The sequence below is a fragment of the Cohnella thermotolerans DSM 17683 genome (genome assembly GCF_000429825.1).
Lineage (GTDB): Bacteria > Bacillota > Bacilli > Paenibacillales > Paenibacillaceae > Cohnella > Cohnella thermotolerans.
In genome coordinates, this window is record NZ_AUCP01000045.1 from 1 (window position 1) to 53,721 (window position 53,721).

The following is a 53,721-nucleotide window of genomic DNA, read 5'->3' on the forward strand; positions in this document are numbered from 1 at the left end:
TGGTGCGCTTCGACGCCGGTGCTGATTTACAAAGAGCTGACGCGGGACAAGCCGGTGCTCCCCGTTCCCTGGCGCTTGTGGGGCAGCAGGGCGAAATGGAAAGCTCGGCACTTCAGCGCTTGGGGGGCGTGACTTACAGATTAAAATTTCATCGCATTTTTCCAGATGATTAGATTTTGTGCGTAATCATTAGGTTTCAAAGAGTTCATTTTATGCGGTTGTTCTATGCGTTTTTTGAGGCTCTCTTGCGATTTTCTTTTGAGCTTTTATGGAAATTATATGGAGAACTTTCAGTTCACGATTTGCTATCGTCTTGCCGCCTTTCCTGAGGAAAAGGGATAGTGGGACGATAACGAAAAAGGGAGGCAAGCAAGGGAAGCAAAAAAAGCAAGCAGAGGAGGATGAACCGGCAGCGCCTGAGGCGATGGGATAATGGGATGCATGAAAAAAATGGGAGGGACTAGCGGACTCCGACGAGAATGTGGATATGAAAAGCTGCCGCCACGCAAGCGCGGTGCGGCAGCGTTAGGAGCAAACGCATTAGTTCTCGGCGGGACGACCGCAATCCGGGCAGAAGCGCACTTCCGGCTGCAGAACGGTTCCGCATCCTTCGCAGACGCGCTTTACTTCCACGTCGACGACAACGGATTGGGGCTCCTCTTCCTTCGCCTCATTTTCTTCTTGGGGCAGCACTTCCACCGGCACAGGCACGGGCTCCGGGAATTTGCGTCCGCAGGACGGGCAGAACTTCGTGTCGTACGGAACCGTCTGTCCGCATTCGCACTCTTTCTCATTGCGAAGTTCGCGAATCCGATCTTCCAAGCCGGCAATTTCCTTGCGGATGCCGGCGATCGCTTCGCATTCGGGGATGACCATCCCTTCGGCAAGCGACAAGTCCTTCTTCAAATATGCTTCAAAAACGGCCTCGCCGATCTGCGCGAAGCGTCTCTCGATGTCCTTGCGTTTCCCCGAAATTTGCGTATGGAGCTTCGTGATCTCCACCGTCTGCTGCGCCTTCTCGGTGGCCGTCGAAACTCCCTTGCTTACGGTTTCCGTTAGCTTTTTGAGAAAACTCATCTGAACCGCCTCCCATTCACTTTCAAACGTATTATCCCATACTCTTCGGCATTCGTCACGACTGCCAAGGTCACAATTCAGTGAACGCTATCGTTGCCATACCGGCTCGGCAACCCCTCGCGAGTATGCTCTCCCGGACGAACGAAACGCAAACAGCTCAAAGAGAGATACACGATTAAAATCAACAGACCGAACAACGCCGTAAAGATGGCCCCGTTGTGGCCCAAGCCGGCGCGGACGCCGTCAAGGAGTCGAAAAGGACTGAACAAAGCGTCCCAGCTGTTGAGCCGGATCACCCTTCCGAGGTAGATGCCAAACCCGCCGAGAAACGAGACGACGACGATAAACAGCCATCCGGCGAAAGAGCCCGCATACACCCGAATAAGCGAGTGAAAATGGAACATCGACAGATAGCCGAGCAGCAGCCCGCACCATGAAAACAGGAAAAAGACGACAAGATCGTACCAGACGACCAGAGAATCCAGCGTTTCGTGCCAGCCGTAGGAAGAATCGACGATGAGATGAATCAAATCGGTCGTCAAATAGGGTGCATTCGGATATAACAGCACCCAGGCGATTCCAAGAACGAACAGCCCAACGAACAGGCTTCCTCCCCGAAGCAGCTTCGGCAGCCCGATCGCCGCCATAGAGACGATTAACGGCAGCCAGGCGAGAAACAAGTTCCAAAGCAAAAAGCCGTAACTGACGAAATCGAGCCGGTACGCCCGAACGACCAAAAGCAGCACGCATAAAACGGAAGTGCCGCAAAGCACGTAGAACGCGGGTGCGAATAGCGTAGGCAAAGCCTGCGCCGGTTTTCTCGAACGGTTCATGCATTGCCTCCTTCTTTATGTACAATACGACGAAACGCGGGTCAACGTTGCATTCTAATGTAAATACAGAGCGCGGCAGGAAAAGTTTCGTTGCGATAAGAAAAAGAAGAGGATGAAGACAGGCTCTTCATCCTCGTAATTCCATCGTACGATCAATAGGCTCCGCGAATATGATCGTGCACGCGCTCGGCATAAAAAGCCCGGAGCCGTTCCCGCTCTTCCGGCGAGAAGGAAGGCACGGCTTGCGCGGCCAGATTGTCTTCGACTTGCCGGACGTTCTTGAAGCCCGGGATGACGCACGTCACCTCCGGAAAATCGAGAATCCAGCGAAGCGCGGCCCGCGTCATGCTGCCTCTGCCTTCGGCGATCCAAGCCAGTTCCCGTGAGAGCTTGACCCCCTTCTCGAACGGGAGCCCCGCAAACGTCTCCCCGACGTTGAACTGTTCGCCGTTGCGATTGAAGCTGCGGTGGTCCTCCGGATCAAATGAGGAGTTCTCGGAAAATTTCCCGGTGAGCAAGCCGCTGGCCAGCGGCAAACGCGCCAGCAAGCCGACCTGGCGTTCTTGGGCGCGGGGCAGCAGCTCGTCGATCATTTTCTGACGGAAAATGTTGAAAATGATCTGCAAAGCCTGCACGCCCGGCTGATCGAGGCAAAGCAGCCCTTCCTCCGCCGTCTCGACGCTGACGCCGTAGGCGCGGATTTTACCTTCCTCCTGCAGCCGGTCCAGCACGCCGAAGACGGAACCGTCCCGCAAAATTTCGATCGGCGGGCAATGAATCTGATAGAGGTCGATTCGCTCTCTCTCCAGCCGCTTCAAGCTCGCTTCGCACCATTCCCTGACCTGGCGCTCGGAATAGGTTGCCGGATCGCGGATGTCGCCCGCGCGGCAAAATTTCGTGGCAATATAGATTTGATCTTCCTTGCCCTTGGTCGCCTTCGCCAACAGCCGCTCGCTGCGACCGTCGCCGTAAACGTCCGCCGTATCGAAAAAGTTGACGCCTTCGTCGATCGCCCTGGCGAGCGCGCGCAGCGACTCGGCTTCGTCGGTTTGCCCCCATGCGCCTCCGATCGCCCACGTTCCGAAGCTGATCTCGCTCACTTGCAGTCCCGTACGTCCCAACGTCCGATACTTCATTATCATCCTCGTCCCTTCGACTTAAATGGAAGCGTTGCCCTTCTCCCATTCTAGCAAAGAAACGGTAGCCGACGCCAATCTCTCGCGCTTGCGGACGTACTTGCACACGGTGCTTATGTACGTGGCGTGCGACCAGGTGAGCGGCGCGACGGACAGCGGAGTTCCGTTGAGCGGATGAATTTGCTCCGGCAGGTTCCCTCCCTGAAGCGTATGCCGCGTCACCTTCTCCAAAGTGGCTCGCGGCGCCTCCAAATCCTCCGGCCGCTTCGCCGTCTCGATCTGAAAGTTCGCCACCCAGAGCGTACAAATGATCCACGGATTGCCCGGCACCCGGTCGACCTCGTCGCTTTGCTGAAAATAATAATCGTCCGTGTACCGGGCGATCCCGCCGATTTCCGTTTGCACGCACAAGTCTTGGGCGATCGCGTTCATCGTCCGCGCGACCCGCTCGTCGTCGGCGGGCAGCACGCCGAACTCGAACAGCCCGAACAAACTGCTCTCCAGCGTCATGTCCTTTATCCAGACGCCGTCCCGCTGCACGAGCCCGCGCGCGAACCGCCCCGCCTCTTCGTCCCACAGATGGTTCAGCATCCCCATCTTCATGCGCTCGGCGACGTTGCGGTACCGGTCGCTCCGCTCGTAATCGCCGAACAGATCGGCGAAATACGCCGCCGCCATCAGTCCCCCGTACACCGATGCGGCCGTGTACGTCCAAATGCCGTAGCGCTCCTCCCACAAGTCGTAGCTCGGGAGGGGCAAGCCCAGCGACGGTTCGACAAAGTCGCAGAGGAACGACGCCGCTTTGCGCACAAGCGTCGGGTACAGCGCCTGCGGCAGCTCGATCTCGCCCTGCCGCTCGTAATCTTTCCACAGCGCGAACAAGACGAGCGCCGTCTCGTCCTCCTGGATCGGCAGGCGCGGACTCCCTTGCACGACATAAGGGTGCCAGCTGGAGCCGACGGTGCCGTCCGGGTTGTACTTGTGGTACAAGTATCCTTCGGGCGACAGCGCGCGGTTGCAAAAATCGAAAAACGGCGCGATCGTCCCGTGATAGCCCGCCAGCGACATCGCGTCGGCGATGAGCGCGCCGTCGCGCGGCCACATGTAGCTGTAGTGGTCGCGATTGTACTGCAAAATGTCGGTGTCGTTGGCGGCCAGAATGGCGCCCCGTTCGTCGATCTGCGTGCGCACGATGAGCAGGCTGTGCTTGAACAGCCGGACGACCTCCGGCGGCAAGTCTCCGAAGTCGTCCCCGGCCTTGGCCAGCCAGTTGTTCCAGTAAATGACGATCCGGCTGAGCAGCTTCTCCGGATGGCTCTCCTGGACGTACTGGTCGAGACGCTTCACCTCCTCGAGATCGGAGCCTACCGCCAGCCAATAATAGAACGTGCTCTCGCTGCCCGCCGGCACCTCCGCCCGAAAGCTGATGGCGCTGTCGACGGAGCCTTGCGCGATCGCGTTGCCCATCAGCTCGCCGTCCTCGGCGTCCCGCCACGTCCCTTCCGCCGCATGGAACCGCTTGATGCCGGTCGAAAATTGGAAGATGCCCCCGCCCTGCGAGCGGCCGTTGAACATGAAGTAGGACGACCGCTTGTAATGGAACACCGTCCGGTTGCCCGGGTAAAAGGCGGCCGTATCCCCCACCTCGTTGCCGTCGATCATCAGGTCCTGGTGGAAAAAAATCCGGACCTCCTTCGCCTCCCCGCTCAAATTGCGAACGACGACGCGCTTGATGTAGATCGTCTCGCGCTGGTGGATGCCGTCGTTCATATAAAGCTCCAGACCGAGCCCTTCGTGGCGGGCCGTCACGTTCGTCACGAGCGAGTTCTCGATGTAGCCGAGCTGGATTTTCCAGCCCGGATCGTCCAACCAGACGAACTTGCCTCCGCACCAGACACCGAACCGGCAAAGCTGGCCCCCGATATGGTTGAGCTGACCGACGTAAGGGAAATACAGATCCCTCAGGAAACAGTTTTTGTCCAGATTAATCAACATTTTCCCGTTACCGATGACCAGATGTCGCGCCATGGCGTCCATTCCCCTTCCTTATGTGGCGAGCTCGCCGTACAACCGTTCGTACTCCTGCGCCGACGCGTCCCAACCGTAATCTTGCTTGGCGCCGTTGTCGACGATTCGCTTCCAGGTCGCCTCGTCCCCGTAAAATGTCAGAGCCCGCCGGACGGTGTACAGCAAATCGTGCGCCGATGGCGGACCGAAGCTGAAGCCGTTGCCTTCTCCCGTAAATTCGTTGTACGCCTCCACCGTGTCGCGCAGACCGCCGGTCTCCCGGACGATCGGCACCGTGCGGTAGCGCAGCGAGATTAATTGGCTGAGCCCGCAAGGCTCGAAGCGCGACGGCATGAGGAACATGTCCGAAGCGGCGTAAATGCGGCGGGCGAGCCCCTCGTTGAAGCCGAACCAGACGAACAGCCGGCCCGCGTACCTCTCGGCCGCTTCCCGCAACCGCCGCTCGAAATACGGATCGCCTGAACCGAGGATGACCATCTGCAGAGGTTCGGCCATCAGCCCGGGCAGCGCCTCGTCCAGCAGATCGATCCCCTTCTGCCCGACGAGCCGCGACACGATGCCGATCATCGGCAAGCTCTCATCGGCCGGGAGGCTGAGCTCCTGCTGCAGCGCCGATTTGTTCCGCCTCTTCTTCGCCAGCGAATGGCGGTAATTGACCGCAAGATGAGGATCGGTCATCGGGTCGTAGCTGTCCAGGTCGATGCCGTTGACGATGCCGGTCAAATCGCCCGCGCGCTGCCGGAGGACGCCGTCCAGCTTTTCCCCGTATTCGTGCGTTTGAATCTCCCTCGCGTAGGTCGGGCTAACCGTCGTCAGCTTGTCCGCGAACCGGAGTCCGGCCTTCATGCAGGACCCGGCCCCGTAAAACTCCATTCCGTCCTCCCCGAACAGCTCGTCGCCGGCGGAGAGCAAATCCTTGAGCAGCTCGCGCGAAAAGACGCCCTGATACTGCAGATTGTGGATCGTAAACACGGTCCGGATGCTTCGCAGGGCGGGGTAAGGCGAATACCGGGTCTTCAGCAGCATCGGAACGAGCCCGGTCTGCCAGTCGTGACAGTGAACGACGTCCGGCAGCTCGTCCTTGTTAAGCCGCTTCAGCGCCTCGACGACGGCGAAACTGAAGAAGGCGAATCGTTCCGCCTCCTCTTCGCCGTAACCGTACAAGTAGCCGCGCTTGAAAAAATATTCGTTGTCGACGAGCAGAAACTTCACCCCGTCTACGGTCGTCTCGAGCAGACCGCAATATTGCCTGCGCCAGCCGAGCGTCACGTCGAAGCTCGTCTTGAAGACGGCGGCGTCCGCGATTCCGCGGGGAATCTCGCCGTATTTGGGCAGCACGACGGTGACCCGGACGCCGAGCTTGGCCAGCGCCCTCGGCAGCGCGCCGACGACGTCCGCGAGTCCTCCCGTCTTGACGAGCGGAACGGCTTCGGAAGCCGCGAACCATACGTTCATCGAATCCCCCCGAATGGAAAATGGCGTCGGTCGCCAAGCTTGTCAAATGACATTCCGCTTGACGGCCAGGTAGGGCACGTCGGCGGTGCCCCGCAGCTGCTGCTGCGGTCGAATCTCCACTTCCTTGTCGAGAATGCAGTTCTCAAGCGCTCCGTTCTCGCCGATCACCCCGTTCTGCATGACGATGCTGCCGCGGACGGCCGCTCCCTTGCGCACCTTGACACCGCGAAATAAAATGCTGCCCTCGACCGTCCCTTCGATCTCGCAGCCGTTCGCCACGAGCGAGTTCACGACGGCGGATCCGCTGCGGTAACGGGTCGGCGGTTCGTCCTTCACTTTCGTATAGATCGGCCCGGGACGGAAAAACAGCTCGTTCCAGACGTCCGGGTCCAGCAGCTCCATGTTGTGCCGGTAGAAAGCCGGAATCGTGTTGACGACGCCGAGGAAGCCGTCGTGCATGCAGGCGCCGACGTTCAGCTCGCCGAGCCGCGACATGATCGCGTCCCGGACGAAATGATCCTTCCCTTGGGCCAGCGTCGTCTCCACCAGGTCGATCAGCAACTCTTTGCGGAGCAAGTACATTTCCATGGAGACGACGTCGCTCGCGAGGCGGCCGAAATGATCCTGCATCTCCACGATTCGCCCGTCCGCATCCGTCTTCACCTTGCGCGCCAGGCCGGTTCGGGCGAGCGGCCAGCTTTTGCAGACGACGGTGACGTCCAGGTTCCGGTCCCGGTGCTCGGCCAGCACGCGGGCGAAATCGAGGTTGCATACCATATGGCTGCGCGCGATGACGACGTATTCCAGCGGGCTGCGGACGAAATAGTCCCGGTGGCGGTAGAACTGGTAAAGATCGCCTTTGCCGAATTCGGTCATGTCCTCCATCGCCGGCGGCAGCACGAACAGGCCGCTCTGCTTCCGGTGCAAGTCCCAGTTGCCGCCCGAGCCGAGGTGGTCCATCAGCGAGCGGAACTTCGTATGCGCGAACACCGCTACCTTCGCGATGCCGGAATTGACCATCGAGGACAGCACGAAATCGATGAGCCGGTACCGGCCGCCGAACGGCACCGTCGCGAGGCAGCGTCCGGCGGTCAGCGTGCCCATCTGTTCGGTCTCGTGAATGAGGTTGATGACGCCCATCATCGGGAGCTTCATATCGGCTTCGCCTCCAATAGCGGTCTTGCGTCCGGCACCGTGTCGCCGCTTCCGACGACGGCGATCTCCTCCGAATCGAAGGCGCCGACCTGACAGCCGTCGCCGACGACGGCGCCTTCCCCGACGATCGCCCGAATGACGCGGGCGTCCTTGCCGACAACGGCGCCTGGCATGAGCACCGAATCCTCGACCAGGCTGCCCTTGCCGACCTTGACGCCGTAGAATAGCACGGACCGGTTCACGTTCCCTTCGACGACGCATCCCTCGTTGATCAGCGAGCTGCGTACGCTCGCGCCGGGAGCCACATATTGCGCGGGCCGGTTCGGGCTGACCGAATAGATGCGCCGCTCCCTGTCGTTCAAGTTCAAGGAGGCTTCATCCTCCAGCAGGTCCATGTTCGCTTCCCAGAGGCTGTCTATCGTGCCGACGTCCTTCCAATAGCCTTCGAAACGGTACGAATACAGCCGGGCTCCTTCGCGCAGCAGCTTCGGAATGACGTTCTTGCCGAAATCGTTGGCGGATTGGCTGTCGGCCTCGTCCTGGATGAGCGCTTCCCGGAGCACCGGCCACGAGAACATGTAAACGCCCATCGAGGCGAGATTGCTGGTCGGCTGCTTCGGCTTCTCCGCGAATTCGACGATGCGCCCTTCCTCGTCCACGCTCATGACGCCAAAGCGGCTCGCCTCCGCCCATGGCACCGGAATGACGGCGATCGTGGCGTCCGCGCGATTCGACTTGTGTGCGGACAGCAGCATGTCGTAATCCATTTTGTAAATATGGTCGCCGGAGATGATGAGCACGTACTCCGGGTCGTATCGCTCGATAAATCCGATATTCTGATAAATGGCGTTCGCCGTGCCTTTGTACCAGACGCCGCCCTTCTGGCGGACGTACGGCGGCAGCACGTGCATGCCCCCCTCCCGGCGGTCGAGGCCCCAAGGGCTGCCGATTCCGAGGTACTGGTTCAGAACGAGCGGCTGGTATTGGGTCAGCACCCCGACCGTCTCGATACCGGAATTGACGCAATTGCTGAGCGTGAAATCGATAATGCGGTACTTGCCTCCGAAATGAACGGCCGGTTTGGCCAAGTCCTTGGTCAGGACGCCGAGCCGGCGCCCTTCCCCTCCCGCCAGCAGCATGGCGATGCATTCGTTGCGGCGCATAGATATCGCTCCTCTCTGTACGATGGTTCCGTGCCTGTCGCGGGAATTACTCAAGCGCCAGCCTCTCGGGTTCAAGCAGCAGGAAGGTCAAGGGAGCAAGCGGAATCTCGATGCTGAAGGGCTTGCCGTGCAGCGGCTTTCGCTCGGCGGGAGCCCACCTGGGCATCCGGCGTCCGCCGCCGCCGTAATCAACCGCGTCGCTGTTCAGAACGACGCGGTGAACGGCGCCGGAAGGAACGCCGATGCGGAAGGCGGGATACGATTGCCTGGAGAAATTGCAGACGGCGACGAGATAGCGTTTCGGATCGCGGGCTTTGCGGACGAACGCGAGCACCGATTGCGCGGCGTTGTCGGCGTCGATCCATTCGAATCCGTCCGCGGCGTGATCCCGCTCCCACAGCGCGGCTTCTTCCCGATAGAGAGCGTACAAATCTTTGGAATAGCGGTGCATGCCGGAATGAAGCGGATATTGCAGCACCGCCCAATCGAGCTCGGCCCCGTCCTTCCATTCGTCGAACTGGCCGAATTCGCCGCCCATGAACAGCAGCTTCTTGCCGGGATGGGCGATCCAGTAACCGTAAAGCAAACGCAGATTCGCGAACTTCTCTTCGTAGGAACCCGGCATCTTGTTCAGAAGCGAACGTTTGCCGTGAACGACTTCGTCGTGGGAGAGCGGGAGCACGTAATTTTCGGAGTAGGCGTACAGCATCGAGAAAGTGACGAGCGAATGCTTCGCGGAACGAGCGGACGGATCGGTCTCCATGTAACGGAGCGTGTCGTTCATCCAGCCCATGTTCCACTTGTAGTTGAAGCCGAGACCGCCGAGGTAGGTCGGTGCGGTGACGCCGGGCCAGGCGGAAGAATCTTCTGCGATCATCAGGGTGTCGGGATCGTAGCGGAAGACGATTTCGTTCAGCTTGCGGAGAAAGTCTAGCGCTTCAAGATGTTCGGCGCCTCCGTGGCGGTTCAAGGTGTGCATCTCGGGAGGCTTGTCGAAGTGGAGGTTGATCATGCTGGCGACGGCGTCGACCCGAAGTCCGTCCATGCGGTAAACGTCAAGCCAGAACAGCGCGTTCGAGATGAGATAGCTCTGTACCTCGGCTTTGCCGAAGTCGAAGGCGAGCGTTCCCCATAACGGCTTCTCCGCGATTCGGGAATCGGCATGCTCATACAGCGGAGTGCCGTCGAAAAGGCGCAAGCCGTGGTCGTCCTTGCAGAAGTGGCCGGGCACCCAATCGAGGATGACGCCGATCCCCCGAAGGTGGCATTGGTCGACGAGCGCTTGAAGCCCTTCCGGCGGGCCGTATCGGCTCGTGGCCGCATAATAGCCGGTCGTCTGGTAGCCCCAGGATTGGTCCAGCGGATGCTCGGTGAGCGGGAGCACTTCGATGTGCGTGTAGCCCATGGACCAGACGTAATCGACCAACTCTCCCGCCAGCTCCTCATAGGTGCGGAACTGCTCGGGCTCTTCGAGACGCCAGCTGCCCAGATGCACCTCGTAAATGAGCATCGGACGATCGTAAGGCGGCCTTCTTCGCTTCAGCTCCGGCCATTCGCGGTCGCACCAGGCGAAGTTGTCGAGCTTCGCGACGATCGAGGCGGTGCCCGGCCTCCGTTCCGAGCGGAACGCGAAGGGGTCGGCCTTGAGGAAGCGGCGGCCGGACGGATCGACGATCTCGTACTTGTAGGCGGCCCCTTCCGCAAGTCCGGGCACGAAGCCGGCCCACACCCCGGTCGAGCCGATGCGCCGCAGCGGATGCTCCTCGCCTCTCCAGCCGTTGAAGTCCCCGGCCACCCGAACCTCGCGGGCGTTCGGCGCCCATACCGCGAATCGCACGCCGGCGGCGCCGCCAACTTCAAACGTATGCGCGCCGAACGTTCGATAGGCATGAAACAGGCATCCGCGGTTGAATAAATACAAATCTTCGGGAGAGAGGAGCGGAGAGACGACCGTCATGCCGGAGGCACCTCCTTGGGAGCGGAAATAGGAGAAGAACGATTTAACAAAGTGTTAACGATTTGTTAATATTCCTTACATTTTATGCGGTTATTACAATCATTATAGAGGAAAAAACGCTTATTTTCATCCGAAATTTCAAAAAATTTTTGGGTATTAAGTCTTCTTTTCATCGAAAAAGAGCCGGTCAGGCATCGATCTGACACGGCTCGACAGTTTTTCTGTTGCGGACTTGCGCTAATGACAGAAGCGTCATTTAAAAAAGGCGACCTGCTCCCGCAGCTCCGCGGACTTCGCCCGGAGCGTCTCCGAGGAGGCGGCGATCTCCTGCATGACGGCGGTCTGTTCCTGCGACGCCGAGCTGATCTCCTGCGCGCCCGAGCGAATCGAATCGGCGACTTGCGCGACCGCGGTCGCCTCCGCCAGCGTCGCTCCGACCTGCTCGGCTTGCTCCGCGATTCGCCCGGCCACCGCCTCCACGATGTCGCCGAGCGCGGCCGCCTCCCGGGCGACGACGGCCAGCGAAGCCGCCGATTCCTCGCCGAGAACCGCCTCCCGCTGCGCCACCGCCGCCTGCCGCTCGATATGCCGGACGACGCTGGCGACTTCCGAACGGATACTCGCGATCAGTTCGCGAATATCCCGGACCGCGCCGCCGCTTTGCACCGCGAGCTTCTTCACGGCTTGGGCGACGACGGCAAAGCCCTTGCCCTCTTCTCCCGCGCGCGCCGCTTCGATCGACGCGTTGAGCGCGAGCAGCTGCGTCTCCTCCGCAAAATCGCCGACGACGTCCGAGATGGAGCCGATCCGCTCCGCGTATTCGTTCAACCGGCGGACGACCGTCAGCGCTTCGCGGTTCAACTCGGCCAGCTGGCGCATGCCTTCGACGACCGTGCGAATGGCCGTCTCGCTCTCCGCGACGGCGGCGTTCATCGCCCGGGCGCGCTCGCGGGCGCCTTCCGCCTGGCCGCTTGCCTCCTCGGCCGCCGCGGAGAGCTGCTCGACCGACAGCCGCATCGCCAGCGCAGACGCCGATTGCCGCTGCGTTCCGCCTTCGATCGCTTCGGCCTGATGCGACATTTGCTCGATCCGGCTCGCCGCCTCGCCGATCGCGTCTTGCAGCTCCGCCGCGTGCTGGTCGGCTTGCCGGGAATTGTCGCGGATGCCGTTAATAATGGCCACGAGCCGCTTCAGCATGTCGTCGAACGCCAGGCTGAGCATCGCGAGCTCGTCGTTCGAACGCCCGACGCGCACTTGCAGGCTGAGATTGCCGTCGGCCGCCTCCCGCGCCGCTCGCGTGAGCTCCACCAGCGGGCGCAGCAGCCACTTCGAGAAGAAGAAGCCGAACAGCCCTGTCCAGAAAACGCCGACGATCAGCGTTAACAGCACGAACAGTCCGTTCGGCAGAAAATCGAACGCCTTCTTCAGCACAAGCAGGAAAAAAGCGCTTGTCCCGTATGTAATCGAAGAGACGAACGTAATGCCGACGACCATTTTTTTGACGATGCCGAATTTGACCTCCATGGGTTCCCCTCCGCCGTTTCGTTCCGTACTCCTATCATATACCTCGAGCGTGTCCGCCAATGTGATCTAAATCACACCTGGTCCGGAAAGGGGCAAGCGTTTACGAAACCGCGCAAAAAAACCTCCCGGCCGCAAATAACCGGAAGGTTGCGATATTGATCCTGCGCCGGGCGCAAGCCGCTCAGCCTTTGACCGAGCCGGCGGCGAGGCCTTCGACGATGCGGTTGCTCAGCACGAAGAACGCGATCAGAATCGGTAAAATGCTGACCATGAGCGTCGCGCCGATGGCGCCCCAGTCGGTCGTGTACTGGCCCACGAAGTTCTGAACGCCGACGGTCAGTGTCTTCAGCTTGTCGGAGTTGATGAACGTGTTGACGAAGATGAACTCGTTCCAGTTGTAGATCATGTTGATGATCGCGGTCGTGGAGATGACGGAAGCGGTCATCGGGAACACGATGCGGAAGAAGATGCGGTGCACGGAGCAGCCGTCGATGACGGCGGCCTCCTCGACCTCTCTCGGCAGCGAGGTGTAGAAGCCCAGCATAATCATGATCGTGATCGGCATGTTGAACGCGACGTATGTGAGAATAAGCGACGGCGGACGGTCGATCAGATGCAGATTTTGAAACACGCTGAACAGCGGAATCAAGGCGGAATGAACCGGGATCATCAGTCCGACCATGAACAGGCCGAGCACCAGCTTGCTTGCCTTCCATTTCATGCGGGTGACCGCGAAGGTGACGAGGCTGGCGATCAGCACCGTGAGCGCCGTGGAGACGACGGTGAGCCAGACGCTGTTGAAGAAGTAAACGCCGATGTTCCCCTGCGTCCATACCTTCTCGTAATTTTCCCAGCGCCAGTGCGTCGGCAGCGACAGCGGCGGGGAGTCGAACACTTCCTGGTTGTTTTTGAGCGAGAAAAAAAGCAGCCATACGAGCGGCAATATTTGCAGCACCGCCACGGCGGCGAGCGCGATGTAGAGAAGGCCGTAGCCGATTTTTCGGCCGGCGCCTTTGCCCGGTTCGGCCGCGGCCGCGCGGGGAGCGGTTTGGGCGACGCTCATTCGAAGCCCTCCTGTCTCAAGAATATTGAATGCTGTCTTTGGAAGCCGTCGCGCGGCGTATGAGCCAGGTTGCGACGAGGCAGACGACAAGCAGGAAGAAGCCGACGGCGCTTCCGTAGCCGAAGTCGAACGACTTGAACGCTTGATGATACATATAGGAAGCGATCACCTCGCTCGAGTTGTTCGGGCCGCCGTCCGTCATGACGTAGATCAGGTCGAAATATTTGAGCGACCCGACGAACGCGAGCACGATCGTCACCTTGATCACTTCCATAATAAGCGGGAGCTTGATCCGAAACGCGATCTGCCAGGCGCTCGCCCCGTCGATCCGCGCCGCTTCCACGAGCGACGACGGAATGTTCTTCAAGGCGGCGTAGTAGATGAGAATATAGAAGCCCGCATATTGCCACAGAATCGGGATGAAGATCGCGTAGAGCACGAGCGACGTATCGGCGAGCCATGCGGGCGGATTGTCGATGCCGAGGGAGACGAGGACGGAGTTCAGCACCCCGTTCGTCGGGTGAAAAATTTTGAGCCAAAGCTGTGCGATCGCGACGGACGACAGCAGCATCGGGATCAGGTAGATTTTGCGGAGCACGTTCGCTCCCTTGATTTGCCCGGACAGAATAAGGGCGACGATCAAATAAAGCAGCAGGCTGACGCAAGAGAAAACGGCGAGCAGCAGCGAATGCAGAGCGCTCTTCCAGAAAATTCCGTCCTGCAGAAGCGTCGAGTAGTTCGCGAAGCCGATCCACTTCTGGGCGCCGATGCCGTTCCATTCGGTCAAGCCGTAATAGCCGGTCATGACGATCGGAATGTAAATCAGCCCCAGAACCAGCAGCAGGGCGGGCAAAACGTATAGCGCGATGGCCCATTTGTTCGACATGACTTTGTCCAATGCGGCCGACCCCTTTCCTCGTATCATGGGAGGCGGACTTGCCCGCGCGAATGGCGGGCAAGTCTCGCCGTCAAGCGTTATAGCCGGTTATTGGCCCGCTTTGATCGCCTTGTCGTGCTCTTCGGCGAATTGCTCCGGCGTAACGGCTTTGCCGAACAGCGCCTGAATTTGATTCAAGTGGATTTCGGCCGCGCTTGCCTTCATTTGAACGTCGGCGAACAGCGTAATGTTCGTCGCTTTGTTCATTTCGTTCAGCAAATCGATGTACAGCTGCGGCAGTTGAACGGAAGCGGTATCGACCTTGGTCGCCGGAATGACGCCCGCGTCGGTCACCGATTGCTCGCCCCAGCGCTTGACGAAATATTCGACGAACGACTTCGCTTCTTCCTTGACGGGAGAGTTCTCCGCGACGAACAGCCCGACGCCCGGGCCGCCGACCCAGCTGTCGATGTTGCCTTTGCCGCCGTCCACCGTCGGGAACTTGAAGAAGCCGACGCTGTCGCGGAAGTCCTGCGGCACATCCTGATTCGTCGTGAAGTTCGGCAGTTCCCACGTGCCCATCATGTACATGGCCGCTTTGCCGTTCATGAACTCGGATTTGCCTTCGTCGTTGGACAGCCCGTTGAAGCCTTTGTTGAACGCGTTCTCGTCGACGAGGGTTTGCACTTCCTTCGCCGCCTGGACGAGTCCGGCGTCCTTGAACGAAGCTTTGCCGTTGATCGCGTCCGAGAGCGTCTGGGAGCCCGCGATGCGGTCGGCCAGATACATGTACCAGAGCGATCCCGTCCAGCGGTCCTTGTTGCCGAGCGCGATCGGGGCGACGCCGTTTTTGGCGAGCGTTTTCACAACGTCTTGGAATTGAGCGTAGGTCGTCGGGACCTGCAGGTTGTATTTTTCGAAAATCTTCTTATTGTAGTAGACCGGCGTAATATTGAACTCCAGCGGAAGCGCATACGTTTTGCCGTCTACGGCGTAAGCTTCCGTCGTGCCGGAGACGAATTTGTCCTTCAATTCCCCTTGCAGAAGGTCGTCGAGCGGGGCGAACAGATTGCCTTCGACGAACGGCTGCAGGTAGCCGGCGGCCCAGGTCATGCCCACGTCCGGCAGCTTGTTCGAGGCCGACAGCACTTTCATTTTGCTCTTGTACTGTTCGTTCTCGAGCACCTCCTGCTTGATCGTGACGTTCGGATGCTCGTTCTGGTACTCTTTAATAATCTGGTTGACAATTTTGTTCTGCTGCGCGGAGCTGCCCTCCGGCCACAGATGCATCATGTTGATCGTCACTTTCTTGTCGGACGGCGCCGCCGATGCCGACGATGACGCGGAAGCCGACGGACTGTCGGCCGGCGAAGACGACGGCGAGGCGTTCCCGTTCGAATTCGAATTGCCGCAGCCTGCCGCAACCAGAGACAAGCCCGTTGCCAGCAAAATCGGCGCAATCGCTTTCTTGTTCACGTTTACATCCCCCTATTTGACGATGTTCGCGGCCCTTTGTAACCGCTGTCATTATTTTAGCACCCGGCCTTAGGTCGCATAAGGAGATAGCCATTGGGAGAAATTCCATTTTTATTGGATCGCTTCGTCCTCGTCGGCGACTTGACGGCGATACTGGCTCGGGCTGATCGATTCGCTGTCCTTGAACACCTTGATGAAATACTTCGCGGTTTGGTAGCCGACCTTCTCGGCGATTTCCCCGATCGGCATCCGCGTCTGCGCCAGCAGCTCCTTCGCCCGCTGCAGCCGGCGGCGGGTCAAGTATTCGCTGAACGTGAAGCCCGTCTGCTCCTTGAAGAGCACGCTGAAGTAGCTGGCGTTCAAATGCAGGTAATCGGCCACCTGCTTCATGCCGATCGCTTCTTGAAGGCGCTCTTCGACGTAAGCGATCGCATCCCGGACAGGCTGTCCGTATTTGGCTTCTTCTCCGGCCTCGAGCAGCTTCGGATCGACCAGCTTCTCCATCCGCTCGATCCGGTGACGCTCTTCCTCGGCTTCCAGCGCCTTCTCAACGGCCCGGATCAGCTTCGTCTTGTCCAGCGGCTTGAGCAAATACTCGACCACGCCGAGCTGGATCGCTTTTTGCGCGTAATCGAATTCGGCGTGCCCGGAAATGACGATGACGACCGGCCTGTGCGGGCGATCTTGCATCGCCTCGAGCATTTGCAGGCCGCCGATCTCCGGCATCCGGACGTCGGTGATGATCAGATGGGCCGGATGGTCCTTCAGCCATTCCAGCGCCTCGACGCCGCTCGCGGCCGTCTCGATGTTGAAGCGCCCGGCCGACCAGGCCTCGAGCGTCTTGCGGATGCCTTGCCTCGTCCGCGGCTCGTCGTCGACAATCAACAATGTTTTCATGAACGATTCCCCTCTTCGTTCGGTATTGCAATCTCGAAGCTGACCGCCGTGCCTTTCCCCGGTTCGCTCTCGATCCGCAAGCCTCCGCCGCCATCCCGCTCGGCCCCGCCTTCCGCTTGCGGGAAGTAAAGCTTCAAGCGGCGCTGCACGTTCGACATCGCCACGCCCGCGCCCCTGGCGGAGGCGGAAGGTCTGCCCTCGGCGCCCCGCAGGAGCGACGCGACCTTCTCCTCGTCCATGCCGGGACCGTCGTCCCTGACGGTGACGACCGCAAAGCCGGGGCGTTCCGAGCGGGCGACTTCGATCGTCACCGTCCCGGGGCCGAGCTTGTTTTCGACGCCGTGCAGGATGGCGTTCTCGACGAGCGGCTGGACGAGAAGCTTCGGAATCGGAACGTCCGCCAGCGCCGGATCGGCGTCGATGCTCCAATTGAGCCGGTCCCCCAGGCGCATCTGCATAATTTGCAAATAGCGCTCGGCATGCTCCAGCTCATCGCGGACGGTCACCCACTCGTCGCCGCTCGCGCCTCCGATCACGTAACGGAACAACCCGGACATGGCGACGACGATGCCCGCCAGCTCCTCCTCGCCTTTGTCCTCCAGGGACCAATAGAACGCTTCCAACGTGTTGAACAGAAAATGGGGGTTGATCTGCGCCTGCAGCGCTTTCAATTCCGTCCGGCTTTGGGTAAGCTCCTTCTCGTACACGACCCGGATAAGCTCGTTCATGTCGGTGACCATCTGATTGTACGTGTTGTTCAGCTCCCGGATCTCCAGGGACGCAATGGCCGGCGCAGGCGACGGATTCGGCTTCAGTCCGCCCAGTCTCGCCCCTCTCATCGTCTTCATCAGCTTCAGAATCGGCCGCGTCATCATTGTGGACAAAAGCAGCGTCAACAGGAGAAATAACACGGCGCCGATGCCGATCGAGACGAAGATGGCGGTGCGCAGGACGGAGATCCCCTCGGTCGTGGCGTGAACGGGAGTAAGCAGCACGAGCGTCCAGCCGGACGTCTCGGAATGCTGCCGGACGGCGATCAACTCTTCACCCCGAAGGAGGACGTCGCGTCCGCTTTGCTCCAGCACCGATCGCGCGTCGTCCGCGCTCAAATCGGACGTAATGGGCTGGCCCCTGCCGTCGGCGAGCAGCATGTACTCGCCGCTTCGCGGCGTTTCCCCCGACAAAGTGCCGTTCATGACGAAGTAGTCGCGGTTCAGGTGAACGGTCAAATATCCGCCCGCGCTATACGACCGGTCGATCAGGCTGATGCGGCGAATCGCCAGCACCGTTCCCGGCTGCCGGGGATCGAGACCGGCCCAGACGAGCCGCCCTTTGGCGGCGTCCGCGGCATCGATCCATTCCCGGTCGACGCGGCTCTCCAGATTGATCTCGTCCAGGGGGAACAAGCGGCGATAATCCTTCGTATAAAGCTCCAGCGACTGGATTCCGGACAAGTAAGCCATATAACTGCTCGCAATTTGAAGCAGCGACTGGCGCTCGTTGAACCCGGAGCGAATGCCGCTCTCTTCCCGGAGCATCAGCTTCTGCACGTAGTCGTTCGTCGCGATCTGGGTCGTCAGCGTATCGACCTGGTCGAGCAGCGCGTCGAGCCTGCCGTTCGCCTGCACAGCCGTCTGCTGGATATGCTTTTCGGCGCTGTTGCGCAGCAAGGCCGAAACTTGTCCGTATATGAAAACGCCTGCAAAAGTCAGCACGACGATCATCGTCAGCGTAAATCCGGCAAAGATCTGGTTCCTCAGCGTATTCATCTCGCGCAGCTTGGCCATCGCTTTCACCCACCGTTCTGTCGAAATGTCGATCCTTGTTTACTTTAGCATAAAAAAGCCGTTCTCGGCATCACCCGCGAGCGGCTCCTCGATCGACCGTCCATACGTCTCAGTGGGGAACGGGCGGGTGGAAGCTTTCGTGCGTCAAGTCCGAATTGACCCCGATCGCGGCTCGGGCTCCATCCGCCGCGGCCACAATGAGCTGGGCCGGCGAGATGACGGCCGCGTCCCCGGCCGCAAACACGCCCTCGACGTTCGTCCGGCGGGCTTCATCCGCCGCAATGCCTCCCGTCTCGTTCATCCGGCAGCCCAGCGACATGGCGAAATCGGCAGCCTGTCGCCATTCGGAGACGACGATGCCGCCGGTCCGCTCCTCCGAAGCGCCGTCCTCGAAACGCACGCGCTCCAATCGGCCGTGCTCTCCCTCTAGCGAACGAATCCCGGTCTCCTTGTACCGGATACCGTGCAGGGCGAGCGCTTCCCGCTGTTCGGCCGTCAAGCGGCTTCCGTTCGTGCAGACGAGCAAATCCCGGCTCCAGTTGGAGAGCACCTGCGCCATATGGGCCGCCTTCGAGGCGTCGTTCGCGATGACGACGAGCGGGCGGTCCCTCATCTCCCAGCCGTCGCAGTACGGACAGCTAAAGAGGCTTGTTCCGTAATACTCGGCGATGCGCCCGATATCCGGCAGCGTCTCCTTCAATCCGGTCGCCAAAATGATCTTGCGCGCTTCGAATGCGCCGCCCGACGCGGTGCGGACGACGAACCGTCCCCGCTCTTTGCCGACGGAAGCGACGGTCTCGCTTCGGAATTCGACGGAATCGTACTTGGCGATGTCCCGGCGGGCCGCCTCACGGAATTCGGCCGGCGTGACGCCGTCCCTCGTCAGAAATCCGTGAGACTGGCGAGTGACGGCGTTCCTCGGCTTGCCGTCGTCGAACAGCACCGTGCTCCTTCTCGCCCTGCCCAGCACGAGCGCCGCGCTCAATCCGGCCGGACCTCCTCCGATAATCGCGCAATCCAGCAGTTTGAAGCCCTCCTTTCCTATGTCTTCAGTATGGTTGCTTAGCGGATCGCGCATTCCCGTCCGATCGCGGCAAGGATGATCCTTTCACCCTCGTATTGGGGGCTTATCCCCGTACCTCAGACAGACCGGATTCGTTTCGAGCTCCTTTTTAGGATCACTTGAAAGTTCTGAGCGCAAGCGTCCGTTCCACCCGGCCAACAGGTTCCTCAACCGACCGATTCCCCGAAAAATCATTCCGCTGAGCTGCGGGGATAAGCCCCCAAAATGCGAAAAAAAAGACATAAGGGGCCGAGGGGTTTCCAAAAAAAGGAATAAAAAACCGCAGCCTGCGCAGCCGCGGTTTTTGCTCTACCCTGTATGCGATGACAACCGGCCTTACCGGTGGGACCAGGCGACTTGGCCGAATCGCAGCTCGTTCTTAAGCTGGCGAATGTTCGTGTCCTTGTCGATGACTATGGCTTCCACGCCGGCAAGCTCGGCGAAATCGAGTACCTGCTCGGTCGTCACGGCCTGCGAGTACACCGTATGGTGCGCGCCGCCCGCCAAAATCCACGCTTCCGCGCCAACGGCCAGCGACGGCTGCGGCTTCCACAGCACGCGCGCGACCGGCAGCTTCGGCATCGCCTTCTCGACCTTGACGCCTTCCACTTCGTTTACGATAAAGCGGAACCGGTTCCCCAGGTCGATGACGGAAATGTTGATCGCCGAACCGGCTTTGCCGTCGAACACGATGCGCGCCGGATCGGCTTTGCCGCCGATGCCGAGCGGATGCACCTCGATGCGCGGCTTCGTCTCGGCCAGCGTCGGGCACACTTCCAGCATGTGCGCGCCCAACACCATTTCGTTGCCCGGTTCGAAGTGGTATGTGTAGTCCTCCATGAACGACGTGTTGACGTTGCCGGCCACGATCTTGAACAGACGCGTCAAAGCCGCCGTCTTCCAGTCGCCTTCGCCCGCGAAGCCGTAGCCTTGCTCCATCAGACGCTGAACGGCGAGACCCGGGAGCTGCTCCAGCCCGTGCAGATCCTCGAACGTCGTCGTGAACGCGGTGAAGCCGCCTTCGTCGAGGAACCGCTTGAGCGCGATCTCGATGCGCGCCTGGTACGCGATCGCATCGCGAACGGGGCCCGCGGTGCGGCCTTCCGGAACAATGTCGTACTTCTCGGCATATTCGCCGAGCAGACGTTCCACTTCGGCGTCGGATACGGCGTTTACGTAAGCGACCAGATCGCCGACGCCGTGCGTGTTGACGGACCAGCCGAACTTGATTTGCGCTTCCACTTTGTCCCCTTCGGTAACGGCAACTTGCCGCATGTTGTCGCCGAAGCGGACGACCTTCAGCGTGCGGCTTTCGTTCCAGGCGACCGCCGTGCGAGTCCAGGAGCCGATGCGGGCGCGAACGGTCTTGTCTTCCCAGTAGCCGACGACGATTTTGCGGGCGATGCCCAGACGCGCCCCGATAAAGCCGTATTCGCGGTCGCCGTGGGCGGCCTGATTCGTGTTCATGAAGTCCATGTCGATCGAATCCCACGGAATATCGCGGTTATATTGCGTGTGCAAATGGAGGAGCGGCTTGCGGAGCTCGGTCAGTCCCGCGATCCACATTTTGGCCGGGGAGAACGTATGCATCCACGTCATAATGCCTGCGCAATGCTCGTCGGCGTTCGCTTCTTTCACCAGCTTCAAAATCTCTTCCGGCGTCGTGACGACCGGCTTGAACACAACCGGAAAAGGAATGGCCGGATCGGCGGACAAACCTTCCGCGATTTCTTTTGAATGCGCATTCACTTCATCGAGCGTTTCCGGACCGTACAGATGCTGGCTTCCCGTAACGAACCAGAACACGTAAGGTTTCAATTGAATCATCGTCGTTCCTCCCGAATTTCGAATGAACTTGTACGTACATAATTACAAACCAATTCTACTCCCCTTATCGCTTCTTTTCAAGACTTTCGCAAGGAAATCAAGCTTTCTTTCGTTATTTTCAACAAACTTGTATAGACAAGATAAAAGACGCCGGTCAAAAGAAACGACCTCGTCCGTATCCGGACGAAGCCGTATGCGCCGATCCCTTCCGCTCAGAAAGTCGGCAAGTTATCCAGATTGTTCTCGGGGCGTCCGTCGGCATCCGAGCGCAGATGCTCGTCTCCGTCGCGTCCGCGAAATACGTTGACGTTTTCGATCTGTCCCTGTTTGGCCATCGCCTGCGCCTGCTTGTAATCGACGACCTGGCCGGACGACAGCTTCAGCTCGACGATATCGCCGTCGCCGTTTTTGCGCACGGCCACCACTTGTTGCGCGTTCGTGTTCTCGTTCATCGAAGTCGCACCTCCTGCACCTTTAGACTCCCCCGAAGAGGAAACATTATGCAGAAGCCGGCCGATTCAATCCGCAATCCCGGTCAGCTTGAAGCCGAATTCGTACGTACGGTTCGCGAAAAGCTTGTATTCCGGGTGCACGGGAGCTCCCCAGCTGTCGTCTCCGCCGACGCCCATCTGTTTGAAATGGACCCGAACGACCGTCTTGTCGGATTCCGGCAGCAGATGATGGTGGTCGTACTGTTCCAGCTCGCTTGGCGTATAAGGGAGCGCGCTCCATTCGACATGCGGCAGGCCGTCGATTCGGAAGCCGCGGCCGGACGCGTCCTTGACGGTTGCGAACCGGACCTCCGTCTTGTTCCCGCTCTCTTGCGGACGAAGGTAAGGAACGACCTGCTCCTTAACCCTTCCCTCGTGCAAGCCCAGCTTCGCCCCGACGCTGCGGTCCCAATAATTTTCGTGAGGACCTTTGCCGTACCAAGCAAGCCGGTCGAAAGACGCATCCATGACGAAAAGGAGACCGATCTCGGGGATTTCCGGCAAGTTCGTTCCGGGAACGAGGCGCTCGCGGATTTCGATTTCGCCGTTGCCGCGAACGGCATACGCAATCGTGCACAGAGAGACCGGTTCCGTCGGCAGCTCGAACTCGGCGGTCACGACGACTTCATTCGCACCGCGCGTCCAGGATAGACCGGCGAGCTTCCTCCCCGGCCCCGCCTCCCGCCATACCGCGCATCGATCGGGATGCTTGTTGCCGCGATCGTTGTCGGTATACGCTCGCCAGAAGTTCGGAGCGGGCGCCTGCTTCAGCAGTTCGGCCTCGCCCAAGCGGTAGGAAGCCAGTTCCCCGCTCGTCAGATCGAACCGGACGTTGAACGCCGTTCCGCTCACGACCAGTGCACGGCCGTCTTCCTCCGTCACCTTCAGCGTCTCCGGCGAATCAGCCGGCGCAGATACAGCTAGCCGGATCGGAAGGACGAATTGGGCGAAGGCGATCTCATGGCCCGCCTCGGCCCACGCCGTCCGCTCCCTCAAACGGGCGCTGAGCGTCAGCACGTACTCTTCGCCGGCGCGAGCTTCCTTCGGATACGCCGCATGCAAATCCGCTTCGGCACGCTCTCCCGGCCCCGCCTCCACCCGGAAGCGGCCTTCGCTTACGGGGGTGCCGTTCGCCGCCAGCTCCCACGCGAAGTCGAACTCGTTCAGATCGGTGAAAAGGAACTTGTTCCGAACGGAGAAGCGGCCTTCCTTCAAATTTACAGCCGCGAAATCGATGTTTTGATAGCACGCCTTCACCTCGAGCAGCTTCGGAGATACCGTCCGATCGGCGAAAATGATCCCGTTGCCGCAGAAATTCCCGTCATGCGGCGATTCGCCGAAATCTCCGCCGTATGGTGGACGACGCGCGAAGGATCCTTCTCCTTCAGAAAATCGTGCATATGCAAAAAGTTGTCCCCGCCCCACGCTTCGTTGCCGAGCGACCAGATGACGACGCAAGGATGGTTTTTATCCCGCTGCAGCATCGAGTTGCACCGATCGAGCACGTTCGCCGTCCACTCCGGCTTGCTCGCCGGGACCGTGTGGCCTTCATCGTCCGGATCTTGTCCGTACCGCCAGCTGCCGTGCGTCTCCAGGTTCGTTTCGTCGATGACGTAAAGCCCGTATTCGTCGCACAGATCGTACCATTTCGGATGATTCGGGTAGTGGGACGTGCGCACGGCGTTGATGTTGTGCCGTTTCATCAGCTTGATGTCGGTCACCATATCCTCGTAACGGAGAGCCCGCCCCGTATCGCACGAAAATTCATGGCGGTTGACCCCTTTGAAAACAATCCGCCGGCCGTTGATCCGCATAAGCCCGTCCTTGATCTCGAAGCGGCGGAACCCGATCCGGCAGCTGGCAAAATGCAAGCTCCGCCCCTCGGCATCCTTCAGCTCCAGAACCAGCGTATACAAATGCGGATGCTCCGCGCTCCAAAGCAGCGGCCGGCTTACGTGGGCGGAACCGTCCAGTTGGCACATTCCGTCCGCTCCCGGCTTGCCTCCGAGAACCAAAGGCCGGTCCAGAACGGGGCGGCCGTCCAGGTACAGCTGGGCTTCCACCGTCACTCCGCCCGCGGCTTGCCCGTAGTAGTCCTCGACACTCGCCTCCACGCGGAGGCGGCCGTCGCGGTAATCGTCATCCGGCTCCGCATGCGCGAAAAAGTCCGTCAATCGAACGCCCGGAGCCGAGTACAAATAAACGTCGCGGAAAATGCCGCTCATCCGCCAGAAATCCTGATCCTCCAACCAGCTCGCGTCGCACCAGCGGTACACTTCGACCGCCAGCTTGTTTTCCCCCTCGACCAAGTACGGCGTCAGATCGAATTCGGCCGGCGTAAACGTATCCTCGCTGTAGCCGATCAGCTCTCCGTTCAGCCAGACGTAGAAAGCGGACTCCACGCCCTGGAAGCTGATAAAGACCGGCCGCCCCGACCACCGCTCCGGCACGGTAAACGTCCGGACATACGATCCGACGGGGTTGTATTTAGTAGGCGCGAAAGGAGGCGTCAGCTCCTCTTGATGAATCCAGGGATAGTTCACATTCGTATATTGCGGATAATCGTAGCCCTGCAGCTGCCAGTGAGCGGGCACTTCGATTTCGTCCCAGTCCGAATGGTCGTAGGCCAGTTCGTAGAAGCGGCGGAATCTCTTCTCCGGGTTCTCGGCCCAGGCAAACTTCCATTTCCCGTTCAGGGACATGTAATGGGAGGAGGCTTCGAAATCCCGCTTCAACGCCTCTTCGAGGCTGTCGTACGCGATCATCGTCGCATGGGCGGGCAAGCGGTTCAATTGGAAAATGTCCGGATTGTTGTTCCATTCCGGATACCCGTTGGCGGGCGGCTCGTAGATAAATTTGGATTTGGACACGGTCGCACTCCTCGTCTTGAAATTCTTAACCGGGTGTAACGCATGCGCCGGATTTTAAGAAAATGAACGCCGGTTTCTGATCGGACGGGATAATGGGAACGGCCGAATCGTATAGCGGCGGCCGGATTCCGTGAGGAAGCGGAGCTTGCCGTCGGACGTTCGCTCCGTTTCCGCAGCTCGGCCGCCCTCGAAGACGGATAGCCCTTCCTCCGCCGCCAGCAAGAAACAGTCCCCGCCGTGCAGCGACAGCACTTGCGCTTCGGCCAGGCGGCCGTCCCGCCAAGTCAGGTCGACCTCGAAGCCGCCGCGGGCGCGCAGCCCCCGGATCGAACCGTTCGGCCAGGCGGACGGCAGCGCAGGCAACAGCTCGAGACAGCCCTCATGCGACTGCAGCAGCATCTCGGCGATGCCGGCCGTCGCCGCGAAGTTGCCGTCGATCTGGAACGGCGGATGAGCGTCGAACAAGTTCGGATATACGCCGCCCCCTTCATACCGTTCGTCGTTTGCCCGAACGAGGGTCAGCAGCTTCGAGATCAAGACGCGGGCGCGATCCCCATTGCGGAAGCGGGCCCACAGGCCGATTTTCCAGCCTAGACTCCAGCCGGTTCCCGCATCGCCGCGCCGCTCGAGCGATCGCTTCGCGGCTTCGAACAATTCGGGCGTCCCCCGCTCGGTGAGCTGCCGTCCCGGATAGACGCCGAACAGATGCGAGACGTGGCGGTGATGCACGTCCTCGTCGTCAAAGTCGCGGGACCACTCCTGCAACTGGCCGTGCTTGCCGATCTGCAGCGGATGAAGCCGGGCCCGCGCCGATCGGAGCTCGGAAGCGAACGCCTCTTCGAAGCCGAGCTCTTCCGAGGCCTGGATGCAGTTGGTGAACAGATCCCAGATCAGCTCCAAATCCATCGTCGAAGCGACGCTGACCGAGCCAAGCTCGCCGCTTCCCGGAATTCGGAATTTATGCTCCGGCGATGTGGAGGGCGAGGTCACCAAATGTCCGTCGCGGTCTTCGATCAACCAATCCAGGCAGAAAAGAGCCGCTTCCTTCATGACCGGATAAGCCTTGTTTCTCAGCCATTCGGCGTCCCGGCCGAACGCGTACCGCTCCCAGAGGTGCTGGCACAGCCAGACGCCGCCCATCGGCCAGAACGCCCATACCGGATCGCCGTGCCCGAACGCGCCGACCGGAGCGGTCTGGCACCAGATGTCCGCGTTGTGATGGGCGGTCCAGCCTCTCGCGCCGTAATTAGTCGCCGCCGTTTCCGCTCCGTTCCGGGCCAGGTTGCCGATGAACGAGAGCAGCGGCTCGTGGCATTCGGCCAAATTGCACGTCTCGGCCGGCCAGTAATTCATTTCGGCGTTGATATTGAGCGTCCAGTTGCTGCTCCAAGGCGGGCGGGTCTCGGCGTTCCAGATGCCCTGCAGATTGGCCGGCTGCGTTCCCGGGCGCGAGCTGGCAATCATGAGGTAGCGGCCGTATTGGAAAAGCAGCTCGACCAGCCCCGGGTCGTTCGCGCCGTACTCGGCGATCCGCCGGTCGGTGGGCAGATCGTCCGGAGCTGCCGAGCCTCCCAAGTCGATCGACACCCGGTCGAAAAGACGGCGGTAGTCGGCGACGTGATCGGCGCGGAGCTGCTCGTACGTTTTGGCGAGAGCGGCTTGAAGCCGCTGCAAGGCCAGGGCGTCCGCGTCGGCGCCATCGCGGCCCGGCGAGCGGTCGAAGCCGTTAAAGCTGGTGGCGGCGCTGAAAATGAGCGTCGCCGTCGTGGCGCCGGACACGTACAGGCCGCCCGCGTCCACTTCCACCGCGCCGTCCGGGCAGACGGCCGCCAGCCGCCCGGCGAACCGCATGCCGTCGCCCGCTCCATAATCGAAAGGCCGATCCGACCCGTAATAGTTCGGATCGACATGCTCGGGCGCCGTCCCGCGAATGACGAGATGGCCGTCCGCAGCCGACGTGCGCGAGCGAAGCGGGCTGTCCAGCTTCGCCGCAAAGCTCAGCGCCCCCGGCCGGTCGGCCGTCAGGCGCAGCACGATGACCTGATCCGGATACGAAGCGAACGTCTCCCGGATGTACCGGGTGTTGCCGATCCCGTATTCCACCCGCGAGACGGCTTCGCGAAGATCGAGCTCGCGCCGGTAATCCCGGCCGGCGTGATCGCCGTGCTCGAACGTCAACGTCAAATGACCGAACGGCAAGTAGGATTGGCCGTACGGACCGAGCATTTCCTTGCAGAGGGCGCCGGCTTCGGCGTACCGCTCTTCCGAGAGCAGGCGGCGCACTTCCGGCAGCACCTCGCGGGCGCGCGGATTGTTGCCGTCCTTGGGGCGGCCCGACCAAAGCGTATCCTCGTTCAATTGAAGCCGCTCCGTCTCGATGCCGCCGAAAATCATGGCGCCGAGCCGGCCGTTGCCGATCGGCAGCGCCTCGGTCCATTCCCGCGCGGCTTTGAAATAGTGGAGCTTCAGCAACGTTTATCCCTCCCGCTCGACGATTTTGACGCCTTTGGCGGGAAGCGTAACGGCGCCGGATACCTCCAGGCCCGAGAGCAGCTCGACGCCCCGCCGCTCGCCGATATCGACGACCGCTTCCTCGGCGTTGTGGTTCAGAAGGAACAGGAACGATTTCCCGTTCTTGACGCGTTCCGCGACTTCGACGCCGGCCGGCGCTTGCGCCAACGGCCGAATGCCTTTGCCCTCGATCAGATTCGCCATAAAGTCGCTCATAAAGCGGGCGTCCGGGCTCGTCGCCACGTACCAGGCCTCGCCTTTGCCGTAACGGTTGACCGTCAGCGCCGGCATGCCTTTATAGAAATCCGAGCCGTATTCCGCCAGCACCTCCGCGCCTTCCGAGTGAATCAGGTCGCACAGCAGGCCGCATTCGTACGTGCCGTTCAAGGCGCCTTTCGTTTCCTTCATGACGACCTGGTTGCGCGCGTCCGGGAACAGGGCGTCGATCTCTTCCGCCCAGATGCCGAGCACCTTGCGCAGCTCGCCCGGGTATCCGCCCAACGTGACGATGTCGTTCTCGTTCACGATGCCGCTGAAAAAGGTCGTCACGAACGTGCCCCCCGCTTCGACGAACGACTCTACCTTTTGCGCATAGCCCGGCTTCACCATATAGAGCACCGGAGCAATGACGATGTCATACCTGCTCAGGTCGGTCTCGACGCCGATCATGTCGATCTGAACGCCGAGCTTGAAGAGCGCGTCGTAATACTTGTGAACCTCGTCCACGTATTTAAGCGCGACGGTCGGACCGCTCGACAGCTCGGTCGCCCAGCGGTTTTCCCAGTCGTAGACGATCGCAACCTTCGCCGCCGAACGCGAATCGAGCAAGCGGTCACCGAGCTGCCCAAGCTCGCGGCCGAGCTCCGCCACCTCGCGGAACACCCGCGTATGCTCGTGGCCGACGTGCTCGATGACGGCCCCGTGGTATTTCTCGCACGCTCCGACCGAGCGGCGCAGTTGGAAAAACATGACCGTGTCCGCTCCGCGCGCCACCGCCTGGTAGCTCCACAGCCGCATGACGCCGGGGCGCTTCAGCGAGTTGTACGGCTGCCAGTTCTGCTGGCTCGGCGTCTGCTCCATCAGCATGAACGGCTGGCCGTCTTTAAGGCCGCGCATCAGGTCGTGCGTCATGGCCGTAAAGCTGAACGGAGTGTCCAGCGAAGGGTAGTTGTCCCAGGAGACGACGTCGAGATGCTTCGCCCATTTGAAATAATCCAGTTCCGGGTAAAAGCCCATCAGGTTGGTCGTGACCGGAACGTTCGGCGTATGCTTTTTCAACTCGTCGTATTCGATCTTGTAGCATTCGAGCAGACTGTCCGACATAAACCGGCGATAATCGAGGGAGATGCCCTGGAAGTTCGTGCGGTTGCCGTCCCACTCCTCGCTGAGCGCGTTGGGCGGCACGATCTCGTCCCAATCGTAGAACGTGTGCCCCCAGAAACGGGTGTTCCACGCCTTGTTCAGCTTATCGAGGGTGCCGTAGCGTTTCCGCAGCCATTCCCGGAAAGCCGCTGCGCAATTGTCGCAATAGCAGTACCCTCCGTATTCGTTGGAGACGTGCCAGATCAGCAGCGCGGGATGGTCCTTGTAGCGTTCCGCCAGCTTGCCCGCGATCAAGCGGGAAAAATGCCGGAAAACCGGGCTGTTCGGGCAAGAGTTGTGCCGGCCACCGAACTTCCGTTTGCGGCCCTGGTAATCGACGCGCAGCACTTCCGGGTACTTCTTCGCCATCCAGGCGGGATGCGCGCCCGTGCTCGTTGCGAGACAGACGCCGATCCCGTTCCGGTGGAGCCTGTCGATCGTCTCGTCCAGCCATTCGAAACGGTATTCGTCTTCGCTCGGCTGGCTCAGCGCCCAGGAAAACACGTTGATCGTCGCCACGTCGATGCCCGCCAGCTTGAACATGCGGTCGTCCTCGGCCCATGTATCCGCTTCCCATTGTTCCGGGTTATAGTCGCCGCCGTACCAAATCTTCGGCAATTTCTCGTTGATCAAGATGGACACCTCTTTTATCGATATAAGGATATCCTTATTTTAAGACAACGGCGAATCCTGTAAAATATAATCATCTCTTAAGCGGATATAAGAATCTGACAAAGGAAGCGGGAACGTTTATGAGAAGGTTTGTGCTGCCGATGACCATGGGCCGGACGCTGCCCTTGTTTATCGAGACGGTCGGAACGACGGTCGAGTCGAACAAAATGGTGCGGCAGGAGGGCTACCCTTATTACCATTGGCTGCAAACGACGGCCGGCGTCGGCCTTTTTACGGTGAACGGACAGACGTTCGACTTGCCGGTCGGCTCGGGCGTGCTCGTGCATCCCGGCGTTCCTCACGCCTACGAATCCGCCGGCGGAAGATGGGACACGGCCTACTTGACGTTCGGAGGGCCGGCCGTTCCGGACATTCTGGTGGCGCTGGGCATGGTCGAGCCGAACCCCATTCGCTGGGAGCCCGGCGACGCCTCGCCGCTGAACCGGATCATCGAGGATATGATGGACCGGATGGAAGAGACAGACGATCTGTTCGGGCTGAACGCGTCGGCGGACGCTTACCGGTTTCTTATTACGCTCCGCCAATACGGGCAATTCGACAACCGTTCCGCGATCATCCGCAGCTCCGAGAAGCTGCGCCCGCTGCTGGACTGGATGGAGGAGCATTATGCGGACGCGGAAGTCGGGCTTGCGGAGATGCAACGGGTTCTGGGCATGCCGGCCAGCACGATGAACGTGCTGTTCCGGCACACGTTCGGCGTCTCGCCGTACGCCTATCTGATTAATCTGAGACTGCGCAAAGCGAAGGAGCTGCTGATCGGCATGCCCGAAGCGACCGTCAAGCAAATTGCCGAGCGGGTCGGCTTCCGCGACGCCAGCCATTTCGTGGCGACGTTCCGCCGGAAGACGGGATTTCCGCCCGAACAGTTCAGGAAGCTGTACGAGTGAAGCGGCTTCGCTCCTTAAAAAATCAAGCTTAGTCTTGCCAGGGTCTATTTTGACGCTTATCCCTTCGCCTCAGCCGGTACACTACCGAGGCTCCTACCGAGCCAATCAGACGAAACGAAACAGAATGTTCGACTGAGCAACGGGGATAAGCCCATAAATGCAGAAAAAAGTCTGAGGGACGCTACTCACGAAAAAAAACCGCCCGAACTCGCTCTTGCGATAACGGACGGCAATCCATTTTCGGTTATCGGGTCGTTTCCCGGGCACCGGCTTGCAGACGCCGGACTTCGTCCAGCTTCGGCAACCCTTCCCAATCGCCGCGGTACTGGGTCGCAAGCGCGCCCAACAGATTCGCCCGCTCCAACGCTTGGCGGAGGCGGGGCTCGTCGTCTTCGCCGGCGCTCGTCAGCCAAGCCGACAAGAAGCCGGCCGCGAACGCGTCGCCCGCGCCGACAGTATCGATGACGCGCTTCACGACATGCGGCTTGACGCGAACGGCGGCCTGCGGCGTGAAGCCGATGGAGCCTTCCTCGCCGAGCTTCAGCACAACCACGCCGGTGCCCATCGTCAGAAAATGCGCGCCGTAAGCCTCTTCCGTCATCGGCCCAGCCAGAAACTCCGCTTCCTCAAGGCCGGGCATGAAAATGTCGCAAAGCGGAATCAGAGAAAGAAGCGTCTTGCGGGCCTTCTCTTCGCTCCACAGCTTGCGCCGCAGGTTCGGGTCGAACGAGACGGTCAATCCCATCGCGCGCGCTTCGACCATCGCTTTACGCACCGTCTCCGCAGTCGCCGGCCCGAGTGCGGGCGTGATGCCCGTGACGTGAAGATGACTGGCGTTATCGAACCAGCGCAGGTTCACGTGTCCGGGCGTCCATTGGCTGACCGCCGAGCCTTTGCGGTAGTAATACACGTTCGGGTCGCCGTAGCCTTTGAACTCCTTGAAATAGACGGCGGTCGGATAGCCCGCATCCCGCTCCACCAGCGACACGTCGACGCCCTCCCCGGCAAGCGTCGCCAGCACGAAATCTCCGAACGGATCGGCGCCGAGCCGGCTGATCCACCGCACGCTCAAACCGAGCCGCGACAGCCCGATGGCGACGTTCGATTCCGCGCCCGCGAGCGATCGCGTGAACAGCGGCGCGTATGCGAGCGGACCTTCGCTCATCGGCTGGAATAGCACCATGCTCTCCCCGATCGTCACGACATCGGCCGGACGGATGTCGCTCATGGCGCTTTCGCCCCTTTAACTTCGGCGACGAACGCTTGCGCCAGCTTGGTCAGCTCCTCGAACTTCCCTTCCTTGACCAGCTGCTTGTCCACCAGATTGCCGCCCAGGCCGACGGCGATCGCGCCCGCGTCGAGCACGGTGCGGATGTTGGTTAGGTTCACCCCGCCGGTGCCGATCATCGGAATGTGATTCAGCGGAGCGCGCACTTCCTTCAAATAGTTCACGCCGAGCGCGCCCATCGGGAACACTTTCACCGCCGAAGCTCCAGCCTTGTAGGCCCTTACAATCTCGGTCGGCGTCATCGTTCCCGGCCAGACATCGAGGCCTTGCTCCACACCGTAATAGACGACTTCCTCGTCCAGGTTGGGCGAGATGATATATTCGGCACCCGCGGCGACCGCTTCCTTCGCCTGGCCGATATCGAGCACCGTCCCCGCTCCGATGCGCATCCGTCCTTCGTACTGCTCCCGGAACCGGGAGATCATGCCGAGCGCGCCGTCCGTATTCAGCGTCACTTCCAGGAAGACGATGCCGCCGTCCGCGAGCGCCTTCGCCGTCGCGTCACCGGATTCGGCGGAGATGCCGCGGATAATCGCGACGATTCTCTCTTGGGACAAGGATTGCAATAAGTTCGTGGTCATAAGGTTCGTTCCCCTTTCGGCCAAGCCGCCTCTCGCTACAACTCGACCATCGCTTTTATCACTTTCGATTCGGGCTTCAGCCATCCTTCGAATTGTCCGATCGTCTCCGCGAACGAAGCGCGATGGGCAATGTAGCCGCTTACGTCGATCGCTCCGGACGCAACCGCTTGCATCACCTTGTCGAAGTCTTCTCGGGTGGCGTTGCGGCTGCCCATCGGCGTCATCTCCCGCTTATGGAACTCCGGGTCGCTGAACGCGATGTCCGCCTTGACTAGCCCGACGAATACCAGTTTACCACCATGCGCCACATATTGAAAAGAATGCATCATCGATCCCGCGCTGCCCGTGGCGTCGAAGACGACCGTGGAAAGTCGCCGCCGGTCGCCTCCGCAGCGGATACGTGAAGTAAGGCTGATTGCCTTTGAACGCGTGCAGGTCCGTGCCGCAAATGCCGACCCGTTGGATCGCCACGGCCGCTTCCCCCGCCCTCCGCTCGGGCTCCGGCAGATCGTCCGTCCACTCGAAGCGGCCGACTTCCTTGCAGACGATCCCTTTCATTCCCGCTCGCCTCCGATGCTTCCGTTATATTCGGGCCGGCCGCTGATCCAGGTCTCGTTATGAACGGGCTCCAACTCGCGCAGCACTTCCGCCAGCAGCCGTTCGTCGACCGGCTCGTCCGTCCAGGCCGCGCAAATTCGGCGTCATGCAGAAAAAGGATGTCCACATAGTCGGTGTGCAGCCGCTCCAAACTTTCGTCCACACTGCGCGCAATCCTCGTCGCCCTGAAGCGAAGAAGCTCCGAAGCCAAGCGCGGACACTTCCAGACCGGTGCGGCCAAGTTTGCGGTATTTCATGCTACAAGATCACCCCGTCCTTGAAAATGGCGATCTCGCGAAACCCGTTGCGCTCGCTCTTCGTCCGCTCTTCTCCCGAAGCGATGCGGACGATTTGCTCCCACAGGTCGTCCGTCAGCTCGCCCATGCTCCGATCCTCCAGCAGCCGGCCCGCGTTAAAGTCGATCCAGTTTGTTTTGCGCTCCGCAAGTTCCGTGTTGGTGGAGATCTTCACGGTCGGAACGGGCCCCCCGAACGGCGTTCCCCTGCCTGTCGTGAACAGGACGAGCTGCGCTCCGCCCGCCGCAAGCGCCGTGACCGAGACGAGATCGTTGCCCGGCGCCTCCAGCAGATTCAGCCCCGCTTTCCGCACCCGTTCGCCGTACGGCACGACATCGGTGACGGTCGAGCGGCCCCCCTTCTGCGTGCACCCGAGCGACTTCTCCTCCAGCGTGCTGATGCCGCCGTCCTTGTTGCCCGGCGACGGATTCTCGTAAATTTCCTGCCCATGCCGGATAAAATATTGCTTGAAATCGTTGATCAGACCGACGATTTGCCAGAACACCTTCTCGTCCGCCGCGCGGTTCATCAGAATCGTCTCGGCCCCGAACATCTCCGGCACCTCGGTCAGAATCGCCGTTCCCCCGGCCGCAGTCAGCCGGTCCGCCACGGCGCCGACGAGCGGGTTCGCCGTAATGCCGGACAGCCCGTCCGAGCCGCCGCATTTCAGCCCGAGCTTCAGCCGGGACACCGGAACGGGCTCCCGCTTGAACCGAGCCGCGTAATCGGCCAGCTCCCCGACGAGCGCCAGCCCCGTCTCCAGCTCGTCTTCCTCGTCCTGCGACTTCATGAACTTGACGCGCTCCGGGTCGTAGCCGCCGATCGCTTCCTTGAAGCTGTCGATGCGGTTGTTCTCGCAGCCGAGTCCGACGACGAGCACGCCCGCCGCGTTCGGATGGTGCACGAGCGAGGCGAGCAGTTTCTGCGTATGCTTCAGATCGTCGCCGAGCTGCGAGCAGCCGAACGGATGGGCGAAATGGTAGACGCCGTCGACCCGGTTGCCGTACAGCGCTTCCGCCCGCCTAGCGATCATCTCGCATGTTTTGTTGATGCAGCCGACCGTGTTGATAATCCAGATTTCGTTGCGGATGCCGACTTCCCCGTTCGGCCGCACGTAGCCTTGGAACGTCCTCCCCTTGGCGGATTCGTCCTGCGGAGCTTGCGGCATCGGCTCGTAGCGATAATCGAGAATGCCCTTCAGGCCGCTTCCGATATTGTGCGTGTGCACCCAGCGGCCCGGCTCCAAATCCGTCTTCGCCCGGCCGATCGAATAGCCGAACTTGCGCACATGCTCCCCGGCGCCGACCGGCCGGGTGAGCAGCTTGTGGCTTTTGGGCACGTCGTCCAAAAGCAGAAGCGCCGAGCCGTCCTCCATTGTCAGCGTATCCCCCGCGTTCAAAGGCTTCAAGGCGATGACGACGGGATCGTCCTTGTGCAGCCGCACCCAGCTATTCATCGTTTGCCTCCTCCATTTCCGTCAGGTAAAACGCGATTCGGCCCCCAAGCCCCTCGACCGCCGACAGGTCGGCGCCCCAAATTTCCGTCAATCCGAGCAGCTTCCGGACCGTCGGCTCCGTTCCCAGCCGCTGCGCCCACACCGATGCGATCGTCTCCAGCAGCGAGGCGTCGTCGCGAACCGCGTATTCGTTGCCGGCCAGCGTTCGCCCGATATGACCGTCTTCCCGCTTCTCCACCTTGTAGTAGCGGAGCAGCCCCGCCAGCGACCGGACGATCCGCTCCGGCAGCGGCTCTCCGCGTTCCGCGTAATGAAGAAGAGAAGGCAGCAGCCGCGTCTTGAACTTGCTCAGGCTGTTCATCGCGATGTCGGACAGGCGGTGCCGGATAAAAGGATTGAGGAACCGCTCGTACACGGTCGCCGCGTACGCCGTCAGTTCGTCTTCGGGCAGCGGCAGCGCCGGGACGATCTCCCGCTCCACCGCCTCCCTCACGAACGGCCCGAACGCCGGATGCTCCATCGTCTCGCGGACGAATTCGAAGCCGTGCAGAAGCGCCAGCGGCGTCATCAGCGTGTGCGCCCCGTTCAGAATGCGGACTTTGCGCAGTTGGTAGGGGCGCAAATCGTCCACCCACCGCACGTTAAGTCCCGCCCGCGCCAGCGGAAGCTCCTTGTCGAGCTTCGGGTCGCCTTCGATCGCCCAGAAGTGGTAAGGCTCAGCCGCGTTAAGCATCGCGTCCTCATAACCCCACTCGGCGAACCAGGCGCCCGCCTGTTCGGACGGATAGCCCGTGACGATTCGGTCGACGAGCGAGTTGAGGAAACGGTTGTGATCGGCCACCCAGCGCCGGAACGCCTCCGGCAGTCCCCAATCGTCGCAATAGCGAAGGACGCAGCGCTTCAGCTCGTCGCCGTTGCGCTCCAACAGCTCGCAGGGGAGGAAGACGACCCCGCGGTCGGGAGCGCCGGAAAACGCCAGATATCGTCGGTACAGCAGCCAGGCGATTTTTCCGGGGAACGACTCGATCGGCTCGTTGTCGCGAAGCGGTTCGGGGCGGTACGCAAGCCCCGCCTCGGTCGTGTTCGAGACGACGAACCGCAACGACGGGCTTTCCGCGATGGCGATCAGCCGCTGCCAATCGGCATAAGGATCGAACACGGCCGAGAAAACGGTGACGATCTCCCGCCGCTCCACCCGCTCCCCGTTTTCCAGCCCCCGGATCACCAGCGTATAGAGCCCTTCCTGCGCGGCCAACGCTTCGATTTTCGCGCGTCCCGAAGGTCTCGGCTGCGTCACCGCGACGCTGCCTTCAAACAGTCCCAGCTCGCGGCACCGGTGGATCATCCAATCGAAAAAGCCTCTCAAAAAATGGCCTTCCCCGATCTGCAGCACGGAGACGGGACTGTTCAGCGCGGCTTCGTGGCTCCGGCGTTCGGCTTCAGTCAAATGACTTCGGTTCAGTCGGTTCATAATCGGTAGAACTCCTTCGCATTTCGTCCGTACAGCTTCCGCTTCTCTTCCTCGCCCCAGCCTTCGGGCAGCGACCGCTCCAGCACGCCGATCACCTCGTCGTAGCTCGCCGCGAGCAGGCACACCGGCCAATCGCTGCCGAACAGGACGCGGTCCGGTCCGAATTGTTCGAGCGCGTGGCGGACGTAAGGAACGAGGTCTTCCGGCTTCCGCTCCTCGGGGTTCGCTTCCGTCACCACACCCGAAATTTTGCAGTATACGTTGGGAAAAGACGCCAGCTTCGCCAATTGGGAACGCCATGGCTCCATCGCCCCCTCCGCGATCCGGGGCTTGCCGATATGGTCGACGACGCCGCGTAAATCGGGAACGAGCCCCAGCAGCCCGATAAGCGGCTCCAGTTGATGCGATCGGACGAGCAGGTCGACCGGCACGCCCATATCGGCGTATATCCGCATCGCATCGACGAAAGCGGGCTCCAGAACGGCGTTCGCATCGGGCATCTCCTGGATGGCAAGGCGGAAGCCGACGAATTTGGGATAGGAGCGGAACCTTTCGTAATGCTCCAGATGGGACGGATCGGCGGGATCGAGCCAGCCGACGACTCCTTTGACGCTGTCGTCCCGTTCGGTCAGCGACAGAATGAATTCCGTCTCCGCCAGCGTCGGCGCGGCTTGTACGACGATGGAGCCGTCCAACGCGTGCTTGCTTAAGTGAGGCCGCAAATGTTCCGGCAGAAAATCGCGGTACAGCGTCGGAATTTCCGGCGTGATCCAGCCGTAGTCGCCCCGTTCGATCCGCCAAAAGTGCTGATGGGCATCGATTCTCATTCCGCTCTCCCCTTTTCTATCGTGAAAACGCTCTACCTTTACTCTAACAGCTCTTTTTAATCATAAAATAGCCTCATCTTGCAGATTTGTACTCTTTTTTGATATTCTCGAAAGGAAGCACGACGCGGAAGGAGACTTCGCATGAAGCCGCTTCGCAAGCAGTTTAACGCCGACCCTGCGTTTCCGTTCTCGATCACCTACCACGACCGAAAAAACTATAAAACCGAGCTCCCCGACCATCTGCACGACTGGTACGAGCTTGTCTATGTTCATAGCGGGAAAGGCGTCTTTTTCATCGACCAGACGATCTACGACATGCGGGCAGGTGATTTGTTCGTCATTCCCGGCAATACGATCCACCGCTCCTTCCCCGACCGGGATCAGCCCGTTACGTCGACGGCGGTCTTTTTCAGCCCGGTCCTCGTCCAGCCTTCCTCGCTCGGGGAATCGTTCTCTTATTTGCGCTGCTTCGAGACGGGACGCTCTCGTAAAAGCTTCAAGCTGGACTGCCCGGATCGGCTGAAAGCATCCATCGAGGAGCTTCTGGCGCAAATCGATGCCGAATGGAAGGCGACGAAGCCCGGGTACCGGCACGCGGTCATGCTGATCGTTCAGCAGCTGCTCCTGCAAATTAACCGGGAGACCGCCGCGCACAGCCGAAGCGGGGAATCGTCCGATGTCGGACCCGGCTGGATGAAGAGCCTGCTGCTGTATATCGACGAGCACTATTGCGAGCCGATCGGACTTACGGATCTGGCCGTTCAGGCTTCCGTCAGCCCCGCCCATCTCAGCCGGCTCTTCAAGCAACTGACCGGCATGAACGTCACCGGCTACATCGCCGCCAAGCGAATGACCAAAGCCAAGGAGCTGCTCCTGCAGACGGACGACAATGTCGGCACGATCGCTTCCGCTTGCGGCTTCGAGAGCATGACGCATTTCCACCGCTCGTTCAAGCGTATCGTCGGCACGACGCCCGCCGCCTACCGGCGCGGAGCGGCGGGCTAAACGAGAAGCCGCCGGACGGGATTCGGCTCCCGCCCGGCGGCTTCTCTTTTTCTGCTGTCCGACTCCGCGGCTGGCCCGTTCGACGGTTAGCACGCCACTCCAACGGCTTGCTTGTTCGTGCCGGCGGTTCTGCCCGTTCGGACGAGCGGCTTAACCGTTCGATGCGCTGGCTTGCGCGTTCGACGACGATGCCTGGCCGCTCGCCTGACCGTCTTGCTGCTGGCCTTGCCGGGCGCCGCGTCCGCCTCCGAAACCGCCGGCGCGAATCGTCTCGGCTTCCTGGGTTCCTTCCTTAAGCCATATCGTCAGCACATCGTCGGCCTTCAAGTCCGACAGCGCAATCTCCTTTGTCGTGCGCTGACCGTTCTCGAAGCTGGTCGTCTCGATCTTGGTCGCGTCGGTTACGGTAATGTCAACCGTCTGGTCGGTGAACATGTTGCCCATGCCCTGCGGGCGGTTGCCGCTGTTGCCGCCTTGCCTGTCCGCATCCGGCGCGTTCGATGCTGGCGCGCCGCTCGGCGATTGGCCGCCTTGGCCATCTTGACCGCCTTGGCCGCCGGATCCTCCCTGACCGCCCCTCATTTGGCTCGGATCGAACGAAGACTTGTAGACGGTTATCGTTTGGCCGCTAATGCTCTTGATTTTCCCGAGCAAATCCGCCGTATTCCCGTCCTCGTCAACCATCCCCATGCCTCCGCGCATGCCGCCTTGGCCGCTCTGGCCGGCTTGTCCGCTCCGGGCCGCGCCCTGGGATTGATTGTTCTGCGCCGCTGCGTTGTCATCCGATTTCGCTCCGCATCCGGACAGCAAGGCGACCGCCAGCGCCCCGGTTAGCGCAAACTTCCATTTCTTGTTCATCTTTCCTCATCCTCCAGTCATCCCGACTATTGGAAAGCTATCATTTCCAAATGAACGGAGGATGAACGCAAGCTGAGAACAAGATAAAAAACGGCTCAGGCCCTGCAACGCTCCCTAAACATTGCACACCCTCGCATGGACTTGTTCTCCAATGACTCCGCGCATATGTAGCTTTGAGGTTGTTCCCGCCTTCATTTTCACACGAATATCCTGTTCTCCGCTCTCTCCGCCATCGCTTCATCGACTCTTCAAAACGGTTTGGCAGATTGAAAGCAGCTGCGTTTACACCGCGCGAACTTGCGCATTGCCGGCAAACTGGCTGTTGTACAAGTCGGCGTAGAAGCCGCTTTTCGCCAAGAGCTCCTCGTGCGTGCCTTGCTCGATCACGGTGCCTTTGTTCATGACGAGGATCAAGTCCGCTTCGCGGATCGTCGACAGACGGTGCGCGATGACGAAGCTCGTGCGGCCTTGCATCAGTTCCCTCATCGCCCGCTGGATGTGAATTTCCGTGCGGGTGTCGACGCTGCTCGTCGCCTCGTCGAGAATCAGAATGGCCGGGTCGGCCAAAATGGCACGAGCGATCGTGAGCAACTGCTTCTGGCCTTGCGAGATGTTGGACGCTTCCTCGTTCAGCACAGTGTCATAACCGTCCGGCAGCGTCCGGATGAAATGGTCCGCGTACGCCGCTTTGGCCGCTTCGACGACTTCCAGATCGGTCGCGCCTTCGCGACCGTACGCGATATTGTCGCGGATCGTGCCGTTGAACAGCCACGTATCCTGAAGCACCATCCCGAAGAGGCTCCGAAGCTCGCCGCGCTTCAGCTTGGTGATGTCGGTTCCGTCGATCGTTATGGCGCCGCCGTTCACTTCGTAGAAGCGCATGAGCAGGTTGACCAGCGTCGTCTTGCCTGCGCCGGTCGGACCGACGATCGCCACCGTCTGGCCGCTTTTGACGTCGATGTTCATGTTGTCGATCAGCGGCTCATCCTCTTTATAAGCGAACCGTACGTTGCGGAATTCGATATCGCCCTTCACCGAGTCCGACGAGATGCGTCCTTGCTCCTCCGGAACTTCTTCCGGTTCGTCCAGCAGCTCGAACACCCGCTCCGCGGAAGCGATCGTCGATTGGATAATGTTCGCGATGTTGGCCGTCTGCGTAATCGGCATCGTGAACTGTCTGGCATATTGAATAAACGCCTGGATGTCGCCGACGCTGATCGCTCTTCTCGTAACCAGCACCCCGCCCACGACGCTGATCGCAACGTAACCGATGTTGCCGATGAAGCTCATCATCGGCATGATAATGCCGGAGACGAACTGGGCGCGCCAGCCTGCATGGTACAACTTCTCGTTGATCTCGTCGAACTTCGCGATCGACGGACGTTCGCGGCCGAACGCCTTCACCACCGCGTGGCCCGTATACATTTCTTCCACGTGACCGTTCAGACGTCCGAGTTGCTCCTGCTGACCCTTGAAATACCGCTGGGACCGCGAAGCGACCGCGCGGATAACGAGAAAGCTGAGCGGCAGCGTGAGCACCAGAATCAAGGTCAGCAGCGGACTGATCGTCAGCATCATGACGATGACGCCGATCAGCGTCACTATAGAGGTGATGAGCTGCGTCAAGCTTTGCTGCAGCGTATTGCTGATGTTGTCGACGTCGTTGACGACCCGGCTTAAAATTTCGCCGTGCGTGCGCGAATCGAAAAACTTGAGCGGAAGGCGCGACAGCTTCTCGTTCACCTCGTTGCGCAAATGGTAAACGGTCCGCTGTGCGACGCCCGCCATCAGAAATTGCTGCAGGTAGCTGAAAGCGGAGCTGACGACGTACAGGCCTGCGAGCCAAAGGACGATTTGCCAGATGCCGTGAAAATCGATCGAAGCGCCCGGAACGCCTTTCCATTTCTCCATCATGCCTTCGAACAATTTGTCCGTGGCTTTTCCCATCATTTTCGGGCTCAGGATGGAAAAGACGGTGCTGAGGATGGCCGTCGCGAATACCGCAAGGAGCTTGAAACGGTGAGGCCGCAAATAGCCGAGCAGCCGGCGGAACGAGCCTTTGAAGTTTTTGGGCTTTTGTCCGGGCATGCCCATCATGCCCGGCCCCCCGAAGCCTGGGCCTCTTCCCATGCCGCCGCCGGGTCCGAAGCCCGGACCGCCCGGACCTCTTCCCGGGCCGCCTTGGGGTTTGCTCTGCTGCTCGCTCAAGCGATCTCCTCCTCCGACAGCTGGGACGATACGATTTCCCGGTATACCTCGCAGGTCGCCATTAATTCCTTGTGATTGCCGATTCCCGCAATGCGGCCTTCCTCCAGCACGACGATCCGGTCGGCATCCATGATCGTACTCACCCGTTGAGCGACGATGATGACGGCCGACTTCGTCGTCTCCTGCCGCAAAGCCGCGCGCAATCGGGCGTCCGTCTTGTAATCGAGAGCCGAGAAGCTGTCGTCGAATACGTAAATGTCCGGCCGCCGAACGAGAGCCCTCGCGATCGACAAGCGCTGCTTTTGCCCGCCGGATATGTTCGTCCCGCCCTGGGCGATGACGGAATTGAAGCCGTCCTGCATGCCGGTTATAAAATCGGTCGCCTGCGCGACCTCCGCGGCGTGACGGACTTCCTCGTCCGTCGCCTGCTCCTTGCCGAAGCGGATGTTGTCCGCGATCGTTCCCGTGAACAACACCGCTTTCTGCGGCACGAGCCCGATTTTCGCCCGAAGTTCCTCCTGCGAATACTCCCGCACATCTTTGCCGTCGATGCGGACGGCTCCCGAATCCACGTCGTAAAAACGCGGGATCAGATTGACGATCGTCGACTTGCCCGAGCCCGTGCCGCCGATAATGGCCGTCACTTCGCCCGGGCGGGCGTGGAACGTGATCCCGGATACGGCCGGCTGCTCCGCCCCCGGATAGCTGAACGTCACATTATCGAATTCCACGAAACCGCCTTCCGTGGCGACTTCCGCTTCGGCGCCTCCGGCAGGTTCCGCCGGATCGCGGATGACAGCCTCGAGATCGAGCACTTCGTTGATCCGGACGGCCGAAGCGGAGGCTCGCGGCACCATGACGAACATCATCGAGAGCATGAGCAGGGAGAACATGATTTGCATCGCGTATTGCAGGAAAGCCATCAGATCGCCGACTTCCATATGGTTCTCGCTGACGCGGATGCCGCCGAACCAGATGATCGCGATCGAGGAGAAGTTCATAATCAGCATCATGAGCGGCATGAGCAGCGCCATGATCTGATTGACCTTGACCGACGTCTCCGTCAAATCGAAGTTCGCGTCGACGAACCGCTTCTTCTCGTGCTCCAGCCGGTTGAAGGAGCGAATGACGCGAATGCCCGTCAGCCCTTCGCGAAGCACGAGGTTCAGTTTGTCCAGCTTCTTCTGAATGGCCCTGAACAGCGGAAGCCCCCGGCGGGAGATCAGCAAGATCGTCAGCGCCAGCACCGGAAGGGCGACGACGAGCACGAGCGTCAGCTTGGCGTCTTTGGACAGCGCCATGATCAGCCCGCCGATGCACATCATCGGGGCCATCACCATCAGGCGCATCATCATCATGAGCACCTGTTGCACCTGATGAATATCGTTCGTCGTTCGGGTAATCAGCGATGCGGTTCCGATCTTGTCGAATTCCTGAAGCGAATAATTTTCAACGTGGGAAAACACTTTGCCGCGCAAGATCCGGCCGAAGCCGGCGGAGATACGGGACGAAAAGTAGCTCGCGCAAATCGCGACAGCCGTCCCGCCGAGCGTGACCAGCAGCATGTAAGCGCCGATCCGCCAAATATAGGCATGGTCGCCCGTCACGACGCCTTTGTTGACGATGTCCGCCATCAGCGTCGGCAAATACAGCTCCCCCAACGATTGCAGCAGAACGAGGGCCATGACCAACGCGATGCCCCAACGATAGGGCTTTAAAAACCGGAAAAGCTTCAACATCGATCGACCATCTCCCATGTCTCTTCCTTTGACCGTTTCTTCACAGCGAAACTATAAGGCGGGATTGTGAACTGAGTATGAACCGCCGATTCGTTCGCCTCCCGTGCCCGTGAGGGCCCGTTGTCCTCGCAAGAACACCCCGCGCGGCGGCACCTTGCGAAGCGAGCCGGCGGCACCGCGTCACCGGCTTCAGCGAACGTTAAAAAACTCATTTCATGACGCCATGCAAAATAAGATCCGCCAACTGCTTCGTCGTCACGTTGGGAAAACCGGCATTCCAGCCTCCGGTACGGCCCAGCGACAACACGATGGCAAGCACAAGAGTCGCCATGTCGGCAACCGGCAAGCGCAATTGCCGTTCATCGGGCTGCAGCAACTTGCATACGGCCGCATGAATCGTCGCATAACGCTCATTCGATCGTTTGCGCATGTTTTCGAAATGTGTTCCGGAAGCTCGCGGCTTCGGCGGACAAGCCAAGCGAATCGCGTTCAGAATCGCCCCCGTTCGCTCCGATTGGGTTCTCAGCACTTCGATCAGCTTCGCCAAGCGTTCCTCCAAACCGGCTTCAGCGTCGATTGCCTCCAATTCAATCGTAATAGGCTCCGGTTGAAGTGCTTCCTCCAGACACGCAGCCAGCACTTCGTTCTTGTCGGCAAAAGCCCGGAAAATGGTCGGCTCGCTGATTCCGGCGGCGCGAGCAATCTGCAGGGTCGTTACGTTCGGTCCCGCTTCCTTCAGCAACTGCAAGGTAGTCCGGACAATCATGGCTCGCCGGTCTTGAAGATTCATGCCGCGAGCCCGTTTGCGCGGCGGCGGGGTTGGTTTGTTCGTATCCATGCGCCCATTATACATAGTGAGGACTCACTACGTCAATGATTCCTCGACGCAAAAAAACTGCCCGAAGGTTTGCACCTTGCGAACATTCTCGATGTTCTCCAGCGGCTGGCCTGTACGCTCGGCGAGAATCCGGTTGAGGCGGTCGCGCGTCTTGAGGATGTTCTGGGCGTGAATGGCGATGTCGGACGCTTGCCCTTTGAGCCCGCCGCACCACCTCTTCCGCGTCGGATGCGTCCATGAGCCGAAGCGCGTCCTGGCGGATCCGGTCGGAGACGTTCAGCAGTTGCCGGAGCGCCCCCTGATCCTTCATCCGCCGGGTCAGTTCGTCGGACCAGCCGAACGAATCGGGAATGACGTACGTTCGCGCCACCGCCCGGTAAAGCACCTCGATCAGGTTTTTCACCTGCCGGGTTCCGCAGCGGCGCACGAGCCCTACCTTCTCCTGGCTCTTGAGGTGATAGTTGATTTTCTGCGGCACCTCGCCCATCTGGCGGTCCACCTCGGATGCCGCCCATTTGTTCTCCGCTGCTTTGTAACGTAAAATAAAGACGTATACGCCGTCCCGGCGAGTCCAAATCGAAGGAGGTGCCGCCCCGAGGTGCTGTTCGTCGACAACGGCAACGCCCACGATCCCGCACTCAATCTGGCGCTGGAAGAATACATTCTTCGCAAGCTGCCGGCGGAGCACGATTATTTGCTTTTTTACATCAACGAGCCTTCGATCATCATCGGCAAAAACCAGAACACCGCCGAAGAGGTCAACACCGATTACGTGCGCGAGCACGGCATTCACGTCGTCCGGCGGCTGTCCGGAGGAGGAGCGGTCTACCATGATCTGGGCAATCTCAACTTCAGCTTCATCACCCGCGACGACGGACAATCGTTCCATAACTTCCGCAAATTCACGGCGCCGGTCGTCGAAGCGCTTCGCAAGCTCGGCGTCGATGCCGAGCTCTCCGGACGCAACGATATTCTGGTCGGAGAGCGCAAAATTTCGGGCAACGCCCAGTTCTCCACGGGCGGCCGCATGTTCAGCCACGGTACGCTGCTCTTCGATTCGCACATGGAGGACGTCGCCTCCGCGCTGAAGGCGAATCCGCTCAAATTCGAATCGAAGGCGACCAAGTCGGTGCGAAGCCGCGTCGCCAACATATCGGAATTTCTGCGCGAACCGATGACGATCGAGCAGTTCAAACGGTTTGTGCTGGATTCGATTTTCGGCGGCGGCGAGATTCAGGAATATAAGCTGTCGGAAGCCGATTGGGCAGCCGTACGCGAATTGGCCGACAGCCGCTACCGGAGCTGGGATTGGAATTACGGCCTGTCTCCCGCTTTTAACGTACAGCAGATCCGGCGGCTCGAAGGCGCGGGCACGTTCGACGTGCGTCTTAATGTGGAAAAAGGCGAAATTCGCGAAGCCGCCATCTACGGGGATTTCTTCGGTCGGGGAGAAGTGTCGGAGGTGACCGGCAAGCTGATCGGCGTCCGCTATGACCGGGAAGCGATCGAAGCTGCGCTCAAGGATGTGGATTTGACGTTTTACTTCGGGCCGGTCGACCGCGAGCAATGGCTGTCCCTTCTCGTGTGAATCCGAATTCATCATCGCTACATAAGGAGGAGATTTGAGATGATCGCATCCGTTCAAGAACGCGTCAAGCTGCGCAACGGCGTGGAGATGCCTTGGCTGGGTCTCGGCTTGTGGAAGGTAAAGGCCGAAGGAGAAGCCGAGCGCGCCATCCGGGCGGCAATTCAAACGGGATACCGGAGCATCGACACCGCCAAGGCGTACCGCAACGAAGAGGCGGTCGGACGGGCCATCCGCGACTGCGGGGTGAGCCGGGACGAGCTTTTTATCACGACGAAAATATGGAACGAGGATCAAGGCTACGAGCGGACGCTGACCGCCTTCGAGGAGAGCCGCAAGCGGCTCGGGCTCGACGTCGTCGATTTGCTGCTCATCCACTGGCCCGGCAAGGACAAGTTCGTCGATACGTGGCGCGCGTTCGAGAAGCTCTACGCGGAAGGGCTCGTTCGGGCGATCGGCGTCAGCAATTTCCAAATTCATCATCTGCGGAAGCTCGCCGAATCGAGCGAGATCGTGCCGATGGTCAATCAGGTCGAATTCCATCCGCTGCTCACCCAGAAGGAGCTGCTCGCCTACTGCAAGGAGAACGGCATCCAGTTGGAGGCGTGGAGTCCGCTTATGCAGGGCAACCTCGATCATGCCGTGCTGCAGGAAATTGCCGGCAAGTACGGCAAAACGCCGGCCCAAGTCGTGCTGCGTTGGGACTTGCAGCACGGGGTCGTGACGATTCCGAAGTCCGTCACCCCGTCGCGGATCGCGGAGAACGCCGACATTTTCGATTTCACCTTGACCGACGAAGATGTCGCCCGGATCGATGCGTTGAACGAAAACCGCCGGTTCGGCCCGAACCCGGACGCGCTGCTGTTCTAAGGCGGCGCGCCGGACCGGGAACCGGATAAAACCTAAACGCGCCTGCGACGCGTTCAAGCCCTTTCGTTTCCTGCGGGAAGCGGAAGGGCTTTTTTGTTCTTGGCTTGCGGCCGTATTTCGTTCGATCCCGCGATTCAAGCTGCGCTGCAACCCGACGTTAGCAGGGTACATCAGTCCTGCCGGTCGCCTCGTTTGCGGAAATTCTGCATCGCTTTCCGGTACTCCGAGTCGGACATGATCCGGTCTTCCTTGCGCGCAGGGGGCGGGACGTCGGTTCGCTCGGAACCTGTTCGCAGTTGGCGAAGCGCCTGACGGTACGTCCGGTCGCGCGACTCGGACCGCGCGGCCGCGGCTGCCGATCCCGCGGCGGGCTTCGGCTCCTCCCCGACCGGATCGCCCGCCTCTTCCGCCGGCCCGGCTTCCGCAGCCCTCTCTTCCTCCGGCGCGTTCCCGGCCGGCTCCATCTCCGAAGCCTTCTCCTCCCCGCCTCCGTCCTCCGTGCGCCTGGAAGCCCGAACATTAACGACGATCAAAATGACGATCACGAGCATGGCGAAAATGCCATAGCCGATAATCAGCATTTTACCCCTCCCGCCGGCCGATAAATTTCCCCGCAAGCAGGGCGACTCGCCGGCCAAGCGCCCTTCCCAGAGCCAAATCATCCTCCGTCGGCATGTTGGGGGGGTCGTCGGGGGAATCTTCCAGACGGCATGTAATTCCGACGCCGTAATACGAGCCGTACAGCACGTTCTCCGGCACGTTCGCAGGCAAGCCGACGATGATCATGCCCTGATGAAGCATCGGCGTTATCAGATTGAGAAGCGTCGCCTCGATGCCGCCGTGCTCGGTCGCAGTCGTACAAAAGACGGCCCCGATCTTGTCCACCAGCTTCCCGTGCGCCCACAGATAGCCGAGCTTGTCGATCCACGTTTTAAGGCCGGCGCTGATGCTGCCGAAGTGGCCGGGGCAGCCCCAGATGATCGCATCCATTTTATCGAGGTCGTGAACGTCCGCCCGCTCCACATGGTGCAAGATGACCCTCGCTCCGGTCACGCTGCGCGCTCCCTGGGCGATCGAATGGGCGAGCGATTCCGTATGCCCGTCCTCGCTGTCGTAAACGATGTAGATGTTCATGCGCACCCTCCCAGCGTAGCGGATTTTATTACTTTAACTCCGTTTGCCGAACCTATTCGCCGGATTCGGGAAATCCCTCGTTCTGATAAATGCGGCCGATCGGAGGAAAGATAGCGAAACGAAACACTAAAGTGGCTTGGCCAGGAAAGGAATCGGACGTCATGAAGGGTGCGCGCCTTGTGTTGATCAATATTATCGTCATCCTCATCATCGTGGCGGGTGGCGGTGCGGCGATTTACTACTATAATCAGTCGATCAATTACATCACGACGGACAACGCGAAGGTGGACGGACTGGCGGTAACGATTGCCGCGCCTGCGGCCGGCGTGTTGACGGACTGGAGAGGAGAGGTCGGACAGAAATATACGGCCGGCCAAACCGTCGGTTCGGTCAAAACCGACACACGAACGGTCAGCGTTACCGTACCGGCGACGGGGACGATCGTCCAGCAGAACGCCGTCGTCCGGTCGTTCGTGGGCGCCGGAACGCCGTTGGCCAGAGCCTTTGATCTGGACAATTTATGGATCTCCGCCAATATCAAAGAGACGAGAATCAACGAAGTCAAGGAAAACCAGTCGGTGGACATCTACGTCGACGCCTTCCCCGACACGTCGCTCACAGGCAGAGTGTCGCAAATCGGCCTGGCGACGGCAGGGACGTTCTCCCTGCTGCCGGCCTCGAACACGACGGGCAACTATACGAAGGTGACGCAAGTCATTCCCGTGACGATCGAGGTGGACGGCTATCGCGGTCTCGGACTCGTTCCGGGCATGAGCGCCAAAGTGCGGATTCATAAATAGAGGGGATGGGCAACGTGAACAACCAAAACGTCGGCCCTACGGTGGCCGTGCTCATCTGCGGCATGTTCCTCGCCATTTTGAACCAGACGATGGTCAACGTCGCCATTCCGCACATGATGACCGATCTGAACGTGTCAACGACGACGATCCAATGGTTGTCGACCGGGTTCATGCTGGCGAACGCAATCATGATTCCGGTCAGTACGTTCCTCATGGCGACGGTCTCCACCCGGCTGTTGTTCGCCTTCGCCATGTCGATGTTCACCGTCGGCTCGCTTCTGTGCGGGATCGGCCCCTCCTTCGCCGTCGTGCTCGGCGGGCGAATCGTGCAGGCGATCGGAGCCGGAATTATGATGCCGCTGGTGACCAACATCTTCCTGCGCCTGTTCCCGCCGCACAAGATAGGCAAGGCCATGGGCACGATGGGGATCGCGATGGTATTCGCCCCCGCCGTCGGCCCGACTTTCGCCGGCTACATGGTCGAGCACTTCTCGTGGCGCATTTTGTTCTTCATCATGGTTCCGCTGGGCGCGATCGAGGTCGGGCTGACGTTCAAATATTTGTCCAACGTGTTGAAGCTGACGTATCCGAAGCTGGATTGGGCGGGGGCGATCTTCTCTACCATCGGCCTGGGGGCGCTCCTATACGGCTTGAGCGAAGCGGGCAGCCGCGGCTGGGGCGACGCGACCGTGGAGACGGCGATCGTCGTCGGGATCGTGTTCCTGATCTTCTTCGTATACCGTCAGTTCACGGCCCGCGTTCCGTTGCTGAACCTGGAGGTGTTCGGCAACTTCACGTTTACGATGTCCACCGTCGTCAGCGTCGTCGTCAACATGGCCATGTTCGGCGCCATGCTGCTGCTTCCGATCTACGTCCAGAACATCCGAGGGTATACGCCGGTGGAATCCGGCCTTCTGCTGCTTCCCGGAGCCGTTCTCATGGGCATTATGTCGCCGATCGCCGGCGCCTTGTTCGACAAGATCGGCGTTCGGCCGCTCGCCATCGTCGGGCTTGCCATTACCGCGCTGACGACTTACCAGTTCACCAAGCTGACCGGCCAATCGACCTATGCCCATTTGATGCTGTTGTACGCTCTCCGGAGCTTCGGCATCTCTTTCATCATGATGACGATTATGACGGAAGGCTTAAATGCGTTGCCGATTGCGCTGAAAAGCCATGGAACGGCCGTGTCCAACACGATGCGGCAGGTGGCGAGCTCTTTCGGCACGGCTCTGCTCGTTACGGTGATGTCAACCCGCACGAACGAGCATCTCGCCTCCTACGCCAACAACTTGACGCTGAACAATGCGATTGCCGCCGAGAACGTCGGCCAATTCAGCGCAGTCGTCACCGCCGCGGCCGGATTGCCCGCAGACGCAGGAACCGCCTACGCCTTATCCCTGTTGAGCGGCCTGGCCGCCCAAGCGTCCACGATCAACGGCATCAACGATGCTTTCCTCGTCGCGACTTACATTACGATCATCGGTATGGTGTTCTCCCTCTTCCTGAACCGCCCGAAGAAGAGGCCGGCTTCGCCGAGATGATCGCAGTGGAAAACCAAAGGCTCCGAACGCCGCTCGCCCGAGCGGTTTCGGAGCCTTTGCCTTTGCTTTTGCTTTTGGCCAACGCCAGCGCGGCGGTCTCCCTAATCCAAAGCCGATTGCATGAAGCCGCGGAATCTCAGCAGGGCGACGAGCAGCCCGGCGGCGGCAAATCCGGCCAGCGCGGCGATCGACGGCAGAACGCCGGACAGATGGACGCCTCGCACCATGATGTCCTGGAACGCTTTCTGCGCCCAATACTGCGGAACGAAATGGCTGATCGTCCGCATCGTTCTCGGCATGTACTCGATCGGGAACCACAGCCCTCCAAGCACCGCGCCGCCGAGCGCGATCAATTGGGTGAAGCCGATGCCCTGATTCTCGCCCCGGACGATCATGCACAACGCCAAACCGATGCCGGTGCCGCACAGCGCGAGCATAAACACAACGACGGCGACGGCGACGATATCGCCCAATTGCACGTCGTAGGCGATATGGCCGAAGGCGAGCAGAACGGTGCATTGCGCCAGCGCGACGCCCAGGTAGGCGATCCACATGCCGAGCAGATAGCCGATCGGCGACATTCGGGTCGTCCGCAGCCTCGCGGTCATGCCGGACGATTTGTCGCCGAGGAAACGGCGGATCATGGAAATGATAATAAAGAAGACGAACATAACCGTATAGCCGGGCACGACCTGCGTGACCGAATTGTTCGCCGTGGCGTTCTGCGGCTTGTCGTCGATGACGATGAGCGGAGCCATCGTGTTCTTGATCTGTGCGTCGCTCTCTCCGGCCGCCTTCAGCGCCCCTTCGATTTTCGACTCGCGCATGCCGTTTGCGATGTTTTCGAGCGTCGAGCGCAGCGGGGCGACAGTTTGGGAATTCGGGTCGCTGTACAGTTCGATCGAAGCCCGCGCTCCGTCGCTGCCCGCAAGGGCGCTTCCGAAGCCTTGCGGCAGAACGAGAAGTGCGGACTGCTTGCCGGATTGAATACGCGAGATTTGATCGTCCAGATCGCCGGCCGCTTTCTCTTCCAAGTTGTACCCGCTCTTCTCCCCGAGCGAAGCCAGGAAAGCCTGGGACGCCTGCGTCCCATTCATGTCGATATACGGAAGCGACACCTTCGTATCCCCCATGCTGCTGAAAACCGTTCCGAACAGCACAATAAACAAAATCGGCAGCAGCAGCAGCCAGAAGAACGTACCTTTTTCCTTGAGCAGAAGCTTCCATTCCTTGATCGCGATCGTGAATACCATCGTTCTCATCTCCTCGCCAGCGGCCTAATTGTCTCGCAGCGTCGTACCCGTCAGCGACAGGAACACCGTCTCCAGCGACGGGCGCACGATCTCGAGTTGCTTGACTTTGAGCGACTTCGCCTTGCACGCCGCCGCCCAGGCGGCGATGGCCTCAAGCGGTGACGGCGTCTCCACGACCCAGCCTTTGTCTTTGGGTTCGGGCTTGCCGAAGCCGGCCGGCTCCGGAGGCTTGGCAGCGTCCTGCAGCTCCAGGTATACGGCCTGCGTGCCGAACCGGTCCAGCACCTCGTTCAGGCCGCCGCTGACGATCACTTCGCCGCCGTCGATGATCGCCAGTTCGTCGCACAGACTTTCCACTTCCTCCATGTAGTGCGTGGAGTACAGCACGGTGACTCCGCTTTTTTGCAGCGATCGGATCATTTCGAAAATGTGGTTGCGCGACTGGGGATCGATCCCGACCGTCGGTTCGTCCATAATGATGAGCTTCGGTCGATGCAGCAGAGCGGCCGCGATGTTCACCCTCCGCTTCATTCCGCCGGAGAAGGAAGCAACCGCGTCCTTTGCCCGGTCGGCGAGCCCGACGCGCTCCAGCACTTCCCCGATTCTCCGCTTCAGCTCCGCGCCCCGAACGCCGTACATTTCGCCGAAGAACGTCAGGTTGTCGCGGGCGCTCAACTTCTCGTACAGGGTGATCGATTGAGGCACGTACCCGACCTCCCGCCGGATGTCCTCCCCCGACTTGCGGATGTCCCGCCCGAGCACCGAGACGTGCCCGCGATCGGGCGGCAGCAAGCCGGACAAAATTTTCATCGTCGTCGATTTGCCCGCCCCGTTCGGTCCGAGCAGCCCGAAGCAGCTTCCTTCCCGCACCGAGAACGTTACGTCCTTCAAAGCCGGTTTGGCCCCGTACGATTTGGCCAATCGCTCAATCACGATCGCGTCTCCCATGATCCGTCCCCTCTCCGTTATAGAACCAATTGTTTTTTGCACACGTTCACCGCTCCCGCGAACAGCAAGGCGGCGAGCAGCCAGGCGACCGGTATGATCGCCCACACCCAGAAGGACGCCGAGCCGTCGAACAGCATAACGGACTTGATTTTGCCGTCGTCGCCGTTCGACACGTTCAGCCAGTTGAACACATTGCCCAACAAGCCGAAAAGGATCCAAACCAGCGGAAGGAGCGGCCGCCACTTCGATCTCCCCACGACCCCCGCCAGGAGTCCCAAAGACAGCATGAAGGGCGAGGTGACGAAGACGACGAACAAGTACTGCGCTTCAAGCGAGACGAACGTTCCGAACGCGCCCATATCGCCGCCGTTGATGGCGAGATTGTACAGCTCGAGAAGCATCAAGGCCGCGAAGTAGATGAAGAGGAGCAGAAACGATTGCGCCGCGCTTGCCGCCAATTTGGACAGCAGCAACTTGGTGCGCGAATAAGGCAGCGTCAACCACCAGTCCGACGTCCCGTTCGACCATTCGCGCTTCAGCATTCCGAACGATACGCCGAAGACGACGAACGGAAACGCAAAGCATGCGTAGAGCAAATAATCCGGTTTGAATTGATCCTCTCCGCCCCAGATGGCGAATGCCGCCATCAGAAGGACCATGATGGCCGCCGCATACACCAGCCCCCATCGACGATAAAGCATTCTTCGGGTGTGGATGCAGAAATCGTGTTTGAACAAATAGGGAAAAACCCCTTTTCCTTGAGGCATCTCCGTGCCCTCCTACATGTAGAGTTGGCGATAAATGTCCTGCACCGATCCGCGCTCCGCCCGCAGATCTTCGACATAGCCGGACAGTGCGGCATGCCCGTCCCGGATGAACACCGCGTAGTCGAACAGGCTTTCCGTCTCCGCGATCTCGTGGGTGCTGATCAGCACCGTCTGCCGGCGCTCGCTGAAGTTGTCGATCAGAGCGGAAATGATGCGCTCCCGGGAGATCATATCGATGCCCGAGAACGGCTCGTCGAGCACAAGCAGCGGAACGTCCCGCGCCAGACAGACGGCGAGCATGAGGCGGGCTTCCTGCCCTTTGGACATGCCGCCGACTTCCATGTCGGCTTCAAGGCCGAGCGATTCGAGAATTTGCCAGGCGCGGTTCGGATCGAAGCCGGGAAGCAGGTTCGTGCCCCACTCGACCGCTTCGGCTACCGTTTGCGACTCGTACCAGCGGGCCCGATCCGGCAAATAGGCGATCTTCCGGTTGAGCTGCCAGGAGGGCCGCTCTCCGAGCACGGTCAGACTGCCTCTCTCCGGGCGGACCAATGCGGTCAGCATGCGCATGAACGTCGACTTGCCCGATCCGTTCGGGCCGAGAATCGCCGTCACCGCATGCTCGGGAATCGCGATATCGAACTCGTTCAGCGCATGACGCCTGCCGTATCGTTTTACGAGTCCTTTGCCTTGGATGGCCATGGTCGTCATTAGGCTTCACCGCCTTTGCTTCGCAAAATGGCCGCCACTTCGGAGGGCGTAAATCCGAGACTCCCCAGCTTCGCGAGAAACTCGTCCACCGCTTCCTCCGCGAGCCGATAGCGAATGAGCCGCACCTTCTCGGCATCGGTCGTAATGAATGTCCCTTGGCCGCGCCTCGTCTCCGTCAGACCGTCCCGCTCGAGCTCCTGGTAAGCCCGCATGACCGTGTTCGGATTGATTTTCAACGCTTGCGCCATCTCTCTAACCGAAGGAATTTTCTCTCCCAACGCAATCTCACCTTTCGCAATCGAGCTTCGGACTTGGTCCAGCACTTGTTCGTATAACGGTTGGCTCAAATCGAGCGCGAACCTCATGCCCCCGACGATGACTTCATTCAAGAGGGCACCTCCTTCTCGCTTATCACTGACTTAAGTGTATTATATCACTTAATACACTAAGAGCAATAGGCACTTTTAAAGATTTAAGGCGGATATTGCTCGATTGTTATCTATTTAGGGCTTGCTGAACAAGATCAATTTAAGCTGCTCCCAACGCATGAGCCTAGACCGTGATTTTCTTTGCGGTTTTCATGCAAAAAATCGGACGGAACGCAATGAATCTGAAAAAAGAGAAAAAAAGAACCCGCAGTCGCCGTTCCAGGTTCATAACCAGAAACTGGATAGCGATGACAGTTAAACTTGTATGAGCACCGCGGGAGCAAATTCGGCCCAAACCCAACTTGCGTTTGCCTTCGCCGAACTTTCCTTCGATCGCATTGCGCTGTGCAGCGTCTTGCTTCTCTTGCTTTCGATCATCGGCGTC

At 60.2% G+C, this 53,721-nt stretch carries 44 protein-coding genes and 3 pseudogenes; 6 read left to right on the forward strand and 41 right to left on the reverse strand.

The annotated features are described in order from the left end of the window. Nucleotides 1-540: 540 nt before the first annotated feature. The 20 genes and pseudogenes from G485_RS25715 to G485_RS0109190 all read right to left on the reverse strand — a co-directional run bounded on the left by G485_RS25715 (nucleotide 541) and on the right by G485_RS0109190 (nucleotide 29,185). A complete protein-coding gene (locus G485_RS25715) occupies nucleotides 541-1,077 on the reverse strand; it encodes a zinc ribbon domain-containing protein (protein WP_051318131.1) in 537 nt (178 codons plus the stop codon). A 77-nt stretch (nucleotides 1,078-1,154) separates the two neighbouring features. Next, a complete protein-coding gene (locus G485_RS25720) occupies nucleotides 1,155-1,910 on the reverse strand; it encodes a DUF1361 domain-containing protein (RefSeq protein WP_051318132.1) in 756 nt (251 codons plus the stop codon). A gap of 152 nt (nucleotides 1,911-2,062) precedes the next feature. Beyond that, nucleotides 2,063-3,046, reverse strand: coding sequence for an aldo/keto reductase (locus G485_RS0109105; RefSeq protein ID WP_027092310.1), 984 nt, complete (start codon nucleotides 3,044-3,046; stop codon nucleotides 2,063-2,065). Nucleotides 3,047-3,067: 21 nt separating this feature from the next. After that, nucleotides 3,068-5,074, reverse strand: a complete 2,007-nt coding sequence (locus G485_RS25725; RefSeq protein ID WP_051318135.1) for a glycoside hydrolase family 15 protein — start codon at nucleotides 5,072-5,074, stop codon at nucleotides 3,068-3,070. 18 nt (nucleotides 5,075-5,092) lie between these two features. Then, entirely contained in the window at nucleotides 5,093-6,529 is a 1,437-nt protein-coding gene (gene glgA / locus G485_RS0109115) for a glycogen synthase GlgA (RefSeq protein WP_027092311.1), read from the reverse strand. Between the two features lie 42 nt (nucleotides 6,530-6,571). Next, the gene (glgD, locus tag G485_RS0109120; RefSeq protein WP_027092312.1) at nucleotides 6,572-7,684 is read right to left on the reverse strand and encodes a glucose-1-phosphate adenylyltransferase subunit GlgD; all 1,113 of its coding nucleotides are present in this window, start codon (nucleotides 7,682-7,684) and stop codon (nucleotides 6,572-6,574) included. Beyond that, on the reverse strand, nucleotides 7,681-8,847 hold the full coding sequence (locus G485_RS0109125; RefSeq protein ID WP_027092313.1) for a glucose-1-phosphate adenylyltransferase: 1,167 nt from the start codon (nucleotides 8,845-8,847) through the stop codon (nucleotides 7,681-7,683). The genes glgD and G485_RS0109125 overlap by 4 nt, the downstream gene beginning before the upstream one ends. 46 nt (nucleotides 8,848-8,893) lie before the next feature. After that, nucleotides 8,894-10,804 carry a 1,4-alpha-glucan branching protein GlgB gene (gene glgB, locus G485_RS0109130; protein ID WP_027092314.1) on the reverse strand — a complete coding sequence of 637 codons (1,911 nt, stop codon included), beginning with the start codon at nucleotides 10,802-10,804 and terminating at the stop codon, nucleotides 8,894-8,896. 252 nt (nucleotides 10,805-11,056) lie between these two features. Continuing rightward, nucleotides 11,057-12,328, reverse strand: coding sequence for a methyl-accepting chemotaxis protein (locus G485_RS0109135; protein ID WP_027092315.1), 1,272 nt, complete (start codon nucleotides 12,326-12,328; stop codon nucleotides 11,057-11,059). Between the two features lie 181 nt (nucleotides 12,329-12,509). Next, nucleotides 12,510-13,391: a carbohydrate ABC transporter permease gene (locus G485_RS0109140; protein WP_027092316.1), complete on the reverse strand. Its 882-nt coding sequence runs from the start codon at nucleotides 13,389-13,391 to the stop codon at nucleotides 12,510-12,512. A 16-nt stretch (nucleotides 13,392-13,407) separates the two neighbouring features. Next, a complete protein-coding gene (locus tag G485_RS0109145; protein ID WP_027092317.1) occupies nucleotides 13,408-14,289 on the reverse strand; it encodes a carbohydrate ABC transporter permease in 882 nt (293 codons plus the stop codon). An 87-nt stretch (nucleotides 14,290-14,376) separates the two neighbouring features. Further along, nucleotides 14,377-15,744 (reverse strand): extracellular solute-binding protein, encoded by a 1,368-nt coding sequence (locus G485_RS0109150; protein ID WP_027092318.1) that lies wholly within the window; start codon nucleotides 15,742-15,744, stop codon nucleotides 14,377-14,379. A gap of 111 nt (nucleotides 15,745-15,855) precedes the next feature. Further along, complete coding sequence (locus G485_RS0109155; RefSeq protein ID WP_027092319.1) at nucleotides 15,856-16,641, reverse strand: response regulator transcription factor; 786 nt, start codon at nucleotides 16,639-16,641, stop codon at nucleotides 15,856-15,858. After that, entirely contained in the window at nucleotides 16,638-18,428 is a 1,791-nt protein-coding gene (locus G485_RS0109160) for a cache domain-containing sensor histidine kinase (RefSeq protein WP_027092320.1), read from the reverse strand. Before G485_RS0109160 ends, G485_RS0109155 begins: the two co-directional genes overlap by 4 nt. A gap of 109 nt (nucleotides 18,429-18,537) precedes the next feature. Beyond that, nucleotides 18,538-19,506 (reverse strand): NAD(P)/FAD-dependent oxidoreductase, encoded by a 969-nt coding sequence (locus G485_RS0109165; RefSeq protein WP_051318133.1) that lies wholly within the window; start codon nucleotides 19,504-19,506, stop codon nucleotides 18,538-18,540. Nucleotides 19,507-19,827: 321 nt separating this feature from the next. Further along, nucleotides 19,828-21,318, reverse strand: a complete 1,491-nt coding sequence (gene araA / locus G485_RS0109170) for an L-arabinose isomerase (RefSeq protein WP_027092322.1) — start codon at nucleotides 21,316-21,318, stop codon at nucleotides 19,828-19,830. A gap of 212 nt (nucleotides 21,319-21,530) precedes the next feature. Then, a complete protein-coding gene (locus G485_RS0109175; RefSeq protein WP_027092323.1) occupies nucleotides 21,531-21,770 on the reverse strand; it encodes a DUF3892 domain-containing protein in 240 nt (79 codons plus the stop codon). Nucleotides 21,771-21,836: 66 nt separating this feature from the next. Further along, nucleotides 21,837-24,679 (reverse strand): annotated as a pseudogene (locus G485_RS31440) (glycoside hydrolase family 2 TIM barrel-domain containing protein). Nucleotides 24,680-24,733: 54 nt separating this feature from the next. Further along, nucleotides 24,734-27,148 carry a glycoside hydrolase family 95 protein gene (locus tag G485_RS25735; RefSeq protein WP_051318136.1) on the reverse strand — a complete coding sequence of 805 codons (2,415 nt, stop codon included), beginning with the start codon at nucleotides 27,146-27,148 and terminating at the stop codon, nucleotides 24,734-24,736. Nucleotides 27,149-27,154: 6 nt separating this feature from the next. Beyond that, complete coding sequence (locus tag G485_RS0109190) at nucleotides 27,155-29,185, reverse strand: beta-galactosidase (protein ID WP_027092324.1); 2,031 nt, start codon at nucleotides 29,183-29,185, stop codon at nucleotides 27,155-27,157. 119 nt (nucleotides 29,186-29,304) lie between these two features. On the opposite strand from G485_RS0109190, the gene G485_RS0109195 reads away from it, so the two are divergent. Then, entirely contained in the window at nucleotides 29,305-30,132 is an 828-nt protein-coding gene (locus G485_RS0109195; RefSeq protein WP_035155433.1) for an AraC family transcriptional regulator, read from the forward strand. A gap of 244 nt (nucleotides 30,133-30,376) precedes the next feature. On the opposite strand, the gene G485_RS0109200 is transcribed toward G485_RS0109195, so the two are convergent. From G485_RS0109200 to G485_RS0109235, 8 genes and pseudogenes are all read right to left on the reverse strand, one after another. Then, a complete protein-coding gene (locus G485_RS0109200) occupies nucleotides 30,377-31,360 on the reverse strand; it encodes a sugar kinase (protein WP_027092326.1) in 984 nt (327 codons plus the stop codon). Then, complete coding sequence (locus tag G485_RS0109205) at nucleotides 31,357-32,001, reverse strand: bifunctional 4-hydroxy-2-oxoglutarate aldolase/2-dehydro-3-deoxy-phosphogluconate aldolase (RefSeq protein ID WP_027092327.1); 645 nt, start codon at nucleotides 31,999-32,001, stop codon at nucleotides 31,357-31,359. The genes G485_RS0109200 and G485_RS0109205 overlap by 4 nt, the downstream gene beginning before the upstream one ends. Before the next feature lie 35 nt (nucleotides 32,002-32,036). Then, entirely contained in the window at nucleotides 32,037-32,330 is a 294-nt protein-coding gene (locus G485_RS31445) for an MDR/zinc-dependent alcohol dehydrogenase-like family protein (protein WP_156922218.1), read from the reverse strand. Continuing rightward, complete coding sequence (locus G485_RS31450; protein ID WP_027092329.1) at nucleotides 32,293-32,559, reverse strand: alcohol dehydrogenase catalytic domain-containing protein; 267 nt, start codon at nucleotides 32,557-32,559, stop codon at nucleotides 32,293-32,295. Before G485_RS31450 ends, G485_RS31445 begins: the two co-directional genes overlap by 38 nt. A 133-nt stretch (nucleotides 32,560-32,692) precedes the next feature. After that, nucleotides 32,693-32,855 (reverse strand): annotated as a pseudogene (locus G485_RS31455) (aldo/keto reductase); the annotation flags it as partial. A gap of 1 nt (nucleotide 32,856) precedes the next feature. Then, complete coding sequence (locus tag G485_RS0109225) at nucleotides 32,857-34,350, reverse strand: UxaA family hydrolase (RefSeq protein WP_027092330.1); 1,494 nt, start codon at nucleotides 34,348-34,350, stop codon at nucleotides 32,857-32,859. Continuing rightward, the gene (locus tag G485_RS25745) at nucleotides 34,343-35,821 is read right to left on the reverse strand and encodes a tagaturonate reductase (protein WP_035155436.1); all 1,479 of its coding nucleotides are present in this window, start codon (nucleotides 35,819-35,821) and stop codon (nucleotides 34,343-34,345) included. The genes G485_RS0109225 and G485_RS25745 overlap by 8 nt, the downstream gene beginning before the upstream one ends. Next, nucleotides 35,818-36,648, reverse strand: coding sequence for an amidohydrolase family protein (locus tag G485_RS0109235; RefSeq protein ID WP_027092331.1), 831 nt, complete (start codon nucleotides 36,646-36,648; stop codon nucleotides 35,818-35,820). Before G485_RS0109235 ends, G485_RS25745 begins: the two co-directional genes overlap by 4 nt. 141 nt (nucleotides 36,649-36,789) lie before the next feature. Between G485_RS0109235 and G485_RS0109240 the strand changes: the two genes are divergently transcribed. Beyond that, nucleotides 36,790-37,653, forward strand: coding sequence for an AraC family transcriptional regulator (locus G485_RS0109240; RefSeq protein ID WP_027092332.1), 864 nt, complete (start codon nucleotides 36,790-36,792; stop codon nucleotides 37,651-37,653). Nucleotides 37,654-37,803: 150 nt separating this feature from the next. Here the strand turns inward: G485_RS0109240 and G485_RS0109245 are convergent, their stop codons facing one another. The 5 genes and pseudogenes from G485_RS0109245 to G485_RS31460 all read right to left on the reverse strand — a co-directional run. Continuing rightward, nucleotides 37,804-38,511, reverse strand: coding sequence for a hypothetical protein (locus G485_RS0109245; RefSeq protein ID WP_027092333.1), 708 nt, complete (start codon nucleotides 38,509-38,511; stop codon nucleotides 37,804-37,806). Nucleotides 38,512-38,793: 282 nt separating this feature from the next. After that, nucleotides 38,794-40,641 (reverse strand): ABC transporter ATP-binding protein, encoded by a 1,848-nt coding sequence (locus G485_RS0109250; RefSeq protein WP_084423221.1) that lies wholly within the window; start codon nucleotides 40,639-40,641, stop codon nucleotides 38,794-38,796. A 74-nt stretch (nucleotides 40,642-40,715) separates the two neighbouring features. Next, complete coding sequence (locus G485_RS0109255; protein ID WP_027092335.1) at nucleotides 40,716-42,458, reverse strand: ABC transporter ATP-binding protein; 1,743 nt, start codon at nucleotides 42,456-42,458, stop codon at nucleotides 40,716-40,718. 208 nt (nucleotides 42,459-42,666) lie between these two features. Continuing rightward, the gene (locus tag G485_RS25750; RefSeq protein WP_035155452.1) at nucleotides 42,667-43,248 is read right to left on the reverse strand and encodes a TetR/AcrR family transcriptional regulator; all 582 of its coding nucleotides are present in this window, start codon (nucleotides 43,246-43,248) and stop codon (nucleotides 42,667-42,669) included. A 135-nt stretch (nucleotides 43,249-43,383) separates the two neighbouring features. Continuing rightward, nucleotides 43,384-43,503: pseudogene (locus tag G485_RS31460) on the reverse strand (ATP-dependent Clp protease proteolytic subunit); the annotation flags it as partial. Nucleotides 43,504-43,894: 391 nt separating this feature from the next. Between G485_RS31460 and G485_RS0109270 the strand changes: the two are divergent. Next, a complete protein-coding gene (locus G485_RS0109270; RefSeq protein ID WP_027092336.1) occupies nucleotides 43,895-44,884 on the forward strand; it encodes a lipoate--protein ligase in 990 nt (329 codons plus the stop codon). A gap of 39 nt (nucleotides 44,885-44,923) precedes the next feature. Continuing rightward, nucleotides 44,924-45,751 (forward strand): aldo/keto reductase, encoded by an 828-nt coding sequence (locus G485_RS0109275; protein ID WP_027092337.1) that lies wholly within the window; start codon nucleotides 44,924-44,926, stop codon nucleotides 45,749-45,751. A gap of 170 nt (nucleotides 45,752-45,921) precedes the next feature. Here G485_RS0109275 and G485_RS0109280 read toward each other — a convergent pair whose 3' ends face one another. Together G485_RS0109280 and G485_RS0109285 are read right to left on the reverse strand one after the other, a co-directional pair. Then, nucleotides 45,922-46,332 (reverse strand): hypothetical protein, encoded by a 411-nt coding sequence (locus tag G485_RS0109280; protein ID WP_027092338.1) that lies wholly within the window; start codon nucleotides 46,330-46,332, stop codon nucleotides 45,922-45,924. 1 nt (nucleotide 46,333) lies between these two features. Then, the gene (locus G485_RS0109285; RefSeq protein ID WP_027092339.1) at nucleotides 46,334-46,885 is read right to left on the reverse strand and encodes an NAD(P)H-dependent oxidoreductase; all 552 of its coding nucleotides are present in this window, start codon (nucleotides 46,883-46,885) and stop codon (nucleotides 46,334-46,336) included. A gap of 161 nt (nucleotides 46,886-47,046) precedes the next feature. Between G485_RS0109285 and G485_RS0109295 the strand changes: the two genes are divergently transcribed. Both G485_RS0109295 and G485_RS0109300 read left to right on the forward strand, forming a co-directional pair. Beyond that, nucleotides 47,047-47,685: an HlyD family efflux transporter periplasmic adaptor subunit gene (locus G485_RS0109295; protein ID WP_027092340.1), complete on the forward strand. Its 639-nt coding sequence runs from the start codon at nucleotides 47,047-47,049 to the stop codon at nucleotides 47,683-47,685. Between the two features lie 14 nt (nucleotides 47,686-47,699). Beyond that, nucleotides 47,700-49,229, forward strand: a complete 1,530-nt coding sequence (locus G485_RS0109300) for a DHA2 family efflux MFS transporter permease subunit (protein WP_027092341.1) — start codon at nucleotides 47,700-47,702, stop codon at nucleotides 49,227-49,229. 101 nt (nucleotides 49,230-49,330) lie between these two features. Here the strand turns inward: G485_RS0109300 and G485_RS0109305 are convergent, their stop codons facing one another. The 6 genes from G485_RS0109305 to G485_RS0109330 all read right to left on the reverse strand — a co-directional run. Then, nucleotides 49,331-50,482: an ABC transporter permease gene (locus G485_RS0109305; RefSeq protein WP_027092342.1), complete on the reverse strand. Its 1,152-nt coding sequence runs from the start codon at nucleotides 50,480-50,482 to the stop codon at nucleotides 49,331-49,333. Between the two features lie 24 nt (nucleotides 50,483-50,506). Continuing rightward, complete coding sequence (locus G485_RS0109310) at nucleotides 50,507-51,415, reverse strand: ABC transporter ATP-binding protein (protein ID WP_338027743.1); 909 nt, start codon at nucleotides 51,413-51,415, stop codon at nucleotides 50,507-50,509. A 32-nt stretch (nucleotides 51,416-51,447) separates the two neighbouring features. Continuing rightward, complete coding sequence (locus G485_RS0109315; protein ID WP_027092344.1) at nucleotides 51,448-52,197, reverse strand: ABC transporter permease; 750 nt, start codon at nucleotides 52,195-52,197, stop codon at nucleotides 51,448-51,450. A 12-nt stretch (nucleotides 52,198-52,209) separates the two neighbouring features. Continuing rightward, nucleotides 52,210-52,908, reverse strand: coding sequence for an ABC transporter ATP-binding protein (locus G485_RS0109320; RefSeq protein ID WP_027092345.1), 699 nt, complete (start codon nucleotides 52,906-52,908; stop codon nucleotides 52,210-52,212). Next, complete coding sequence (locus tag G485_RS0109325; protein ID WP_027092346.1) at nucleotides 52,908-53,297, reverse strand: GntR family transcriptional regulator; 390 nt, start codon at nucleotides 53,295-53,297, stop codon at nucleotides 52,908-52,910. The genes G485_RS0109320 and G485_RS0109325 overlap by 1 nt, the downstream gene beginning before the upstream one ends. A 163-nt stretch (nucleotides 53,298-53,460) precedes the next feature. Continuing rightward, on the reverse strand, nucleotides 53,461-53,721 hold a 261-nt coding region (locus G485_RS0109330; RefSeq protein ID WP_027092347.1), incomplete at its 5' end, for a transposase.

Bases quoted from the DNA above. Each gene is read 5' to 3' on its own strand.
- G485_RS25715 (WP_051318131.1), bottom strand. From the start codon at position 1,077: ATGAGTTTTCTCAAAAAGCTAACGGAAACCGTAAGCAAGGGAGTTTCG.
- G485_RS25720 (WP_051318132.1), bottom strand. From the start codon at position 1,910: ATGAACCGTTCGAGAAAACCGGCGCAGGCTTTGCCTACGCTATTCGCA.
- G485_RS0109105 (WP_027092310.1), bottom strand. From the start codon at position 3,046: ATGAAGTATCGGACGTTGGGACGTACGGGACTGCAAGTGAGCGAGATC.
- G485_RS25725 (WP_051318135.1), bottom strand. From the start codon at position 5,074: ATGGCGCGACATCTGGTCATCGGTAACGGGAAAATGTTGATTAATCTG.
- glgA (WP_027092311.1), bottom strand. From the start codon at position 6,529: ATGAACGTATGGTTCGCGGCTTCCGAAGCCGTTCCGCTCGTCAAGACG.
- glgD (WP_027092312.1), bottom strand. From the start codon at position 7,684: ATGAAGCTCCCGATGATGGGCGTCATCAACCTCATTCACGAGACCGAA.
- G485_RS0109125 (WP_027092313.1), bottom strand. From the start codon at position 8,847: ATGCGCCGCAACGAATGCATCGCCATGCTGCTGGCGGGAGGGGAAGGG.
- glgB (WP_027092314.1), bottom strand. From the start codon at position 10,804: ATGACGGTCGTCTCTCCGCTCCTCTCTCCCGAAGATTTGTATTTATTC.
- G485_RS0109135 (WP_027092315.1), bottom strand. From the start codon at position 12,328: ATGGAGGTCAAATTCGGCATCGTCAAAAAAATGGTCGTCGGCATTACG.
- G485_RS0109140 (WP_027092316.1), bottom strand. From the start codon at position 13,391: ATGAGCGTCGCCCAAACCGCTCCCCGCGCGGCCGCGGCCGAACCGGGC.
- G485_RS0109155 (WP_027092319.1), bottom strand. From the start codon at position 16,641: ATGAAAACATTGTTGATTGTCGACGACGAGCCGCGGACGAGGCAAGGC.
- G485_RS0109160 (WP_027092320.1), bottom strand. From the start codon at position 18,428: ATGGCCAAGCTGCGCGAGATGAATACGCTGAGGAACCAGATCTTTGCC.
- G485_RS0109165 (WP_051318133.1), bottom strand. From the start codon at position 19,506: ATGCGCGATCCGCTAAGCAACCATACTGAAGACATAGGAAAGGAGGGC.
- araA (WP_027092322.1), bottom strand. From the start codon at position 21,318: ATGATTCAATTGAAACCTTACGTGTTCTGGTTCGTTACGGGAAGCCAG.
- G485_RS0109175 (WP_027092323.1), bottom strand. From the start codon at position 21,770: ATGAACGAGAACACGAACGCGCAACAAGTGGTGGCCGTGCGCAAAAAC.
- G485_RS0109195 (WP_035155433.1), top strand. From the start codon at position 29,305: ATGAGAAGGTTTGTGCTGCCGATGACCATGGGCCGGACGCTGCCCTTG.
- G485_RS0109200 (WP_027092326.1), bottom strand. From the start codon at position 31,360: ATGAGCGACATCCGTCCGGCCGATGTCGTGACGATCGGGGAGAGCATG.
- G485_RS0109205 (WP_027092327.1), bottom strand. From the start codon at position 32,001: ATGACCACGAACTTATTGCAATCCTTGTCCCAAGAGAGAATCGTCGCG.
- G485_RS31445 (WP_156922218.1), bottom strand. From the start codon at position 32,330: ATGATGCATTCTTTTCAATATGTGGCGCATGGTGGTAAACTGGTATTC.
- G485_RS31450 (WP_027092329.1), bottom strand. From the start codon at position 32,559: ATGAAAGGGATCGTCTGCAAGGAAGTCGGCCGCTTCGAGTGGACGGAC.
- G485_RS0109225 (WP_027092330.1), bottom strand. From the start codon at position 34,350: ATGAATAGCTGGGTGCGGCTGCACAAGGACGATCCCGTCGTCATCGCC.
- G485_RS25745 (WP_035155436.1), bottom strand. From the start codon at position 35,821: ATGAACCGACTGAACCGAAGTCATTTGACTGAAGCCGAACGCCGGAGC.
- G485_RS0109235 (WP_027092331.1), bottom strand. From the start codon at position 36,648: ATGAGAATCGATGCCCATCAGCACTTTTGGCGGATCGAACGGGGCGAC.
- G485_RS0109240 (WP_027092332.1), top strand. From the start codon at position 36,790: ATGAAGCCGCTTCGCAAGCAGTTTAACGCCGACCCTGCGTTTCCGTTC.
- G485_RS0109245 (WP_027092333.1), bottom strand. From the start codon at position 38,511: ATGAACAAGAAATGGAAGTTTGCGCTAACCGGGGCGCTGGCGGTCGCC.
- G485_RS0109250 (WP_084423221.1), bottom strand. From the start codon at position 40,641: ATGGGAAGAGGCCCAGGCTTCGGGGGGCCGGGCATGATGGGCATGCCC.
- G485_RS0109255 (WP_027092335.1), bottom strand. From the start codon at position 42,458: ATGTTGAAGCTTTTCCGGTTTTTAAAGCCCTATCGTTGGGGCATCGCG.
- G485_RS25750 (WP_035155452.1), bottom strand. From the start codon at position 43,248: ATGAATCTTCAAGACCGGCGAGCCATGATTGTCCGGACTACCTTGCAG.
- G485_RS0109275 (WP_027092337.1), top strand. From the start codon at position 44,924: ATGATCGCATCCGTTCAAGAACGCGTCAAGCTGCGCAACGGCGTGGAG.
- G485_RS0109280 (WP_027092338.1), bottom strand. From the start codon at position 46,332: ATGCTGATTATCGGCTATGGCATTTTCGCCATGCTCGTGATCGTCATT.
- G485_RS0109285 (WP_027092339.1), bottom strand. From the start codon at position 46,885: ATGAACATCTACATCGTTTACGACAGCGAGGACGGGCATACGGAATCG.
- G485_RS0109295 (WP_027092340.1), top strand. From the start codon at position 47,047: ATGAAGGGTGCGCGCCTTGTGTTGATCAATATTATCGTCATCCTCATC.
- G485_RS0109305 (WP_027092342.1), bottom strand. From the start codon at position 50,482: ATGGTATTCACGATCGCGATCAAGGAATGGAAGCTTCTGCTCAAGGAA.
- G485_RS0109315 (WP_027092344.1), bottom strand. From the start codon at position 52,197: ATGCCTCAAGGAAAAGGGGTTTTTCCCTATTTGTTCAAACACGATTTC.
- G485_RS0109320 (WP_027092345.1), bottom strand. From the start codon at position 52,908: ATGACGACCATGGCCATCCAAGGCAAAGGACTCGTAAAACGATACGGC.